Annotated in this window: 41 protein-coding genes and 1 pseudogene; 11 read left to right on the plus strand and 31 right to left on the minus strand. The window is 70.0% G+C overall.

The features are described from left to right. Positions 1 to 227: 227 nt before the first annotated feature. Complete coding sequence (locus ACIPN7_RS29130) at positions 228 to 509, plus strand: DUF1876 domain-containing protein (protein ID WP_400550596.1); 282 nt, start codon at positions 228 to 230, stop codon at positions 507 to 509. A 146-nt stretch (positions 510 to 655) separates the two neighbouring features. Further along, positions 656 to 1467 (plus strand): IS5 family transposase gene (locus ACIPN7_RS29135; RefSeq protein ID WP_400550670.1). Its coding sequence is split into 2 segments (ribosomal slippage): positions 656 to 995 and positions 995 to 1467, totalling 813 coding nucleotides; the frame shifts between segments, so codons are not numbered across the junction. A 202-nt stretch (positions 1468 to 1669) separates the two neighbouring features. Here the strand turns inward: ACIPN7_RS29135 and ACIPN7_RS29140 are convergent. Further along, on the minus strand, positions 1670 to 2407 hold the full coding sequence (locus ACIPN7_RS29140; RefSeq protein WP_400550598.1) for a PAS and ANTAR domain-containing protein: 738 nt from the start codon (positions 2405 to 2407) through the stop codon (positions 1670 to 1672). Positions 2408 to 2583: 176 nt separating this feature from the next. On the opposite strand from ACIPN7_RS29140, the gene ACIPN7_RS29145 reads away from it, so the two are divergent. The 5 genes from ACIPN7_RS29145 to ACIPN7_RS29165 all read left to right on the plus strand — a co-directional run bounded on the left by ACIPN7_RS29145 (position 2584) and on the right by ACIPN7_RS29165 (position 7049). Then, on the plus strand, positions 2584 to 3012 hold the full coding sequence (locus tag ACIPN7_RS29145) for an ArsR/SmtB family transcription factor (RefSeq protein ID WP_400550600.1): 429 nt from the start codon (positions 2584 to 2586) through the stop codon (positions 3010 to 3012). Between the two features lie 80 nt (positions 3013 to 3092). After that, positions 3093 to 4727, plus strand: coding sequence for a SulP family inorganic anion transporter (locus tag ACIPN7_RS29150; RefSeq protein ID WP_400550672.1), 1635 nt, complete (start codon positions 3093 to 3095; stop codon positions 4725 to 4727). Positions 4728 to 4756: 29 nt separating this feature from the next. Next, a complete protein-coding gene (locus tag ACIPN7_RS29155) occupies positions 4757 to 5242 on the plus strand; it encodes a helix-turn-helix domain-containing protein (protein ID WP_400550602.1) in 486 nt (161 codons plus the stop codon). A 77-nt stretch (positions 5243 to 5319) separates the two neighbouring features. Beyond that, positions 5320 to 5517 carry a hypothetical protein gene (locus ACIPN7_RS29160; protein ID WP_400550604.1) on the plus strand — a complete coding sequence of 66 codons (198 nt, stop codon included), beginning with the start codon at positions 5320 to 5322 and terminating at the stop codon, positions 5515 to 5517. Then, positions 5514 to 7049, plus strand: a complete 1536-nt coding sequence (locus ACIPN7_RS29165; protein WP_400550606.1) for a multicopper oxidase family protein — start codon at positions 5514 to 5516, stop codon at positions 7047 to 7049. The genes ACIPN7_RS29160 and ACIPN7_RS29165 overlap by 4 nt, the downstream gene beginning before the upstream one ends. A 144-nt stretch (positions 7050 to 7193) precedes the next feature. On the opposite strand, the gene ACIPN7_RS29170 is transcribed toward ACIPN7_RS29165, so the two are convergent. The 21 genes from ACIPN7_RS29170 to ACIPN7_RS29270 form a co-directional block, all read right to left on the minus strand. Further along, positions 7194 to 7508 (minus strand): hypothetical protein, encoded by a 315-nt coding sequence (locus ACIPN7_RS29170; RefSeq protein ID WP_400550608.1) that lies wholly within the window; start codon positions 7506 to 7508, stop codon positions 7194 to 7196. Between the two features lie 332 nt (positions 7509 to 7840). Further along, entirely contained in the window at positions 7841 to 10585 is a 2745-nt protein-coding gene (locus ACIPN7_RS29175; protein ID WP_400550609.1) for a TniQ family protein, read from the minus strand. Positions 10586 to 10588: 3 nt separating this feature from the next. Then, on the minus strand, positions 10589 to 11674 hold the full coding sequence (locus ACIPN7_RS29180) for a TniB family NTP-binding protein (RefSeq protein ID WP_400550611.1): 1086 nt from the start codon (positions 11672 to 11674) through the stop codon (positions 10589 to 10591). Further along, complete coding sequence (locus ACIPN7_RS29185) at positions 11671 to 13719, minus strand: Mu transposase C-terminal domain-containing protein (protein WP_400550613.1); 2049 nt, start codon at positions 13717 to 13719, stop codon at positions 11671 to 11673. Before ACIPN7_RS29185 ends, ACIPN7_RS29180 begins: the two co-directional genes overlap by 4 nt. Beyond that, complete coding sequence (locus ACIPN7_RS29190; RefSeq protein ID WP_400550615.1) at positions 13716 to 14474, minus strand: TnsA-like heteromeric transposase endonuclease subunit; 759 nt, start codon at positions 14472 to 14474, stop codon at positions 13716 to 13718. Before ACIPN7_RS29190 ends, ACIPN7_RS29185 begins: the two co-directional genes overlap by 4 nt. A gap of 67 nt (positions 14475 to 14541) precedes the next feature. Beyond that, complete coding sequence (locus ACIPN7_RS29195; protein WP_400550617.1) at positions 14542 to 15741, minus strand: M23 family metallopeptidase; 1200 nt, start codon at positions 15739 to 15741, stop codon at positions 14542 to 14544. Positions 15742 to 15750: 9 nt separating this feature from the next. Beyond that, the gene (locus ACIPN7_RS29200; RefSeq protein WP_400550619.1) at positions 15751 to 16449 is read right to left on the minus strand and encodes a hypothetical protein; all 699 of its coding nucleotides are present in this window, start codon (positions 16447 to 16449) and stop codon (positions 15751 to 15753) included. 2 nt (positions 16450 to 16451) lie between these two features. Further along, positions 16452 to 17507, minus strand: a complete 1056-nt coding sequence (locus ACIPN7_RS29205; protein ID WP_400550621.1) for a ParB N-terminal domain-containing protein — start codon at positions 17505 to 17507, stop codon at positions 16452 to 16454. Further along, positions 17500 to 18450, minus strand: a complete 951-nt coding sequence (locus tag ACIPN7_RS29210; RefSeq protein ID WP_400550623.1) for a hypothetical protein — start codon at positions 18448 to 18450, stop codon at positions 17500 to 17502. Before ACIPN7_RS29210 ends, ACIPN7_RS29205 begins: the two co-directional genes overlap by 8 nt. A 379-nt stretch (positions 18451 to 18829) precedes the next feature. After that, entirely contained in the window at positions 18830 to 19597 is a 768-nt protein-coding gene (locus ACIPN7_RS29215) for a bifunctional DNA primase/polymerase (protein WP_400550625.1), read from the minus strand. Between the two features lie 476 nt (positions 19598 to 20073). Further along, entirely contained in the window at positions 20074 to 23688 is a 3615-nt protein-coding gene (locus tag ACIPN7_RS29220) for a LysM peptidoglycan-binding domain-containing protein (protein ID WP_400550627.1), read from the minus strand. Beyond that, complete coding sequence (locus ACIPN7_RS29225; RefSeq protein WP_400550629.1) at positions 23685 to 24152, minus strand: pilus assembly protein TadG-related protein; 468 nt, start codon at positions 24150 to 24152, stop codon at positions 23685 to 23687. The genes ACIPN7_RS29220 and ACIPN7_RS29225 overlap by 4 nt, the downstream gene beginning before the upstream one ends. Continuing rightward, on the minus strand, positions 24149 to 24541 hold the full coding sequence (locus ACIPN7_RS29230; RefSeq protein ID WP_400550631.1) for a TadE/TadG family type IV pilus assembly protein: 393 nt from the start codon (positions 24539 to 24541) through the stop codon (positions 24149 to 24151). The genes ACIPN7_RS29225 and ACIPN7_RS29230 overlap by 4 nt, the downstream gene beginning before the upstream one ends. A 110-nt stretch (positions 24542 to 24651) precedes the next feature. Beyond that, positions 24652 to 25149 carry a TadE/TadG family type IV pilus assembly protein gene (locus tag ACIPN7_RS29235; RefSeq protein ID WP_400550633.1) on the minus strand — a complete coding sequence of 166 codons (498 nt, stop codon included), beginning with the start codon at positions 25147 to 25149 and terminating at the stop codon, positions 24652 to 24654. A 62-nt stretch (positions 25150 to 25211) separates the two neighbouring features. Then, the gene (locus ACIPN7_RS29240; RefSeq protein ID WP_400550635.1) at positions 25212 to 26117 is read right to left on the minus strand and encodes a type II secretion system F family protein; all 906 of its coding nucleotides are present in this window, start codon (positions 26115 to 26117) and stop codon (positions 25212 to 25214) included. After that, positions 26114 to 26980 carry a type II secretion system F family protein gene (locus tag ACIPN7_RS29245; RefSeq protein WP_400550637.1) on the minus strand — a complete coding sequence of 289 codons (867 nt, stop codon included), beginning with the start codon at positions 26978 to 26980 and terminating at the stop codon, positions 26114 to 26116. The genes ACIPN7_RS29240 and ACIPN7_RS29245 overlap by 4 nt, the downstream gene beginning before the upstream one ends. Continuing rightward, a complete protein-coding gene (locus ACIPN7_RS29250; RefSeq protein WP_400550639.1) occupies positions 26977 to 28533 on the minus strand; it encodes a CpaF family protein in 1557 nt (518 codons plus the stop codon). Before ACIPN7_RS29250 ends, ACIPN7_RS29245 begins: the two co-directional genes overlap by 4 nt. Continuing rightward, positions 28530 to 29390 carry a hypothetical protein gene (locus tag ACIPN7_RS29255; protein ID WP_400550641.1) on the minus strand — a complete coding sequence of 287 codons (861 nt, stop codon included), beginning with the start codon at positions 29388 to 29390 and terminating at the stop codon, positions 28530 to 28532. Before ACIPN7_RS29255 ends, ACIPN7_RS29250 begins: the two co-directional genes overlap by 4 nt. Further along, positions 29390 to 30025: an SAF domain-containing protein gene (locus ACIPN7_RS29260; protein ID WP_400550674.1), complete on the minus strand. Its 636-nt coding sequence runs from the start codon at positions 30023 to 30025 to the stop codon at positions 29390 to 29392. The genes ACIPN7_RS29255 and ACIPN7_RS29260 overlap by 1 nt, the downstream gene beginning before the upstream one ends. Before the next feature lie 143 nt (positions 30026 to 30168). Then, complete coding sequence (locus ACIPN7_RS29265) at positions 30169 to 30927, minus strand: hypothetical protein (protein WP_400550643.1); 759 nt, start codon at positions 30925 to 30927, stop codon at positions 30169 to 30171. Between the two features lie 221 nt (positions 30928 to 31148). After that, positions 31149 to 31964, minus strand: a complete 816-nt coding sequence (locus ACIPN7_RS29270) for a hypothetical protein (protein WP_400550645.1) — start codon at positions 31962 to 31964, stop codon at positions 31149 to 31151. 429 nt (positions 31965 to 32393) lie between these two features. Between ACIPN7_RS29270 and ACIPN7_RS29275 the strand changes: the two genes are divergently transcribed. From ACIPN7_RS29275 to mobF, 3 genes are all read left to right on the plus strand, one after another. Then, entirely contained in the window at positions 32394 to 32771 is a 378-nt protein-coding gene (locus ACIPN7_RS29275) for a multiprotein-bridging factor 1 family protein (RefSeq protein WP_400550647.1), read from the plus strand. A gap of 131 nt (positions 32772 to 32902) precedes the next feature. Further along, positions 32903 to 34735, plus strand: coding sequence for a ParB N-terminal domain-containing protein (locus tag ACIPN7_RS29280; protein ID WP_400550649.1), 1833 nt, complete (start codon positions 32903 to 32905; stop codon positions 34733 to 34735). A 379-nt stretch (positions 34736 to 35114) separates the two neighbouring features. Further along, positions 35115 to 40463 carry a MobF family relaxase gene (gene mobF, locus ACIPN7_RS29285; RefSeq protein WP_400550651.1) on the plus strand — a complete coding sequence of 1783 codons (5349 nt, stop codon included), beginning with the start codon at positions 35115 to 35117 and terminating at the stop codon, positions 40461 to 40463. A 96-nt stretch (positions 40464 to 40559) separates the two neighbouring features. On the opposite strand, the gene ACIPN7_RS29290 is transcribed toward mobF, so the two are convergent. Together ACIPN7_RS29290 and ACIPN7_RS29295 are read right to left on the minus strand one after the other, a co-directional pair. After that, a complete protein-coding gene (locus ACIPN7_RS29290; RefSeq protein WP_400550653.1) occupies positions 40560 to 41306 on the minus strand; it encodes a hypothetical protein in 747 nt (248 codons plus the stop codon). Positions 41307 to 41895: 589 nt separating this feature from the next. Next, the gene (locus ACIPN7_RS29295; protein WP_400550655.1) at positions 41896 to 42498 is read right to left on the minus strand and encodes a hypothetical protein; all 603 of its coding nucleotides are present in this window, start codon (positions 42496 to 42498) and stop codon (positions 41896 to 41898) included. A 754-nt stretch (positions 42499 to 43252) separates the two neighbouring features. On the opposite strand from ACIPN7_RS29295, the gene ACIPN7_RS29300 reads away from it, so the two are divergent. Next, positions 43253 to 43693, plus strand: a complete 441-nt coding sequence (locus tag ACIPN7_RS29300) for a DUF5710 domain-containing protein (RefSeq protein WP_400550657.1) — start codon at positions 43253 to 43255, stop codon at positions 43691 to 43693. 457 nt (positions 43694 to 44150) lie between these two features. Here the strand turns inward: ACIPN7_RS29300 and ACIPN7_RS29305 are convergent, their stop codons facing one another. The 7 genes and pseudogenes from ACIPN7_RS29305 to ACIPN7_RS29335 form a co-directional block, all read right to left on the minus strand. Beyond that, positions 44151 to 44657, minus strand: coding sequence for a hypothetical protein (locus tag ACIPN7_RS29305; protein ID WP_400550659.1), 507 nt, complete (start codon positions 44655 to 44657; stop codon positions 44151 to 44153). Then, a pseudogene (locus tag ACIPN7_RS29310) lies at positions 44563 to 45575 on the minus strand (NAD(P)/FAD-dependent oxidoreductase). Before ACIPN7_RS29310 ends, ACIPN7_RS29305 begins: the two are co-directional and overlap by 95 nt. A gap of 110 nt (positions 45576 to 45685) precedes the next feature. Beyond that, positions 45686 to 46150: a hypothetical protein gene (locus ACIPN7_RS29315; RefSeq protein WP_400550661.1), complete on the minus strand. Its 465-nt coding sequence runs from the start codon at positions 46148 to 46150 to the stop codon at positions 45686 to 45688. Positions 46151 to 46153: 3 nt separating this feature from the next. Then, the gene (locus ACIPN7_RS29320) at positions 46154 to 46768 is read right to left on the minus strand and encodes a hypothetical protein (protein WP_400550663.1); all 615 of its coding nucleotides are present in this window, start codon (positions 46766 to 46768) and stop codon (positions 46154 to 46156) included. Beyond that, positions 46768 to 47154 (minus strand): hypothetical protein, encoded by a 387-nt coding sequence (locus tag ACIPN7_RS29325; protein WP_400550665.1) that lies wholly within the window; start codon positions 47152 to 47154, stop codon positions 46768 to 46770. Before ACIPN7_RS29325 ends, ACIPN7_RS29320 begins: the two co-directional genes overlap by 1 nt. Further along, positions 47151 to 47474: a hypothetical protein gene (locus tag ACIPN7_RS29330; protein ID WP_400550667.1), complete on the minus strand. Its 324-nt coding sequence runs from the start codon at positions 47472 to 47474 to the stop codon at positions 47151 to 47153. The genes ACIPN7_RS29325 and ACIPN7_RS29330 overlap by 4 nt, the downstream gene beginning before the upstream one ends. Before the next feature lie 243 nt (positions 47475 to 47717). Further along, positions 47718 to 48755, minus strand: coding sequence for a protein-L-isoaspartate O-methyltransferase (locus ACIPN7_RS29335; protein ID WP_400550669.1), 1038 nt, complete (start codon positions 48753 to 48755; stop codon positions 47718 to 47720). Positions 48756 to 49339 lie beyond the last annotated feature (584 nt).

The following is a 49339-nucleotide window of genomic DNA, read 5'->3' on the forward strand; positions in this document are numbered from 1 at the left end:
CCAGCCCCGTCGACTACGAGAAAAACACAACCACCACTACGCTCGCTACCGCGGCGTAAACCCACCCCGTGTCCACGAACCGGGGTCAAGGCCCCAGCGACGACCGGATCCTGCCGTGCCCGGCACATCACGCGGACCGCGCCACACTCGCGGCCTTCTGGTCCTGGCGCCGCGGCCACCGCGCGCGAATACTGGCAAGAGAGGTACCGATCAACAGGAGCACCGCCATGACTCACACGTGGAACATCACGGTCCACCTCTTCGACGCGGACGACATCATGCGTGACGGCACGATCACCACCGCCCGTGCCGTGCTTGCCACACAGAGCGGGACGCTTCTGGTGGGTCACGGACGCGCCCGGCCCAACCCGCAGGACCTGGCGGTCCCGGAGATCGGCGACGAGCTGGCCACCGCCCGCGCACTGCGCGACCTCGCCGACCAGCTCCTGCAGGCGACGTCGGACGACATCGCCGAGATCGAGCACCACCCGGTCCGCTTACCCGCATAGCGAACCGCGGCAACCAGTCGGCCTGGCCAGAAGCGGTAGTGGAGCACAACCTCGATGGCCTCGGCGAGGTGCACTTAGACCTCGTTTCAGAATGGTCGGTGTGTCCGCTATGTCTGACCTGCGGGTTTGGGGCAGGCTGCGTGCTCGTGATCGAGGATTTGGTCCCTGACCTGCTGTGGGAGCAAGTCGCTCCGTTGCTCCCCGCGCCGGCGCCGCGTCCGTACCGTCACCATGGGCGTCGGCGGGCCGATGACCGGGCGGCGCTGGCCGGGATCGTGTTCGTGCTGCGGCACGGGGTCGGCTGGCGGCAGGTCCCGCAGGACTCGCTGGGCGTCTCTGGCGTGACCTGTTGGCGCAGGCTGGCCGAGTGGACCGAGGCCGGGGTGTGGCCCCGGTTGCACGAGGCGGTCCTGGCCGAGATGCGCCGGGAAGACCTGCTGGGGCTGGAGGAGATGAGCATCGACGGGTCGCACGTGCGGGCCCTCAAAGGGGGGACCATGTCGGCCCCTCACCCGTCGACCGGGGACGACCCGGGTCCAAGCACCACCTGATCGTGGACACGAACGGCACCCCGTTGCAGGTGTCCCTGACCGGCGGGAACCGGCACGACGTGACCCAGCTGCTCCCGCTGGTCGACTCCTTGCCCGCGATCCGGGGCGTGGTCGGCAGGCCACGCCGCAAACCCCGGATCCTGTACGCCGACCGCGGCTACGACTACGACAAGTACCGCCGCGAACTACGCGACCGCGGCATCACGCCGAAGATCGCCCGCCGCGGAGTCGCCCACGGCTCCGGCCTGGGCACCAAGCGCTGGGTCGTCGAACGGAGCTTCTCCTGGCTCCACCAGTTCAAACGCCTCCGCACCCGCTACGAGGTCCGCGCCGACCTCCACCTCGGACTCATGCACCTGGCCTGCGCCATCATCTGCTGGCGCAAACTCCCAGGCCGGTCATTCTGAAACGAGGTCTTATGTGGCTACTACCTTCACCAGCACTGGCTCCGCGACTGCACTACTCCGCCCGGCTTGGCCTGTCCCTTGCTCGCCAGCCGATCTCAGGCTCGCCGGCATCGGGCTCTCCCCAGGATCAGGGCGTGCTTTTGGTCAGTGCTGTGGCCGCCAGCAGCGAGCTGAAGGACAGGTCCGCACGGGTCCCGCGCGTTCAGAGGCTGTCCGGCGCCACGGGGTCGGTCAGGAATTTGTCGATCGCCTCGGGGGTCGGGAACTCGGTAATGTCAGGCCCTGCGAACAGGTGCAGCAGCGAGTCGGCGATGTCCCGTACGGGGATGTTGGCCTGGTCGGCTGCCTCATACAGCCGCTCGGACGCTGTTTCCTCGCCGATGCCGTAGACCACCATGAGCACGCCCTTGGCCTGCTCGATGCCTGCCTGCCGCTGCGCCGCCGCGTGGATGGCTGCCGTGGCGTCGCGTGCCGCGGCCTCCTGCTGCGACTTGGTGACGTCGATGAAGTAGCCGAACAGCTCGGCCACCCGGCCCGTGCCCGGGTCGCGCCTGCCCTGCCCGGTGATGGCTACCGTGCGGGTCTTGCCGGCCGCGTCGATGATGCGGTGCACCGAGCTGAACGGCTGCCCGGTCTGCGCCGCGCGACGCAGGACGCCGTCGACGCGCCCCCGGTCCTCGGGATGCTGGTGGGCCAGCATCAGCGGCGTGGTCGGCACGACCTGGCCCGGCTCGAACCCGTGCATCGCGTACACCTGGTCCGACCACGCCCACCGACCTGTGGTCAGGTCCAGCCGGTACCGCCCCACGGGTGCCCGATCGCCTCGCACGAGCACCTCTTCGACCCGGTCTTCGCGCGTGCCGTCGTCTGTGCCGTCGTCCGTGCCGGCGCGCAGGCCATCGGCCTTGTCACGCCGTGCAGGCTCACGAGGTGTCGGCACAGGGCTCACGGTGTTCCTCCCGGGGTCGGTTCCGGTCGCGGTGCGAGTGCGCAGACTGACCGGTGCTCAAGACATTACTCAGAACCGATGCTCTGCCCGGCGGGTGGCCGACCCTGCGTGTCCGACCGGGCGTCCCCACGACGCCTAATGGTTTCAGGAGATGCTAAAGTCATGAGGTGGATACGCAGCCCCTGTACGCGATCAAGGCGGAGCTGTTCAAGGCCCTGGCGCATCCGGTCCGCATCCGGGTGCTGGAGCTGATCGCGGCCGATCCGGACCTGGCCGCACCGGTCTCTCGCCTGCTGGACGTGACGGGCGCTGAACCCTCTGCGCTGTCTCAGCACCTGGCGGTCCTCAAGCGCGCGGGGGTCGTGGACTCGTCCCGTTCGGGCAATGTTGTGGTGTACCGGCTGACCGAGCCTCTGGTCGCGGACCTGCTCGTCGTCGCGCGGGCGTTCTTGCTGCGACGTCTTGCTGGTCACGACGCCGACGACGGCCGGCTCGCCGTCGCGCAGCAACTGCCGGCACTGCCCGGAGCCAGCGCCCGGGCTGTCCTCGAAGCGGCCCTGGCCAAGTCGGATCCGATCGGGAAGGCGGCGAAGTGACGGTTCGTGAGGTGCTGGTCCGGCTGGACGTGCGTGACCTGCTGCCCCAGGCGGATGACTACGACCTGCGTCCCCGGTCGATGGGGGCTGATCTGCTGGCCGGGCTGACCGTGGGCGTGGTCGCGTTGCCGCTGGCCCTCGCGTTCGGCGTCAGCTCTGGTGTCGGCCCGGCCGCCGGGCTGGTCACCGCCGTGATCGCGGGCCTGGTCGCGGCGGTGTTCGGCGGCTCCCGGTTCCAGGTCTCCGGCCCGACCGGTGCGATGGCTGTCGTCCTGGCGCCGATCGTCGCCGCGTACGGGCTGCCGTCGGTCGCCCTGGTGACCCTGCTTGCCGGGCTGATCGTCCTGGCTGCTGGTCTGTTGCGGCTGGGGCGAGTGGTCACGTTCATCCCGTGGCCGGTCGTGGAGGGCTTCACGCTCGGGATCGCCGCGATCATTTTCCTGCAGCAGGTCCCGGCCGCTCTCGGGCAGGACGCGGCCGTCGGGGGTAACACCGTGGTGACCGCGGTGCGCGCGGTTGGCGACGCGGCCGGTGCCCTGGATGCCCTGGCCCTGGACGCGACCACTTTGTGGTCCCTGGCTGTCGTCGCACTGGTCGCCGCACTGATGCTCGTCCTGCCCCGCCTGCACGCCGCGATCCCCGCGTCCCTGGTCGCCGTCGTGCTCGCCACGGTGCTCGCCGAGGTCACCGGGGCTCCTGTCGCCCGGATCGGGTCCCTGCCCGATACCCTGCCCGTCCCGGTGCTGCCCGGCCTGAGCGTCACCGGGCTTGGCGACCTGGTGGGCGCGGCCGTCGCGATCGCGGCGCTGGCCGCCATCGAGTCCCTGCTGTCGGCCCGGGTGGCGGCGTCGATGGCGCCCGGCGGGTCCGTCTACCACCCGGACCGGGAACTGGTTGGGCAGGGTCTGGCCTCGGTGGCGTCCGGACTGTTCGGCGGGATGCCCGCGACCGGTGCGATCGCCCGCACCGCGGTCAACGTGCGCTCTGGGGCCCGGACGCGGCTGGCCGCTGTCATCCATGCGGTGGTCATCCTCGCCGTGATCTACCTCGCCACCGGCCCCGTGAGCCGTATCCCGCTGGCCGCGCTGGCGGGCGTGCTGATGGTCACCGCGTTCCGGATGATCGGTGCCAGCACGATCCGCGCTGTGCTGCGCTCGACCCGGTCCGACGCTGCCACGTTCGTCGTCACGGCCGTGATCACCGTCGGGTTCGACCTGATCGAGGCGGTGCAGATCGGGCTGGTCGTCGCGGCGTTCTTCGCGTTGCGGCGCGTGGCTCGTGCCTCGTCCGTGCATCGCGAGCCGCTGCCTGGTGTCGCGCACGAGGGCGACGAGCACATCGCGCTGTTCCGGCTGGACGGGCCCATGTTCTTCGGGGCGTCCGACCGGATCCTGACCGAGGTCACCGACACCTCGGTCAGGGAGAACGTCCTGGTCGTCATCCTGCGCCTGTCCCAGCTGGGCATGGTCGACGCCACCGGAGCACGCGCCCTGGCCGAGCTGGTCACGTCGCTCGAGCAGCGTGGCATCACGGTCCTGGTCAAGGGCGTCCAACCCCGGCACCGCAAGCTGATGACCACCGTCGGCGTGCTGGACATGCTGCGGCACGAGAGCCACCAGTTCCTCACCCTGGACGACGCCGTCACCCACGCCCGCTCGCATGTGCAACGCGCCGGACGGGGCACGGACGTCCCGCAGCTGGAAGGGCGGCCCTGATGCCACACCGCCCGCGACGGGGGAACGTCGTGCCCGACCTCGCCTTCGCCGCCCGGGAGTACCTCGCACGGCACGGCATCATCGCCCAAGAGATTGCCGATCACATGGGCCGGTCGATCGACTACGTCCTGGACCAGCTCACCGGCGAGATACCCCTCGGGGTCGACCTCGTCCTCGCACTGGCTGCCCTGACGGCCGACTCACCCGAGCGGGTCTCGGCAGAGCTCGCGAGCATCGCAGGAACCTTGGTCGACCCACCGCGATTCGACGGCCAGACCATGGCGCGCGCACTCGCGCAGGAGATCGGCGAACAGCGCACCGCCCGGAACATGACCCAGCAGCAGCTCGCTCACCTCGTCGGCGAGACGCCGGACACGATCGAGAAGTACGAGTCCGGGGGCCTCAGGGTCTCACTAGAGGCTCTGCGGCGGATCGCAGCTGCGCTGGACACGTACGCCACCCACGTCATGATCGCCGCCGAGCGCCGCGCCCGGCACAAGCCGAACTCAAGCTGAGGAAGCGGGCGCGGCGCCGAGCGTCCCGACAGATATGACGATGACATGAAGTCACCATTCGGTGACGGGTCGGCCCCGTGGAAAGGATCGCAGTGGTATTTGGCAGCGAAGAACGGCCGCGGTATGAGATCAAGGAGAACAGGACCGAGCGCCTCCCGGTCCTCGAACGCCTCGGCATCGAGTCGCTCCGCCACCCCAACGATCTCGCGACCGACCTCACGTCCGCGATCGTCCATGCCTGCTCGCACACCGCACGAACACTCACTCACCCGTGAGCACCGACCTCACCCCTGCGACGGACGGACCTGCGCCGATCCGGATCAGCCGGCGAACGCTGCTGCTCGGCCTCGGCGCGATCGGGGTGGCCGGCGCGGTCGGCGCAGGCGGATACTGGCTCACCGAAGGCCGGTCACATGAGTCAAGTCTGTCGTTCACGACACCCTTGCGGATCCCACCACTGCTGGAGTCGGAGATCGTCAACGGTGAACGGGTCTTCTCCCTCACCGCGCAGGCGGGCGACACGCAGCTCGTCCCTGGGGTCCGGTTCTCGACGATGGGGTTCAACGGGAACTACCTCGGTCCGACGATACGAGCTGCACGCGGTGAGCACGTGCGCGTCCACGTGACCAACAACCTCACCATGGCGACCACGGCCCACTGGCACGGCATGATCCTGCCCGCGAGCCAGGACGGTACACCGCACCAGAGCATCCAGCCGAAGTCCACGTGGACGGCGGCATGGCAGATCGATCAACCGGCAGCGACGCTCTGGTACCACCCGCACCCCCACGGACAGACCGAGCTCCAGGTCGGCCGAGGAATGGCCGGTCTCTTCCTGATCGACGACGACGTCACGACGAACCTGCCCTCCGACTACGGTGTCGATGACATCCCCCTGATCATCCAGGACGTCACCCTCCGAGGTGGCGGCACGCGGCCCGGCCCGCCCACCACTGCACCGATTGGCAGGATCGGCAACACCGTCATCGTCAACGGCACCCATCAGCCCCACCTCCGGGCACGCTCCGGCCTGGTGCGGTTCCGCGTTCTGAACGCGTCAGCGGCGCGCTGCTACAACCTCGAGCTGTCCACCAAGGCGCCACTGCGCCTCATCGGCACCGACGGCGGCCTTCTGCCCGCGCCACAGCCACTGACGAATCTGCTACTCTCCCCGGGCGAACGCGCCGAGATCCTCATCCAAGTCCCCAAGGATGCTGACTTCGTTCTTCGGTCCGTGCCCCATGACCTCGGGATGAGCCGCGGCGACAACCTCACCTCTGGCGCCGACGACACCCTGGACATCCTCCGCATCACGCGAACCAGCACGGGCATCGACGGGGTGCTCCCTGACACAATCCCTCTCACAGCGCATCCACGCGCCACGGGAGGCCTCGCGCAGCGGCATTTCGCGCTCGGCGACACGACCATCAACGACAAGACGATGGACATGGACCGCATCGACACTGTCGTCGTCGCGGGCAGCACCGAGAACTGGACGATCACCAACACCTCGACCCGCGCCCACAACTTCCATATCCACGGAACGCAATTCATCGTCGACACCATCAACGCGGAACCCGCGCCCTCGCCGAATCGCGGATGGAAAGACACCGTCCTGATAGCCCCTCAGACCACGGTCGAGCTGATCGTCCCGTTCAGCAGCTTCGCCGACCCGACGACGCCCTACATGTATCACTGCCACCTGCTGTGGCACGAAGACCAGGGCATGATGGCCCAGTACGTCCTCACCGACGAAGAACACCCACGGGCCTCTTGGCTGCCCGAACACGACGAGGCGCATCACTAAGACCGCCACCCCGACGGCGCCTGACCGGTTCCTCACCCTGGACGACGTCGTCGCGCACACCCGCTGCCGCGTGCAACGCGCCGTGCGAGGCACCGGCGTCCTCTCGAGCGTCGGCGACCCCGGGCGGCCTGCTCACCGGGGTAACTAGCTGGGGTAGCGCGGCGTTGCCTGCGGATTCCGTCCGAGTGCGATGACGCGGTCATGCCGGACGATCCGTGCCTGGAAGTCGCGGCTGTGGTAGTCGCCCTTGTCGGGCATAGCTGCGAGCAGGAGATACCAGTAGTCGTTGTCGGCCACCTCTTCGCGATCACCGACTTCAACAACACCCCAGTGCGCCACCGCCCAGGTCTCGGCATCAGACAGGGTGCCGGCGACATGCAGGAGGGTGGCGTGGCGGTCGTAGACGTACCAACGCAGGTCGGGCCCGTCCGTGCCCTGAGCCTCTGGTGGAGCAGTCATCTCGTGCCGCCTTCCTGATCGCTCCCACATGGCCGGTGGGTGATGATGTCCATGCTGGCACTGCTCGACAGGTCAGTCGCCACAAACTCCGTGCGAGGCAGACGTCCCGGGGCATCGGCCACGAGCTCGGCTCCAGCAGCAGGATCAGCGTGAAGCCGACAGTTCTGGCGCCTGCCCCCAGCACGGCAGCTGCGGTCGCAAGAGGCCTGGCGCAGGCCTGATGAGTGATCCCCACACCATCATCGCTCTCGCCGTGTCGAGTGGCGTGAGACGCCCATGTGGCTTCTTCCGAGTGGCTGGTCGTCTGAACGTGCGCATAGGCGTTCGGAGCGTCAGCGACCCGGGGGCCGGTTGCGCCGGTAGGGCTCGCGGTGCTGGTGCGCGCCGGGCGGCGCGTGGGTGTCCAGGAGCGTGCGGACCTCGGGCAGCTGCAGATGGTTCAGGACGCGACGACCAAGTGGGGTGGTGGTCAGCGGTTGGTAGCGGTGCCCGCGGATCAGGAGAGGGGCGCCGAGGTCGGCTTCGAGCCTGCGGATCTGTCGGTTGAGGTTCTGGTGGTGGTGCCCAAGGCTGGCGGCGGCGCGGCTGATGCTGTGGTGGGTGACGACTTCTTCGAAGCGGCGCAACCGTTGCCAGCCGGCACGGTTGCTCTCCACGGCGCGGCGGATCTCGGCGGGCAGGGTGGGGTAGAGCCGGTCGCTGTGGATGCCTCTGCGCAGGGGCGGGATGCCGAGCTCTTTGCGGAGCTTGCGGATGGTGTCGTGGTTGACTCCGAGCTCGGCTGCGATGTCGGTGTTGGTGCGGCGCAGTGTGCCGGCTTGTTCTCGGAGCCAGTTGGGGTCGATTCCGTCGCCGCGGACGGCGTCCTGGTTTTTGATCCGGTCTCCGACTCGTCGAACCGGCAGGCGGATGCCGGCACGCTTGGCGTACTGGCTGATCATGGTGCTGGAGAACCGGGTCTCGGCGGCGAGGGTCACGATGCTCTTGCCGGCCTCGGCGTGCTCGCGCTGGAAGAACTCGGCGGTGAGGACCTGCTCGGCGCGGACGCGGGTCGGGGTAGGACGACGTGGGGCTCGGACAGTGCGCTGCGGCAGGGGCCTGTGCAGCTGTCCGATCGCGTAGCGGACGTGGTGGGTGCTGACTCCGAGGAGAGCGGCGGCGGCGCGGAGACTGGTGATGCCGTCGGCAAGGAGCTGGCGAAGCGCCGCGGTGTCGATGTCGTCCGGCTCTCGGCCGGGAAGGGCGAGCCCGGTGGCGCAGCTCGTGGGTGGGCTCCACGTCACTGGTTCGTCGATGCCGGCGGCGGCGAGCAGCCCGGTCGCGTGGTCGTGCAGTGCGGTGCGCAGCGTGCTGGTCATCTGCAGCCCGAACGTCTGGTAGTTGGTGCGCTCGTCGTGTTTCGTGAGCCCGAGGGGGTGTCGAGGGTCTCCCAGGTCCGCGCCGGTGAGCAGCGTGAACAGGTGACGGCGGGCGTGCAGCAGCCGGGCGCCGTGGCCGGGCAGGGTCTGACCGGCGGCGCTGAGGGTCTGCCACTCGCTGTTGGTGAGGTCGACGGTGGCGAACACCGCTCGCCGGCGGCGGTAGTCGATCGGTGAGTGGTGGGCGTCGAGGTAGGCGGCGATGTTGCAGATAGCGGTCAGCACGTCAGGGTGGGATCGTGCCAGAGCGCTCAGGGAGTGGCCCATGCCCGTGCGCCATGGAGTGAGCTCGCCGGAGACGTGGATGTTCCGCGTCGGGTTGCCCGGGATGAGCAGGGCGCTGGTGATCGTGAGCGCGACGTCGGTGGAGCGGGTCGGACGGGTCGGCAGGAACCGGATGAGCCAGTCCGGCCAGAGACGTTGCGGCACGTGTCGGGCCCGGTCGGCGACGGTGCCCGGTTCCTGGTCGGGCGAGCGCGGAGCGCAGGTGCGGGTGCGGTAACGCAGCCGTTCGGTGACCGACAGATCCTCGTCGATCCCGTGGAGCACCGTGCTTTGCAGCGGCGGCGACAGGGTGGTCAGCCGTTTCACCGACAGGATCATGAGCCCGCCCGCCCTGGTCGCGGGCCTGTGCTCGTCTCGGTGCTTGCCGTGGACGTCTCGGATCAGCGGCGCCAGCCTCGTGCGGCGATCCTCATTGTCAGCTGCGTGGTCAGCTGCGTCCCGGTCGCTCTGGCCGGTTGTGCCGGCAGGTCCGGTGGTCGTGTCGAGGCTGATGATGTCGATTGCGTGGCAGGCCATCGCCGCGGCCACGAGACTGGCAGCGGGGTTGTGCAGTTTCTGGGCGTTGTTGTGCTGACGGTAGGAGCTGAGCGCGTCGCTGGTTGCCGGTCCGAGACGTTCCACCTCGGCCAGCGTGACGCGCTGCGGGAGCCAGGTCGCGACCGCTTCCAGGTCCCGCAGATCGGTGACCGCAGCCAGGTCCATGCGGTCCACGCTTATGCGGTCCACGCCTATGCGGTCCGTGCCCATGCGGTCCAGCCGCGTGTTGATCCAGGCCTGTGCCGCGAGCCGCGGGTCGTCGTCTGGCAGCAGTTCGGGCCATGGGGCGGCCAGTAGGTCGGCGTAGCAGGGGCGGGCGTGGCGGGTGGCGCCCAGCGTGCACCGCGTTGTGCCCGCCAGTCCGGACCGGTCCGAGACCCGGGAGTGCGGGGTGCGGCGGCAGGCGGGGCAGACCGTGACCAGCAGGCACCGGTGAGTCAGGCAGGCGAACGTGTGCGGGAGCTGCCAGCGCAGCGGCCACCACCCACCGTTCTCCTTGAGACATCTCGGGCAGTACCGGGAGCCGGGGATCGGCGTCCAGCCCAGGGGGTCGAACTGGTCCAGCACCGCCAAATCGAGCGTCCCGGCGACCAGGCCGGTCTGTGTCTCGATGCGGCGCAGCGTCCCGGCCGGGATGTCCTTGGTGAGGGCGTAGTTGCGCCAGATCCGTAGCCGGTCGTCCAGCCCGAGCAGGGGCGCCAGCCGCCGCAGCGGGACACCGTTGCGGTGTGCCAGGCGCAGCAACCAGGAGTCCAGCGCCTCACCTGGGGCGAGCCGGACCCGCAACGGCAGGGTCCGCGCCCATCCCGGCACCAGCGGCGTCACCTCACGCGGCATCAGTCACGCTGCTGGTTTGCGTGGTGTGGAGGTGAGGCGGCCGGCGGTGAACGCGGCCTCCAGCTGCGCCCTGACCGTTTCGGATGCTTCGTCGATCCGGATCGTGTCCAGCAGGTCATGGGTGAGCTCTTCGGCGCTTGTGCGGATGGCCTTGTAGCAGCCGCGGGTGATCAGCGTGATGAACGAGCCGATGTGGCCGCCGGTCCGTGCGAAGAGGTAGTCGCCCAGGTCGGTGAGCATCCCTGGGCGCGCGGCGCCGAGCACGAGCTGCCGTTCGGTGGACTTGAGCAGGCTGTGCCACTGGCGCCTGCCGGACTCGTCGGCCACGGTGAACGGCGGCAGCTCCAGCCGCGTCCACCGCCGGGCGGTCTGAGCCATGACCGCGCTGTCGCCGGTCAGCCCCTCGGCGAACAACCGGCGTTCGGACAGCCCGACGCCGGCGAACAAGAACGTGACCGGTAGCTCGTTGGCCAGCCACTTGAGGTGGTTGGCGACCTCGATCCCGTCGCGGCGGTGCGGGTCGATGAAGTGCAGGTCGTCGATCACCCCGATCCGGGTGTCGCAGGACAGCACGCAGTCCACCGCCCAGCTGGCCAGCTGGGCGGCGCTGGCTCGTTCGGTGCCGGGGTGCCCGTAGAACTCGCAGATCATCCGGTTCAGCGTGCGCAGCGTGGTCCGTGAGGTCAGCCCGACCCGGAACACGGGCAGTCGTTCGTGGCCCTCGTCGGTGACCGGGCCGTGCCGGCGCCGCTGGGCGCGGTCGACGTCCCGCGCGAATGTGTTCGCGATCGTGGTCTTGCCCAGGCCCGGCAGCGCGTCGATGACCGCTGCGCCGCGGACCCGGTCGGGGTCTTGCCGGTTGGTCGCCACGATCTGGTCCAGCTCGTCGTGGATCGCGGCCAGCTGCGGAGTTCTGATCGTGCCGAAGTTCGCGTGCCAGTCGGCCCGGGCGTCGTCGTATTCTTCCCGGGCATCCTGACTCAGCCGTCTGATCTGCTGTTTGCTCAACGGTTCGGGCCGTACTCGCGCGGGGGCGTCGGTCCACCGCCGCCAGCCTTCCTTGCGCGAGAGCGTGTAGAGGCCGTTCACGGGAGCACCTCGAACGCGTCCTCGTAGTAGTCCTCGTCCGCCGCCTCGTCCAGATCGTCGCCGTCGTCGTCCTCACCGACTACGACAGCGGCGTCGATCCGCTGAGCTCCTTGGCGGTCTACTGCGGGAGCGTCGCCGGATGGGCCACTGCCGGGCGCGTCGCTGCCGGTCGGGTCACCGGGAGGCGGGAGCGCGGCGTACTCGGCTGACAGGCGCACGGCGAGGTGGCGTTCTCGCCGGTCGGTGACCAGTCCACGGTTCCACCGCCCGAGCAGGCTCGCCAACGCTTCGGAGGGATCGAGCCGATCGGCGGTGGCCAGGCGACGGGCGTACGCGGCCGCGTCGGCGGAGAACGGGGCCTCCAGCAGCGGGCTGTGCTCCCAGTCCAGCCGATGCCAGGTGTCGTCGTGCGGGTCCTGGAACCAGGCGTGACGCACGTCGTCGGGGTTGACCCGGATCGGCCACTTGCCCGCCAGCGCACCGCCGTAAGGGCTGGCCGCGTTGCGGTATCCGTCCAGCGCGGGCCCGTTGTAGCGCAACCCGCCCACCTCCACCCCGTAGTGCTGGATGGTCCGGGCCGCCACCGGCAGGAAGTCCAACGCCAGATCGGGAGTCGCCGGGATCCGGAGCACTCCGGCGGTAGCGACACCGGCGGCGAACATCTCGGCCGGGGACAGCTTCACGTGCGGCCACTGCGCAACCGTCAGCCCGTCGTGCTTGGCCAGGTGGTAGACCCCGGCCACCCACTCCCGGATCACGTCCTCCAGCTCGTTCAGGAACAAGAACGTCTCGTCCTGGACCCGCTGCCCCCGCGAGTGCACATCGGGTCCTTTGTAGGCGGGTAGATGCTGGATCAGGCCCTCACGTACGGTGCGGAAGAACCGCTCGACCGTCGGTTTGTCGGTCGGCTTGTGCGGCTGCGCGGGTTGGATCGAGATGCCCAACCGGGTGCAGACCGCGATCACGTGCGTCGATAAGAACACTTTGCCGTGATCGACGACCAGGGTCTCCGGCGCGCAGACCGGACCGGTCAACGCTGGCCCGTCCTCGTCGAAGACCACGTAGGACGGGACCCCGTGGTAGGGCCAGGTCGCCTTTTTGGGCCACGACGGTGGCGCCGCCCGGCCCGCGACCGCCTCGTAGAGGACGCCGGCGACGTCGACCGCTTTCGTGGATACCGAGGTGACCCGCAGGCCCACGATGCACCGCGTGAACAGGTCTTGGGCGACTGTGAGCTGGGCTCGCACCCACCGGCACGTCACCGGCTCCATCGCGAACACGTCCAGGTCCTGGGTATCGAGCACCACATACTCACCTGGCCGGGTCGCCCGGAGCCTGCCGTAGACGCCGGTCGGGCGATCCGCGATCGACCGGCGACCCTTCGCGCTGCCCGCGACCGCGTTCGTGCCCTTGGCCAGCTCGCCCAGGCGTCGGTATGCGGTCGCCTGGGACGGCTCGGGGACTACGCCCTGGCCGTGCTCATCCAGCAGCCGGGCCGACACGCGGGCCAGCAACGCCGCCCGGCTCGGCGTCGAGCCGCCCACCATCTCGGCCATCACCGCCCGGACTGCGTCGTCCCAGCGCGGATCGACCCTGCTGCCCCGCCCGCGGATCAGGCGGGCATCGACCAGCCCGGCCTCGCCGTCGCGACGATACGCAGCCACCCACCGGTGGACCGTCCTGGACGTGACCGACAGCTCGGCGGCCATGGCCCCGATCCTCTCCTGCAGCGAGGACCCGTCACCGGCCAGCACCTGCCGAACATGCCGGGCGCGTTCGGAGACCTGTTCGCGCTGCGGCCTCGACAGTCCCGCGAGCGTCGTTCCCACGCTGACAGCTCCGACAGAATCGCTCGAGCGGCCGGTTGCGGCGACGCAGCCGGCCACCAGTCGGCCCAGAGTGACCGACGTGAACTGGCCCGTGCGCTCGTTACGGATCACCACCGTCGCGCCGTCGAGCTCCATCAGCTGCACCAGGTCGCCGTCGAACACGACTTGTGCACCGGCTCGCAGGTCGATCACGTTCCCGCTCTGCGCGCCCGTCATCCACGGGTCTCCGTCCGCCAGATCGGCGAGCCGGCCCCCAACGGCACCGCCAGGTCGGTGGTCAACGCCCCGGTCCACAGCAGATGCAACAGCAGCGGCCGAACCCGTCCCGAGACCTCTGCTGGCTCGGCCGCTCGCTCGATCCCGCCCAGCGTGGCCTGGTCGCCAAGCAGGCCCACGACCACCTCGCTGAGCCGATGATCGATGACATTCGGGCGCCGGTACCCAGCCAGGAACCGGACGTTCTCCAGCAGCACCGGGTCGGTCCCGGACCATCTCTCGAACGCCCAGCCGCGCACTGCGAGCGCTGCCGCCGTCCAGTCGAAGACCTCAACCACCTTCGGGTCCGACAACCGGTGCATTGGCTTCACATCGACCACCGTCACGCCACCATCAGCGTGCGACAGAAGAAGGTCGGGGACATGGCTTCGGTCCCGGCCCTCGATTCGTCCTCGCAGCAGGAACGGCTGTGCGACGATGCCGCGCACGCCTGGGTCGAAATCGGCCAGCAAGATCCGTGCCAGCTCCAGCCGGCTCTCGTAGGCGACCATCCCGCCCGTCGTTGACGACCAGTACCAGCCCGAGTAGAACGTGCGGCCCTTGTACCAGCGGAACTGCCGAACAGGTCCAGCCGCCACCAGCTCCGAGAGAGCAACCCGTCCCAGACTGGTTTCGACCCGCTCTCCAGTCGCCGCGCAGTACGTCAGCGGCAGCGAGTCAAACCGAACAGAGGCTGTCGGCACGCCTACGATCATCCTCAGCGGGTCCTGCCGGTGTCGGCCGCCACGCCGGAGATTCTCAACGAAATGTCGGAAATGACATCTACTCTGACAAATCATTGAGAAACTGACAGGTTGGATGAGAACCTACAACGACCGAGCCGTCCAGGGTGGTGGGGGAGTGGGCTGCCAGCCAGGGTTCGGGGTCGGTGGGGGCGGAGTCGAACCCGCCGGGGTGGATCTGCAGGTGTAGATGTGGCCCGGTGGACTGCCCGGTGGACCCGACCTGCGCGACCTGGGATCCGGCGGTCACGACGTCACCTTCGGAGACCACGGTGGAGGCGTCGCTCAGGTGGGAGTACGTGGAAGCGACCTGTCGCGGGCCGTCGGGGCCTGCGAGGGTGTGGTCGATGACGAGCAGGTTGCCCGCGCGCGGGTCCGGGCCCGCGTAGGCGACGACGCCGTCGGCCAGTGCGAGCACCGGGGTTCCGGCGGGGGCGGCGTAGTCCGTCCCGGCGTGCAGCGTCCGGACTCCGGTCACCGGGTGGGTCCGCATCCCGAACCCGGACATGCGTGTCCAGGTGTCGGCCGGCAGGGGGAACGCGATGCGCGACGACACGGCCGGGCCGTCGTCCCGCTTGGCGTCGGTCGCGCCAGGCGTGGTCGTCAGCTGCTCCAGGATCGCCTGGGCGACGGGCTCGTACTGTGCGTACCGGTCCGGGAACGCGGAGACCTCGACGGCCTGGGCGGCGGCGCCCTTGGGCAGGTGCTGCCAGTCGGGGATGTCGAGCAGCCCGCGCGGTGATCCGTGGTTCGGGCCGGTCGGTCCGCCGAAGAACGCCGCTGCCTGATAGCTCGGGTCCATGAGCTGGGCGACGGTTCCCCACCCGGCTGCCGGGCGCATCTGGAACAGGCCCAGGCTGTCGTGGTCCTGCCCGGTCCCGTCATGGGGGTAGGTCGTGGAGTCGGGGTACGCCCCGGGGTTGGCGAGCATCCGCAGATGCGACTCCGTCAACGCCGCCATCAGCGCGACCAGAACCCCGTCCCGCCCCACGCCCTCAGTCGTGGAGCCGGTGGCGATGATCGTCGCGGCATGCCCGAGCTGGACCCGGTCCAACTGCACGAGGGCACCGCCCGTGGTGGATGCGGTGAGCTCTGCGGGCAGTGACCCGACCGGGCCTACCGTGGTGCCGCCGGGCGTGCACCCGCTGGCGGTGGGGGCGAGCAGGGCGTAGGCGGTCAGTGCGGTGGGCGGCCCGAACAGGAACACCACCACGGCGACGATCGCGAGGGCACGCATCATGGGTGGTCCTCAGAGCAGGGCGGTGTCGGAGGTGGACAGCCGCAGCAGGTGGCACTGCTCGTAGGCCGGGGCGCAGATCATGAACACCGTGAACTGCACCTGCGAGCTGGCCGAGACTGCCGCGCCGTCCCAGGTCCCGGCCCGGTGCCGTAACCCGGTCACGGTGCGGGCCGTCGTCCCCTCGACGACCGCACCGTCAGGGGCCTGGGCGACACCGTCGCGCCACGCGGCCGGCTCGACGACGTCGGTGACTTCGAGCCACTGCCTGGTCTGGTACTGACCCAGGTGCGTCCATGCCTTCGGAGTCGGCAGGTAGGTCCGCAGATCCAGCAATAGGCCGGGGGTCTCCTCCCCGGTCGGGTCGGCGACGTTGAGGAGCTGCTCGGTCAGGTTGGGCAGGTTGGAGCTGGTGGTGTCCCAGGTGAACAGTGCCTCGGCCACGGACCGGGCGAACCTGTCGGGGTCGGTCGTCCCAGCGATCGGTGTGCCCGGGGTCGGGTCCGGTTCCGTGGGGGTACCGGTAGGGATACCGGTCTCGGTGGCTGTGGCGGAGGGAGCCGCTGGCGATGCGGCGTGGTCGTCATCCACAGGGCTCGGGGTCGCGAGCCGAAGCACGACAGCGATGAGAACCAGGGCGAGCACGACGATCAGGGCGCTGAGTGCACGGTGGTCCAGGACCCACGTCTTGAGGTCTCGTAGGTTGCGCATGGTCATGCCTCCGTGTGGTCGCGGCGGGCGGCTTGGGCTTGGTCGCGGGCGGCGCGTGCTGCGGCGGCGAACCGGGTGGTCTGGTCCAGGACGTTCTCGAACACCGCCCAGTCCTTCCCGTGGGTGCCGGGGCCGACGTCGGTGGGGTCGTAGTGCTCCCACCACCCGTCCAAGCCCTGCCACAGCAGCGCGAACGCCCGCAGCGAGTGCCGGCCCTTGCCACGGGTATCCCGGTCCGACTCGGGATCGTTCAGCCGCTGGATCGCGGCGGCGACGACCTCGTTGACTTCCTCCTGGCTGACCGGCTCCACCGCCTGGGCGGTGGGGTCGGTGGCGGCGAGCTCAGCCTTGACCTCGTCGTACAGCGGGAACACGGACGCTCCCTCGCGGATCTGTTCGAGGGCCTCGGTGGCCAGGGCCCGGACGCGCTCGGGGCGGGCGGGGTCCTGGGCGATGTCGGACAGGGTCGCGATGCGGTCCAGGCGGGAGTAGGACGCCTTCCCGGTGACCATGCGTGCCGCCTGTGCCCGAGTGCGTTCGCGCAGGTCACGCGGTGGTGCCAATTTGGCACCACCGTCGATGTCCGAATTAGCCCCCACCTCGGAAGCAGGCTGCGCGATGGCTTCCTGGGCGTCGTCGTCGGCACCGAATCGGGTGTTCGACTGGCGGCGCGCGGCGTCCTCCGCCAGGAGCTGCTTGATCTCCCGGTACAGCTGCGCAGCCTCCACGTCGTCCAGCGGCTTGCGCAGCTGTTCCTCGTCCCGCTCGGCCAGCACCTCCTGGAGGCGGTCGGAGATCCCGCTGCGTACCCACGGTCGTGTGGTCGTCCAGCCGAGGCGCTGGATCGCGACCAGACGCCGGTACCCGCACACCAGGACCAGGTCCGGGGTCACGGTGATCGGCTGCAGCAGCCCGAACTGGTCGATCGACGCCGCCAGGGCGTCGATGTCCCCGAGGTCGTGGCGGTGCCGTTCGCCGACGGTGATCGCGTCGACGGCGACGTCCAGGCGCAACACGCCTTCCGCGGTGTCCTGCTTCTGGGTGCTGGGTTCAGGCATCGCACACCACCCGCAGGGCGGGCCGCACCGTACCCTCGGGTACTGCGGCGCGGGCAGGGCTGGCGGCGACCAGCGCGCGCACGAAGCGCTCGTCGGTGAGCATCTTGGCGGTCCGTTGCCCGCGCATCAGCCGTTCCAGCAACCCGTCCCGGACCGCCAGTGCCGGGTGGTGGGGGTGGCCGAGGACGACGGCGCACAACGCGGTCCACCGCCGCAGCTCCAGATCGAACCGACCCAGCGCCGTCTTGTCCCGGCGTAGGTACTCGAACGCCCGAGTCCTGTCCCCGGTGATCGTCAGGCGCTCGGTGATGTAGTCCAGGCACGCTCGGGCATGGGTGACCTTCCAGCCGAAGCCCGCCAGGACCTTCGCGGCGAGGTCCAGTGCAGTGCGGGTCTCGATCGTCGCGACCCGTGACGGTTGCGATGCGACCACGGCCTCGGTGGCGTCGAGGTGATCCAGGAGCGCTGGGTCGACGGAGACGACTTCGCCGGTGATGGTCTCGATGGATCGGGCGCCGTCGAGCTCGTAGTCGCTGAACCGGGTCGCGTCGTGCTGGTCGGAGGTCAGCAGCCGGCGGGCACGGGACTGGTCGCACAGCAACCCGTTGGCTCGGTCCTCGGCCATCAGCGAGAGCTGCACCGCTCGGGTCACCACTCCCCAGGGGTCGTCGGCTTCGGCGGTGGCCGGCGCCCGGAGGACCTCGAACGCGGCGAACGCTGCGTCGTGCGGCGTCTGCCGGTACTTCTTGGCCATGCCGGCGTACTTGGCCATGCAGAACTCGATCAGCTCGGTGGCCTCCGGATCGGTCGACCAGGAGACCGGGCCGTCCATGTGCAGGCGCAGCAGGAGGATCCGCAGCCCCTCACCGGTCGTGAACAAGGGGCGGGCGCCCTGTGACGTACTGCATTCGGGCCTCGCGGGGAACGTCATCGTGGTGGTCATCAGATACCCGTCCTCTCGGTGCCGTGCTGTGGTTCGTTTCGTTCCTGTCGGCGGCTGCTGGGCGTGAGCGCCTGTTTGGCCGCCTTGACGGTGTTCTTCGCGGCTGCGGTCGGTCGGCGCAGTGCGCGACGCACGATGGCGGCGTGGAGGTCCACGCCACGGGCCAGGGCCTTCCTGCTGAGCAGTGAGGGAAGGTCTCCGGGACGGACCCAGGCGACCTCCCGTTCGCGTGGGGCGCGGGCAGGCGTCCGGGCAGCCTTGCGGCGGGCCTGGTCGTCGAAGGCGTGCGGATCGGTGCTCGGCGACTGGGCCGGATTCTTGGGCTGGACCGGTTGGGTACGCGGGCCTCGGCTGTGCTGCGAGTGCGGGGATTGCGGGTTCACAGGCTCACCACCTCAGAAGGCCGACGACCAGGGCCGCCGGGATCGGGACGGAACATTGGCGGGGCGCCCGCAGGCGATACGGGGCGCGGATCGGCGGTGTGGCCCCGCCTCTGTCCCGGTCGCGGCGCGGTTGTGGGCGCCAGCGCCGGCCGCCCGTTCTGCGCGGCGGCAGGGTCAACGAGACGCCGCAGCGCGCCCGCATGGACGGGGCCGGTGAAGGCGTTGCCAGGGCCGACCAGCTGGGAGCGCGCGACGACGCCGTCGGCGCGCAGGACCAGCGACGGCGGCAGCAGGATGTGGCCTCCGTCGCCGTGGAAGCTCAGCCCCGGCCGCGGCGCGTCCCACGACGGCTGGGCGGTCTGCGGTGAGTGGGGGAAGAGCAGGTGCAGCCCGCCGGCCGGGGTGCTGATCGCCAGGCCCGGCCGGGGCAACAGACCCGCCCGCATCGCGAGCCGCACCGCGCTGATACCCGACCGGGAACGGTCGGCGTAGATCTCGACGACATCGAGACCCGAAGCGGCGCCAGTCGGGATGGCGACGTTGGTGGCCGGGTACCGCGACCACCACGAGTCCACCCGGTCCAGATCAGACGACGCGGTGCCTGGCCCGCTGGGCAGCAAAGGACGAGTGCTGCCTTGGACGCAAGGGAAGACCGGCACGCCCGCGGCGGCGAGCAGCAGTGCCGCATCGGCGGTCCCCTTGGTGCTCGCGGCGCGGCCGACTGCCTCCAGCGGTGCCGGGTCGAGCTCGTGCGTGGTGTCCATGGCTCGACCCTGACGATCCAGCGCGCACTTTCCGCACACCTAACGTGCGCACACCACGGGTGCGCGCAGTGTTTGTGCAGGTCAGCAGCGCACACCAAGTCGTTTCAAACAAGGGGTTGACGCGGCTTGCCCGGCGCCTGAATGCCCGTCCCAGCCGGAACCACAGCCAGGTGCGCGCACAGCCTGCGGGAGGTGTGCGCCTAATCTGCGGCAGGTGCGCGCGCAGTCAGCGGCACGTGTGCACGGTCACTCCCCCACGATTCTGGACCAGCCCGGTGTGGTGCGGCGCGCACGCCGCTAGTGCCGCAGTGCGCGTCATCGCACGGGCGCCGAGCTGACGTGCCCCTCAATCCGGGGCGCGGCAGCAGGCCGGGACAGGCCGCTGACATCACGTTCTGCCGCAGCGTCCACAGCGCGCCAAGGGCTGAGTCCGCTCCTTGTCTCGGGTGTGATTCGGCTTCGGGGAGGCCGCCTGCTCAGGCTCCCTGGTCTTCTTTTGTCATGCCGCGGCGGGTGGTGATCTCGCGTGTGCGTTCCGGCGGGTCCGGTGGCGGCCATTCGTCGTCGCTGCGGTCGTAGATCTCGTCGGCCAGGCGTTTGCGGGCCAGCTCGGCGTGCCCGGTGACGTACTGGATGGTGATGTCGTCCAGCCGTGAGGTCTCATCATCCGGGTTGGCCTGCTTACCGACCTGTGCCGCCCAGCGGGCCAGGTCGATGTTCTCCTCGGCCATCGCGCGGGTGTGGACCAGGTGGGCGACGTCACCGATCGCCGCGGTCATCGTGTGGTCGATCCGGTCGCCCTCGAACAACCAGGTCCACCCTTTGGAGCGGGTCTGGCTGAAGGGGCGGCCCCGGACGATCTTGAGCGCGGTGACCAGATCGTCGATCCCGTCGGCGCCCCGGGCACGTGCCCGGGCCTGGAGACGTTGGAACAGGTCGATGTCGACCAGCAGCCCCTCCACCTGGTAGCCGGGTGTACCTGATGCGGCGAACGCCGCCGACTCGGTCGCGTCCGGGACATAGAGCCGGCCGGTGGCGGGGTCGGTGCCGAGCCAGGCCCGCACCCCGGTGACCAGCGAGCGGGCACGGCCCTTCACGATCCCGAAGTCCTCGGCCAGCTCCGCCGAAGTGACACCCCGAGGGTGGAGAGCGAGATACGCCAGCGTTTCTACGTGCAGGGCCTTGAGCCGGGCCGTGGGCTCGGTGATCCTCCCGTACGCGGTCGCGGTCACCGGCCCGAGGAGCATCAGCCGGGGACGCCGGTGCTGGTCCGGGTCGAACCACGCGGCAACATCCTGATCCAGGCTGGGGTCGGCGTCATGGATCTTCTTGTCCGGTGGCGGAGCCATGACCGGCGCCAGCGTTTCGACGTCTTGCGCCGTGGTGGCAGCGGCCTCGACGTAGTCGGCGGTCGGCGCGGGCAGCAGCGACCAGGGGCCTGCCGGTGCGTGCTGGTCGGCGGGTCGTGGCTGCACGGCTTCCAGGGGGCCAGCAGCCGGTGTATGGCTGGCCAGTACCGGCTCGGCCTCTGCCTGTCGGACCGGTGCAAGACGTACGGGCTCCAGTGCCGTGACCTTGGTCGGTACTTCTTCGGCGGCTCGGGTGACCTCGACGATGGCGACCGACGCGGCCAGCTCGTGCTCGGCCAGCCCCACCGCCGCCAGATCCCATCCCAGCGCCGGCACACGCAGCCGCCCCTCGCGGACGTCGACGACAAGCCCAGGTATGGCCGCCTCAGCGAGGACAGGTGACGGTTCAGCAGCCGCACCGAGCAGCACGACCGCAGCACCGGACCGGTCCTGGTCTGTGTCCAGGTTCGCGTTCAGGGTGTGCAGGGCGGACCGGGTGGTGGTCCCGATGCCTGGCGCAGCGATCAGGGCGTGCGACTCGTCCCGCTCGCGCCCAGCGCTGTCCCGCAGGGTGGTGATGGCGGTGTCGACCTCGCTGACGCAAGCGAGGGTGTCGTAGTCGTCGGTGTGGTCGTGGTGGTGGCGGAAGTCGGCCAGACCGGTCACGTCCCAGCTGGTGGCCAGGGTGTGCAGGGTGGTGTTCTCCGTCCACGGGTGCAGCAGCAGCTCGGCCGTGATGTACCGCCCGAAGGCGTCGACCGATTCGCGGTCGCCGGTGACGGTCACGGTGCGGGCCCGTTCGAGGTCCAGCAGCCACACGTGCCCGGCCTCGTCCATGCCGACGGTCACCAGCAGCGGGTACGGCGCCAGCACATCGTCCGTCAGGGTCTCCGCCGGTGCCTCCGACAGAGCGGCGGTCCACCGGGTGCCGGACCCGACCCACGGCAGCGGCAGGTTCGTCGGCTCGGCCAGGTGGACGACGGCGTCGGTCCCGGTGAGCTCGACCCCGACCAACGCGGGCACGTCCCCGCCAGGGCTGCCCTGGTGTGACGCGGCCAGGCCGCGCAGGAGACGGTCCAGGGCGTCGATGTCCCCGACCCACGCCTGCCCCGTGGTCGTGATGGTGCGTTCGACCGGCACCGTGCTGCTGGGGGCGGGGGTGATGCGGTGGCCGGGGCGTCGGTAGCGCCACTGGGTCGCGCGACGGCGACGGAGCACGACCAGAAGCCCGGCAGCGAGCATCACACCCCCGCCAGCGAGCCCCGGAACCAGCCACGCTGGACCCACGAGGTCGCTCTGGTCTGCTTCCGCAGTGTCGTCCTCTGTCTGGTCTGGTGGTGTTGGCGGCGCGCTGGCGGCTTGCCCCTCACTAGTGCCTGTTGGCGCGGGCGTGGACCGGGTGCCAGGCGGGTTCGTGGGGCCCGCCCAGGGGTTGGTGTGCGGGACTTGTTCGGTTGCGTCCGGGGACCGGGTGCCGCCGCGCACACCCTGGTGTGCGGCGGACCCGTCCGGAACTGGGATCGCGAGGCCGGGCCCGGTAGCGCTGCGATTCTGCTCGGAGCGGTCGCGGTCGGTGGCCGTGTCCACGTCCGGCTCGAGTTCCGAAGATGCGGGCTCATGCGTGCGATCCTGCTCGGCCTTTGCTGGCGGGGTGCTTGAGTCCTTGGCTGCCGTCTCCGTCTCGGCAGACCGCTCTGTCCCGGGCTTGGCCGGAGCAGGTGTGATGGTGGGGATGGTCAGGCGCCAGCCCGGCCTGATGAGGTCGGGGTCGGTCAGCCGGTCGCCGTCGGGCTGCACGGTCTGCTCGGAGGCCTCCACGATGTCGGTGTAGCGGCCAGCGTCACCCAGCTCGTCGAGCGCGATCTGGGTCAAGACGTCCCCGAGCCGCACGGTGTAGATCTCGTCGCGGGGCGCTTCGTTGGCAGCCGCCGGCTCTGCCGCAGCGATGGCTGTTCCAGCGTCGGATCCAGCACCGTGCTTGGCGTCGTTGTCTGGTGGTGGAGCGGGTAGGCGCAGGACGGTGCCGGGGATCAGGAAGTCGGGCCGGTCGGCCAGGACCTTCTGGTTGAGGTCTTTGATCTCGGTGAACCGCATGGGGTCGCCGAGCTGGTCGCGGGCGATGCTCCACAGGCTGTCGTCCTCGACCACCGTGTACGACACCGTCCGCGGGCGCGCCTGGCCCTGGCCCGATGAGTTCCGTTCGTGCTGGTCGGGCGTGGTGTGCGCAGAGGTGCGCGCAGGTGTGCGTGAGGCCTCGGCACCGACTGGGGTGGTGTGCGGGGCGGTGGTCTCAGTGTGTGAGGGGGCCGCGTCGGCCGGGGTCTGGGCAAGGGCCGGTGGGATGGACACGGCGAACAGTAGTGATGCGGTGGTCAGCAGACGTCGGGCCAGACCGCGGGGAAGGCCGAGCGGGCCCGGGACCGAGATCCGGCCGCTGAGCGCGACCGTCTCGAGGACGATGGTGAGCGTCAGGTAGGCCCAGGCCGCCCACGTCACGCAACCAAGCACGAGCACGACCAGGGTGGTGCTGCCGGCGCTGGTCAGGACCAGGCCGAGGTCGTCCCATCCGAACCCGGCGGGCAGGAGCCGGTGGCGGGCCAGCTCCAGCACGACCGGGACACCGATGACAAGCAGAAGCAGCCCGAGCGTTGCCGCGAGGCCGCGCAACCGGTCACCGGTCGTGGGCCGCACACCAGGGTGCGCGCGCTGTGGTGCGCGCCTGGAAGTGGGTGAGGTCGTCATGAGCGTCCTTCCTGCTCTGTCCCGGCAAGGGTGCGCACCAGGCGTGCGGTCGCGGACCCGGAGACCTGCCGGGGGCCGGCGATCGAGCCGATGATCGGTGACTGGTAGGTGTCCGCGACCGTCACGGTGAGCGTCGCGTCCGTGACCGTCGCCGACCCGGAGACTCCGGCGGCGGACAGGTAGGACTGCGCGGCGGCACGAGCGGCATAGGGGTCCACCGTCAAGGTCTGAGACCCGGGTGTCCCGCCCTGCGTGAGCGCGATTTGCTGGCCGCCGGTGCGCGCTGCCTGGGCGGCCAGGTCGTTGACGCGTTGCTGGGCGTGCAGGGTCCCGCCGAGCTCGACGACGAACGCCGCGCACACCAGCAAGGTCGCTACGCACACCACCAGGAACGGCAGCACAGACCCCGTCTCACGCTCGTTCTCGGCCCGCGGCGCGGTGGTGGCTGGCTGGTGCTGGATCACTGAGACCTCCAGGTATCGACCGGGGATGAGACGGAGGCCTGCATCGTCAACGGGCGCCCGATGGGGATGCCCAGACGGCGGGGGTCCAGGCGGCAGGTGACGGTGGCCGAGACCGTCGCTGGCTGGCCGGCCGGCGCCAGCAGGCCGGCCGTGTCGAGGGCGACGTCGGTCGAGGCGCAGCGCAGGTCCTGATTGGCCAGCGACATGGAGGCTGCCGCGGATGCGTCGGCCTGGGCGGTGGAGACGGTGCGGGCCAGCGAAGCGGTCCGGGCCGCGTCGGTGGCTGCGGCTTGGACGGACTGTTGTGCCAGCACGGACAGGGCACCGACGATGATCGCCCAGCCGATCAGCGCCACGGCCGGGATGGTGATGACGAGCTCGATCGCCACGACCCCGGCATCCCGTGACCGTCGACCTGGTGCGGTGAGCCGACGGCGGCGCGGTGAGTCTGGCCGCAATGGTGTGCGGGTGCCGGGGGCGGCACTTGGGGTGGGCAGTGTCATGGGGCACCTGACCCGGCAGGAGCGGTCAGGCGTTCGACGGGCATGGTCGCGGTCTGGGTGATGGTCAGGTCCCAGCCCGCGATCAGGGACTGGGTGCTGCCGGTCACGGTGACCGAAGCGGTGGTCTCGCTGCGCGTGACGGCCGCACGGGGAGCCAGGAGGAAGCCGCGTCCGGTCGTGCTGGCGAACTGGAGAGCGGCGGCCTGCCCGGTGCCGACGGTGCCGGTCTCGGCTGCTGCGCTGCGGGCGCCTTCGCTGGCGGCGGCGACGGCGACCTGGCGGCCGGCGAACCACAGCGTTGCCTGGATGCACGCGATGATCAGTAGCAGCACCAGGGGCAGCAGGATCGCGGTCTGGATGGCGGCCTGCCCCGCCTCACGGCGGCCCGCACACCAAGGTGCGCGCGCGTCAATCGCACGCATCGGGGCCCGGGTGCGCGCACCCCGGACCGGCGAGGACCGTTCGTCCGCGGTGTGCGCGGTCGTGAAGGGCATGCGGGTCCTTCCGGTGGTCGGGGCGCGGTAGGCGTGCGGATGGTTAGGGGAAGGTGTGCGGGCTAGACCGGGGTCAGCAGTCGCATGACCGACGGGGCAAGGAGCAGCGCGATGAACGTCAGTGCCATGACCGCGCCGGAGGCGCTCATGCGCACGGCGATGGCGTTGGCGGCGGCGAGGTCTTGGTTGCGTAGGGCGTTGCGTTGGGCCTTGGCGCTCTTGCGGAGGTTGTCGTAGATCGCGGTGTTCTCGGTGGCGGACTGCTCCAGGGTCTCGGCGAGGTCGCGCAGCTCGCTCACGCCGACCTGGTCGGCCAGGTCTTTGAGCGCGTCCCAGGGGCGGGTCCCGGACATCTGGGCCTGGGCCAGGGTGATGGCGATCCGGTTCAGGACCCAGGAGCCGGTGCCCTGGGCTGCCTGTTCCATGGCCTGTGGGACTCCGGATCCGCTGATCCGGCGCAGGGCGAGGAGGCTGGTGTAGAGGGACAGGGCGCGGCGGAATTCGGTGCGTGCCTTGGTTGCCTTGTCCGCGACGGTGTAGTGCGGGATGTGGAACAGGGCGGCACCGGCAAGGACCGCGGCTAGGGCCGGGACGGTGAAGGGCACCTGGATGCCCAGCAGACCGAGACCCAGGACGAGGAAGGGGCCGGCGAGCACGCCGAGGGCCGCGCAGACCAGCTGCTCGCCGTAGAACCGGGCTGTCGGGATGCCGAGCAGGGCCAGGTCGCGGTGGGGTGTGCGCAGCCAGAGTCCGGCCGGGAGGTGGTCGCGGCCCCACCGGCCCAGTCGTTCGGTGCTGCTCGGCACGGTCTGCTCCTGGGGTCGGGAGCGGGACGGGTGGTTCGCCGGGGCCAGGCGGGTCAGGCCCTGGGCGAGGTCGACGTGCGCGGGCAGGAGCTGGACAACCAGGAGGGCGAGGGCGAGTGCGATGGATGCGCCGGTCAGGCCGGCCCAGAACAGCCCGGTCATGACCGGCCCCCGGTGGTGAACAGGCGCGTGGGTCCGGTGCCGTTGGACATCCGGTTGAACCAGAACAGGGTCAGGGCGAAGAAGGCCGCCAGGACGAGGAAGACGACCTGGCCGAGCGGGGTACGGTAGGGCTCGATGTAGGTGCCGTTCAAGAGCATCGCGCCGAGGGTGCCGACGGTGATGACGGTCAGCCAGGTCGCGGTGGCGCGGTAGGTGGCGCGGCTGGCCTCGACCTCGCGGCGGGCACGCACCTGGTCGGCGACGTCGTCGGCCAGGTCGTCCAGCACCTTGGCGACGGGGCCGCGTAGCTCGATGGCGGTGACCAGGGACTGGGCGACCATGTCCGCGGTCGGGTCGGCGAGGTCGTCGGCGAACGCGGCCAGCGCCACCCGCGGATTCCAGCTCGACTCCAGCCGCGCCGCCAACGCCTGGACCTGCGGGGCGATCGGCGTCGGCGCGGTCCACGCCGTCGACCGCAGGGCACTCTCCAGGCCCTTGCCGCCCGAGAGGGACCCGGCCAGGGACCGGGTCCAGTCCTGGATCGCTTCCAGGCGGGCGATCCGCTCGCCCTGGGCCCGGTTGGACAGCATCGACGGCACCCCGACCGAGACGACGGGGCCGACCAGCAGGAGCAGTGGCCAGCCGGTGATCAGCCAGGCCACCAGGCCCGCGGCGATCCCGAGACCGAGCAGGATCCGGGTCCTTCGTGGCATCCGGCCGAACGCTGCCCGGGCCCGGTCGACGAGGCTGGTGCGCGGCGGGCGCGCGGCCGGCGGCAGGGCCGGGGGTACGGGGCGAAGGGCGTAGACGAGACCGACCAGGCCGCCACACACCAGGGCCCCGCACAAGGCCGCGACGATCATGACCGGACCCCGGTCGTCGCCCGGCCCGGCACCCCGGGGTGCTGCAGGGCTTCGCTGAAGCCCGCCAGGTCGAACCCGTAGGCCTCCAGGCCCTGGTGGTCCAGGTCCGGCATCGTGCGCGGGACCGCGGCGCCGTCTGGCCCGGGGGCGAAGATCTGGGTGGTGGCGTACCCAGTCTCCCGCTCCCCCGGGGTCACGGAGATGATCTCGGCGACCTGGCGGCGCGGGGCCTGACTGGTGGGGTCGTAGGACAGGTCGACGTGCACGATCAGGTCGATCGCATGCGCGAGCTTGGACGTCGCCAGGTCGTGGGTGACCTGTTCTTCGCCTTCCATAGCGCAGGTGACGAGCTTGCGGATCGCGGCGACCGCGCTGGTGGCGTGCGTGGTCGACAGGGACCCGGTGCCGGACTCCATCGCCTTGATCATGGGCCAGACCTCCGCGCCGCGGACCTCGCCGACGATGAGGCGGGACCGGTTGTACCGGAAGGAGCGCCACAAGGCCTCGGCGATGGTCGACTCCCCGGCCTGCCGCCCATCGAGCCCGACCTCACCGGACCCGGGGCGGGCTTCCCACGCGATCACGTTCGGGCGCAGGTCCTGCAGACCGAGCTCGTACTCCGTCTCGAACGTCGCGATCCGTTCCCCGGCAGGGATCTGGTCACACAGTGCGCGGGTCAGGGTGGTCTTGCCGGCGCTGGCCGCGCCCGAGACCACGATGGACTTGCGGGCCCGGACCGCTGCAGCGAGGAACGACGCCGCGATGGGGGAGAGCATGCCGAGCGAGACGAGCTGGTCGAGGGTGACCTGGATCAGGCGGTGGCGCCGGATGACCACGACGGGCCGGTCGGTCACCCACGCCGACGCCGCCAGCCGTGCGCCGCTACCGGGTAGGCGCATGTCCACGTACGGGTTGCGCTCCGAGAAGGGGCGGGCACCGGAGCCGGTGCGGGAGGCGATGTCCTGGATCAGCTGGATCAGTTCCTCGTCGGAGTCCGCGACCGGCTGCCCGGCGACCCAGGTGCCGTCGGCGAGCTGCAGCTGGACGGTGCGGTGGCCGTAGATCTCGATGTTCTCGACGTCGTCGTTGTCCAACAAGGGCTGCAGGCGGCCCATGCGGAACAGGCTGTTGAACACCGCATCCCGCAAGACCTCACGCTGGGCGGGCGTGAACTCGGACTTGCCGTCGTTACGCCGGTCGGTGGAGGCCTGCTTGACCAGCCGGTTGATCGCCTCCTTGCCGGCCTCCTCGCGCACCAGGGCGTCGGTGCCCGGCTCGAACCGCTCGGCCTGCTCGGTGGAGACCTGGTCCCGCAACGCGTCGACCAGGGCCCAGTCCACCGGCACCGGCCGCGCCATGGTCGCGGCGGAGCGGTTGGGCCGGGGGGACGTCCGGTCCACCGAGTCGGGGGAGTCCGGCTGCCCGGAACCGACCCACGGGTTGGCCGGGCGCCGCAGGTTCGGCGGCAGCTCGTGCGGGACCGGACGCGTCAGGTACGCGATGCCGGCCGGGTCGGTGCCCTCGGGGGACTCGGTGCGCGGCTCGGCCGTCATGCCTGCTCCTGTCGACGATCAGCGGCAGCAGCCCACACCGCCGCAGGACCCGGTCTCCGACCCGGTGCCGGGGCGGAGTCTGCAGCCGCGGCCGAGGGGCTGGTTGGCGCTGGTGTGGGTGGTGCGGTGCCGAGCGAGATCTCCGCGGCCAGGGTTCGAGCGGTCGTGGCGAGCGAGCGCACGTAGCCGCTCTTGCGGAACCGGGACCGGGGCGGCGCCCCGAGGTGATAGGTCTCGGCATCCTTGGGCGAGTACGCGACAGATCCGGCCAGGGGGAGCCCGAGGAGCTTGGCCGCGCCGCGCCCGGAGTACGGGCGGTCTGGCCCGACGACAAGCAGCCCGGCCCGCTTCCATGCCCGGGTCCGCACGACCAGATCCGCATGGGAGCGGACAGCGGCGAGCGCGGGCAGGTCGCTCCGGGTCACCAGCAGTGTCATGTCGGCCCGCTCGAGGAGCAGTCGAGGGGAGTCGGCCATGCCGAGACGCCCGGCGTCGATGATCACGTCCTGCCCCGTCGCGTCCAGGCCGGCCAGCGCGTCAGCGAGCGGTCCCCACAGGCCGCCCAGTTCTCGGGCTTCCAGGTGGGAGCGCACGCCCGGCACGAACCGCACCCCGTCCTTGATCGGGACCGCGACCCGGTCCAGGGCGGCGGCGACGGGTTCGGCCGCGAACGCGACATCCAGGAGACCGGTGTCGTGGTCGTGGGCGCCCTGGAACCATCCGGCCAGGATCGCGGACCCGCCCACCGGGTCCGCCTCGACCAGCAGGACCGGGCGCGGCCACGCGACGGCCAGGCCGAGCGCGGTGGTCGTGACCCCAGGGGATCCGGACGCCGAGCACAACGCGGTGACCGCCATCAGCCCTCCTCGGTCTCGGAGGAGCCGCTCGGTGAGGCAGACGGGTCGGCCTCGTCACCGGACGGCGCGGCGCTCTGTTCGTCGAGCTCGCGGGAGTCCAGGACCAGGGTCACCTTGCCCGCGGCGGCCTCGGCGGCCAGGGTGATGGCTTCTTCGTGGGAGACCAGGACGTCGACGACGGTCTGCCCGTCCGGGGCGGGCGGGTTGACCGCGACCACCTCGGCCTCGTGGAACGTCGGGGTCTGCTCGCTCCCGCCGTCGGCCGCCGTGACTACCGCCCGCACCTGGTCACCGGGCAGCAGGCTCAGGCCCGGTGCGACCGGTGGCGGCAGGACGATCCCGAGTACCGACATGCCCGACGGCGGCACCAGCTCCTCAGCCACGACCCCGGCCGTCAGGGCGGCGCCGGCCGCGACGTCCCACGCCGCACGCTGCCCGACGACGTCGGCCCGTGCCCCGGCACCGATCAGGTCCAAGGCGACGTCCGCGCCGACCTGAGTCTCGGTCAGGTCCTCGGCCGTGATCACCGAGCCCCGCACGATCGTGTCCCGGGCGACCAGCACCGTGCGGGTGTCCGTGAGCGTCGCCCACAACAGCACGGCACCCAACGCGCCGACGCCGATCGCCGCGATCATCACCACCGCCAGCACCGGACGCCGCTTCAGTCTCGGTGGTGCGAGCCTGGCCCCTGCCGGTGGCGCCCCTGGCGCCGATGGTCCCTGCGTGGTCGTGCTCGTCATCCCGACAACCCCCTCGGCCGCCCAGCGTGGGCAGCCCGTCAGTTCACCAGTACCTGTGCCTCGCCGACCGAGACCTGCACGCTGCGCGACAGGTCGTCCACGTCCAGGGACCCGGACTGCCCGGCCCCTTCCCAGTCCACGACCCACTCGCTGGTGGCCGTGACCGTGTACTCCTGCCCGGGCTGGAACCCGGACTCCCGGGTGTAGGTGTGCCCGCAGTCCGGCGACGACTCCCGACCGAACCGGGTCTCGTACGGGGTGCCGGGGCCGGTGCACACGACCTGGGTGCCGTCGCCCATGTCCCACACGATCCGCTCCACCCGCGCCGTCGCGGACACCGTGACCGAGCCCGCCGACGCCGTGCGCGTGATCGGACCGAACGTCTGCTCGCCCGGGTCCTGAACCCACAGCCACGTCGGCAACGCGACGACACCTGGACCATCCGGATCCGGGGACATCCCGATCTCGACCGCCCGCAGGTTCATCCGCTCCACCGCGATCTGCGCCACCTCCCCCGGCGTGGGCCCGGCGTCGGCCGCGTCCGGTGGAGTGGCCAGCCAGACACCGCCCTGTAGCCCGCCGGAGGGGATGCGGCACTCGTAGATCGCACCGTCGCCCTGCTCATGCCCCTCCCACTCGGGGGCACTGGCCGGCGGCTGCGGTGTGGCCTCGCTCAGATAGCAGTTCCACCGCTCGCTCCACACCCCGTACTCGGACGTGCACGGCACCGGGCCACCGGCCTCGTCGAGGTGGATCGTGATGCTGCCCTGCGGCTCCCACGTGCACGCCGACCCCATGCTCGACTCCCGCGACGGTATGGTCCCCGCCTCAGAGCGCGACTCCGTTCCCGATGTCGGTCGGGAGGCGTCTCGCTCGCTATCTGTCCCGGGGTCATGGGCGACGATCAGGCATTCGGTCGCGACACGGCTCTGAATCTCGCAGTGCGGGTCAGCCGCCGCTTCCGTGACTCCCCACCACGACGCGGGCACGGCAGCGGCGAGCACAGCAAGTGCCGCGGTTAGCCGTCGCATGCTGTCTTCTCCAGGGTTTCCAGAGTCGCGACCCGCCAACCGTTCGCAGGGTCATCCTCGTAGTCGTAATTCGCGACGTGGAGACGCTCCCACCGGCGGTCTGGTCGGTCAGGGCCGACCACCGATTTTCCGTCGGCGTCGACCAAGTCGACGGCGCTGACGTCGTAGCAGACGTCGACCTGGACCGTGGGGACCAATCCGGCGTCAGGGTCGGAGTTGTCCAGGCTCACTGACTGCACGACCAGATCAGCGATGAGGGTGTCGCCTGTCTGGCGCCAGTTCTCGCTCCGCCACTGTTCGAGTTCGCCCTCCCGGACGCCCAGCTCAAGGCTCGTAGCGACGCGCTTCAGCTCCGACAGCGGCACTTCAGGGTCCGCGCCGAGCTCGTCGACTACCGCGTAGTACGAACGGGCCAGTTCCTCGGCGTCCGACTGAGCAAGCGCTTTTGGGTCCGTGGGGCTCGGTGACGGTGACGCCGAGACTGACGTGGTGGGCGATGCCGTCGACTCGATCGGTGTGGGCGAAGCCGACCCGCCGGTCGTGCAGCCTGAGGCCAGCGCGAGCAGCAGCGCTGCGGTGAGAACAGGTCGTGTAGTGCGCATGCTGGGGGGCCTGCCTCCCTGGGCGCGCCGCCGAGACGGCACGAGATGGTCGCCGACGAGGTCGAGATTGTCGCGCGGGTGAAAACTGAGGGAAACCATTACCGCCGATCCAGATCGTTCGTGCAAGGCAAATAGCCTTTCTGTTACGCACGCGAAACAGAGCGCGCTGAGCGCTGGCGTCGAATTGGTCGTGGAACTCACGCGTCGAACGGTGGCAGGTGCGCGCGCGCTCTGCGCACACCCTGCCCCGCGCACACCATGGTGTGCGCGGGCATCGGCGCAGGTCAGGTGCGCGCACCAAGTCGTCCGCCTGAACCTCTCGGCGGTGCCTGAGTGATATCCGCAGCCCTTTTGGACAAATGTCCAAATGGGCGCACACCATAGGTGTGCGCGGTATGCAAGGCGGTGATGCGATGAATTCACTATGCGAAATCATGGTGCCGCGACCGTCTGGACGCGTTGCCGGGGATGGGGCAGTGCTGGCTCCCCGCGACGGCCGTGGGATGGGTGCCGAACTAGCATCGGGTCCGCGAGTCGGGTGCCCGCCGGCCGGGTGCCAACCGAGGGAGAGGGGATGTCCAGGTGATGGATGCGGAACGAGGGCGGCATGGTGAACGACCGCTGCAGAGGATGACGGGTAGTGAGGTCTGGTGTGCGCGCGAGGCCCTGGGCCTGGAGCGCTCGGACCTTGGGCGCCTGCTCGGCAATCGCGCGGAAATTGTCCGCGACTGGGAACGCGGCAAGCTGAATGTCCCGTTCCGAGTGCGCGAGCAGATCGACGAGCTAGAAGCAATCACCGCGAAGGAGATCGAGCGGTTGGTTGCCGATCTGCGGCAGATGCCGCAGTCCGTGGTCGTCGTGTACTCGGACAAGGAGCAGCAGCCCCCTGCTGTCGCGCGGTTCGGTGTGCGCTGGTGGCGCGCAGTCGCCGCGCGCGCAGCGGCAGAGGTGCCTGGCACTCGAATCGGCACGGCCGCTGAGATCGGCGCCATCGACCACGAAGCTTGAACAACAAAAATAGAAGATCAGCCAAACATGTGAATTGCGGCTGTTATAATTGGTCTGATCGCACTTTCTGGCATAGAATGGTGTTACCGGCCCGGGGTTATCCCAGGCCACGACGGCACAAGGAGCCGACTATGTCTGTGCAGACCGAGAACAGGAACGTCGAAAAGCGGGCTGGAAACGGCCCGGCCCCGAAGGTCGAGTTCGGGATGCTCGACCCGCGCACCCTTCTGGTGGAGACCAATGTGCGCGCGGAGGCGAACCTGACGCCACGGTTTCTCAAGACCATCCGTGACAACGGGGTGCTGATGGCGATCCTGGTCCAGCGCACCGAGCAGGGCCTGCGGGTCCGCGCCGGTCAGCGCCGCACCCTGGCGGCGATCGAGGCAGGTTTGGTGGTCATCCCGGCGATGATCGTGCAGGGCGACGAGGACCAGGTCCGTCGCATCGCCGAGCAGATGGCCGAGAACGACGACCGGCAGGGCCTGCGGACCGCCGACCGTGTGGCGGCATTCGAGCAGATGTCCCTGCTCGGCGTCTCCGCCACGGACATCGCGAACACCACCGGGCACAGCACCAGCGACGTCAAGGCCGCGCTCAAGATCGCGAAGACCAAGAAGACCAAGGCCGTGCAGGCCAAGTACGACATCGACCTCGAGAAGACCCTCGTCATTGCCGAGTTCGAGGACGACACCGAGGCAGTCAAGGCGCTGACCGAGATCGCGATCAAGAGCCCCGACCGGTTCGCGCACGTCGCTCAGCAGCGGCGCGACGAGCGCGCCGCCGCTGCCCGGCTGGCTGAGGTGACCAAGGCCCTGGCCGACGCCGGGATCAAGCAGGTCACCAACTGGAACACCGAGGTCAAGGACAACAAGGCGGCCCGGGAACTGGGCCAGCTGCAGACCGGCGAGGGCAACGTCCTGACCCCGGAGGAGCACGCGATCTGCCCGCAGCGCGCCGCGTACATCAGCACGTCCTGGAACGGCGACATCCACATCAGGCACGTCTGCCTGGACTACAAGGCTGCCGGGCACAAGCAGAACCGCACGAACCCGAACGACACCCGCACCGAGCAGGAGAAGCAGGCCGCCAGCGCAGAGCGTGCCGAGGTGGTCGAGAACAACAAGGCCTGGAAGTCCGCCCAGACCGTCCGCCGCGAATGGCTCGCGCAGTTCGCCCAGCGCAAGACCGCTCCCAAGGACGCGGCGACCTTCCTCGCACGCTCGCTCACGGCCGACACGCACAGCATCGAGAAGGCCAGCCAGAGCGCGCATGGCCTGGCCTGCGAGTGGCTCGGTCTGAAGTCCACCAACGGGTGGGGCAGCAGGAAGGCCCTGGACGACCTGATCGCCAAGGCGACCCCGGCCCGCGCCCTGCACATCGCGCTTGTCGTGACCCTGGCGGCGATCGAGGACCGCACCGGGGTGCACACCTGGCGCCGGGCCGCTAGCGAGTCGCGGTACCTGCGGGCTCTGGAGGCCTGGGGGTACAACCTGTCGGACGTCGAGCAGATCGCACGCGGCCCGCAGGAGACCCCGGCCGCACCTGCCACGAAGCAGGCGACCTCGAAGGCGGCACCGGCCGACAACCCGGCCCCGGCCGCACCGGCGACCAATACCGAGACGCAGCCCAAGGCCGACAACCGGGCACCGGTCAACGACCCCGCCAAGGACAGCAAGCCCGGCAAGGTCGCGACCCCGGCCAAGGGCCAGGCTCCGGCTGAGCCCGCCAACAGCAGCCCGGCCCCGGCTGCCACGGCAACGGCGAAGAGGGCCGAGAAGCAGCAGCCCGCACGCAACCCGCGCAAGGCTGCGGCCGAGCCCGCGAGCAGGTCGAAGGCAGTCCCCAAGCCCGCGACGCGGCAGACCGCGAAGCAGGAGCCGATCAAGCAGCACCGACCGGTGGTGAAGCCGCAGGAGCAGAAGACCGCCAGCGTCCCGCAGCCTGCCACCGCCGGGTCCCGGTGATGCTCGCCGCTTAGCATCGGGTCCAGAAGGCCGCCATCCCCGTACCGGGGGATGGCGGTCTTTTTCGTGCGCCCAGTGGGAGGTAGAGCCGTCCCCGCTCGCGGGACCTTGTCCGGGGACCCCACCGGCGTGGTCCCCGGCACGCAGCGGCACCGACGGCGAGCAGCGGCAGCGACACACGCGCGCGTGACAGACGCACGCGACGGACGCGGCGACGCAACGCACGCGGCTGCGTGACGCGGGCAGGCGTGCAGCGGACGGCGGGTCCCGCGGACCGCCACGACGAAGGCCACACACCTAGTGCACAACGCTGTGAGCGGTCCAGAAATCAGCCCCGAGCTGAGCTGCTCCAGCCCAGGCCTGGGAGGGGGTGGGGGACATGATGACGGTCCACGTGCTCAGTGCGGGAAGCGGGTACACGTACCTGACCCAGCAGGTCGCGTCGGGGGACGTGCCGCGCGGTCGCGGGGTGTCGTTGACGGACTACTACATGCAGCACGGCAACCCGCCCGGCCAGTGGGTCGGCACGGGGCTGGACCAGCTCGGTGTCTTGGGCCAGGTGCTCGAGAAGCAGATGAAGTCCTTGTTCGGTCAGGGCCGCCACCCCGATGCCGGCCGGCTGGAGCTCGAGGCCCTGGCCCGCGGTGCGTCGAAGCATGACGCGGCCCGCGCGGGCGCGTTGGGCCGGGCGTTCCCGGTCTTCGAGAGTGCGGAGGATGACGGGTACCGGGCGGGGTTGGAGGCCGCGTTCGCGCGGTTTGCTCGCGAGAACGACCGCCCGCCCGAGCCGGGCGTCGAGCGCGACCGGCTCCGCTGGGAGGTCGGCCGGGCCCTGGCGACCCGGAAAGGCGACACCGAGGGCGGCGGCCCGTTGTCCGATGACGAGGTCGCGCGGTGGTTGGCCGAGCGGGGTGGGCAGCCGCGGCGCGCGGTGGCGGGGTATGACCTGGTGTTCACCCCGTCCAAGAGCATCAGCGTGCTGTGGGGTCTGGGTGACCCGGTCACGCGGGAGGCGATCACGAAGGCGCATACCGACGCATGGCAGGACACCCTCGCGTGGATCGAGTCCGAAGCTGCGCTCACGCGTGGGGGTGCGGGTGGTGTGCGGCAGATCGACACCCACGGTCTGACCGCGGTCGCGTTCGACCACCTCGACTCCCGAACCGGGGACCCGAACCTGCATACCCATGTCGCGGTCTCGACAAAGGTCCTCGGTGTGGACGGCGGGTGGCGGGCCCTGGACGGGCGGGTGCTGCTGGGCCTGAAGGTCGCGGCCTCCGAGCGGTACAACACGAGGATCGAGCAACTGCTGGTCGAGCGGCTCGGGGTCGCATTCCACACCGAGACGAGGGGGCGGGGCAAGCAGGGCGTGCGGGAGATCGTCGGTGTCCCGAAGACGTTGCGGGATGCGTTCTCGCGGCGGCGGGCCGCGATCGTGGAGTCCTACGAGAGCCTGCGAGCCGCGTACCGCGCCACGCATGGGCACGAGCCGGCCACGGAGGCCGCGTTCGGACTGACACAGCAAGCCAACCTGGATACCCGCCCGGGCAAAGGCGCACCGGTCGGGCTGCGTGACCGGCTGCCGCAGTGGGCGGCCGTCGCCGCGACGGTTTTGGGCAGCCGGGCCGCGGTGACAGACATGCTCGCCACGGCTCTGCGCCCACGGCCCGGTCAGGGCCGGGTCGTGGTGGACGAGCCGGGTGACCTGTGGGCTGCTGTCGCGCAGGACCTGGCCGGGCGTGGGATCGCCCGGTGGGCCGCCCAGGACGTCACGGACGCTGTCGGCCGGCTCGCGACCCTGTGGCCCCACGCGCAAGTCTTCCGACCGCTGCGGTGGGCGAGCCCCGCGCGACGCCAGGGCGTGCTCGTAAGCCTGGCCGGGCAGGTGCTAGGTCAGGGTGACCTGGTCGACGCGTGCCTGACGAACGTCGCGGCCAAGCGGTCGACCTGGACGACGTACCACCTGCAGGCCGAGGCCACCCGCCTGGCCCGCGACCACGCCCCCACCGGGACGGACCTGCTCGCCCTGGCAGCGACGATCTCCGGGTATGCCGTGACAGCCAGCTTGCAGGTAACGCCACCGGACGTGAACGAGCCACCGGACGTGATGCGCCGGAGGGACGGTGGGAGCGTCTACTTCGTCCACGGCTCCACCCGGTACACCTCGCTGGCGGTCCTGGAAGCCGAAGACCGCCTCCTGGCCGCCGCAGGTACCCCGGGCGGCCTGGTCATCGACCCAGGCGCGGTGGAACGCGCGATCGAACGGGTACGGGTCGACCAGGGTCGGGTTCTGAACGCCGGGCAGCGGGACCTGGTGGCGCACTTCGCGGCCAGCACGGTGCTGGCGGCGGGGATCGGCCCGGCCGGGACTGGGAAGACCACCGCGATGCGCGCCTTTGCGGACGCCGTCCAGGACTCGGGCGGCAAGCTCATCGCCCTGGCGCCTTCGGCTGCCGCCGCCGAGGTCCTCGGTGCGGATCTCGGTGACGGGATCACGGCTGAGACCCTGGACATGTTCCTCCTGGCCAGCCGCGGCAAGGGAGGGGAGCGCCTGCGCGAACGCCTGACGGTGGAGCCGGGCACGGTCGTGCTGGTCGACGAAGCCAGCCTGGCCGGCACCCTCGCCCTGGCCGACGTCCTGGCCATCACCCGTGCCGCTGGGGGCAGCGTCCGGCTGCTGGGTGACCCGGCCCAGCTCAGCGCGGTCGCTGCCGGTGGCGCGTTGAGATTGATTACCCAGCAGGCCGGGGTGGTCGAGCTGACGCACATCCACCGCTTCCACATCCCCGGCGAGTCAGCTGCGTCCCTGCAGCTGCGCGAGGGTGGCCACCGGGGTCTGGACTTCTACATCACCGGGCGTCGCACCCAGGGTGGGTCGGCGGCGGCGATGGCGGAGGAGATGTTCGCGAACTGGATCACCGACTCCGACCAAGGCTGCAAGACGATCATGATCGCCGCGACCAACACGCTGGTGACCGAGCTCTCGGCCAGGGCACGTCTGCACCGCGTGGCCCGCGGCGAGGTCGAGGACGACGGCGTGGTTCTGCATGACGAGAACCGGGCCGGGGTCGGGGACGTGATCGTGACCCGGCTGAACAACCGCCACCTGCACGCCGAGGACGAGGACGGGCACATCGACTGGGCGCGCGGTTGGGTCAAGAACGGTGACCTGTGGCGCGTGACCGCCCGCGGTGCCGATGGCGCGTTGCAGGCCCGGCACCTGGAGACCGGGGCCACGGTCGTCCTGCCGGCGGACTACGTGAGCGAGCATGTCGAGCTCGGGTACGCGGCCACGATCCACCGGGTCCAGGGCATGACCGTGGACACCTCCCACACGATGGTCGGGGCCGGCATGACCCGCAACGAGCTCTACACCGCCATCACTCGCGGCGCGGACTCGAACCGGGTCTACGTGGAGACCGACGACGTCCTGGACCTCGACCCGCACCGCCAACCGAACACCGAGCGCGCCGTCCTGAACGCGCTCAAGGGGGTCCTGGACCGCAACGGCGAAGAGATGTCCGCGTCGACGGTGGTCGAGGACGAGTGGGACTACGCGCACTCCCTGGCCCGCCTGGTCCCCGAGTACGAAGACGCCTACCTCACGTTCCTCGAACCCGACCGCATCGGACGCCTGGCCGAAGCCGTCCGGGCCGTGCTACCCGAGCGCATGGCGGACCTCGTGCTCGCGGACGAGGTCTGGCCGGTGCTGGCCAAGCGCCTATCCATGCACGAAGCCGCCGGCACCGACCCCGAGACCGTGGTCCGCCGCGCCGCCGGGACAGGGTTCGGCGACGCGAAGTCGATCGCGAAGGTCCTCCACCACCGCATCGGCCTACCCCGCACCCACGATCGGGACGAGCGCGGGCTGCCGGTCTGGGTCACGACCGCGCCCGACACCACAGACAAGCTCCTCTGGGAAGCTGACGCATCGACCGCATTGACCGCAGCGGCCATCGGCTCGGACACGTCCGATGAGCTGGACGGGGCATCGTCGCACCGCGGGGCCGACGTGCGGCAAGCAGCAGAGTCCGGCCTGGGCGTCACGGCTGGGGCGGACGTACCTGCCGGAGCGGATCACGCGCCGACCAGGGACCTTCAGAAGCCCGTCGTCGACGTCGGGGAGCGGGACCTGATCGTCGAGATCACCGGGCACGCCTGGGCCTGGTGGACCCGGCAGAAGCCCACCCAGTCCTGGGCGACCCGGTACATGACCAGCCGTCGCCTGGCCGATGCGGAGTGGGGTGTCGCCCCCGGGACGTGGACCGGTCTGACGGTTCACCTGCAGACCCTGGGCTACACGCCCGACCAGCTCGTCACCGCCGGGGTCGCCACCCGCACGCGGGGTGGGCGGGTCATCGACAAGTTCCGCAACCGGATCGTGTTCCCCTACCGGAACCAGACCGGGCGGGTCGTCGGCGTCACCGGCCGCATCAACCCCGCCGAGGCAGATACGGGGGACGGGCGTGCACCGAAGTACCTGAACAGCCCCGAGACGGCTGCCTACCGCAAGGGTGAGCTCGTGTATGGCCTGGACCCTGATGCCATCACGTGCCTGGCGGCCGGTGCCCGGCCGGTCCTGGTCGAGGGCCCGACCGACCACGCCGCGCTCCACCTGGCCGCCGCCCGCCTCGCGGAGCAGACCGGCATCCAGATCGTGCCCGTCGCCGCGGGCGGCACTGGCATCACCCGGCAGCACTTGCAAGCACTGCGGGACGCGACCGGCAGAGACCTGAGCGACCTGATCGTCGCCCTGGACCCCGACACAGCCGGCCGCACCGCTGCCGCGCGGGTCTGGTCCCTGCTCACTCCCGACGAAGCCGCCCACGCCCGGGCGCTGGACCTGGCGAACGACCCTGCCCAGACCGCGACCGACGCCCGCGAAGGCCTCGCGGCCGCGCTGGCGGAGAGCATCCCGCTGATGTGGTTCGCGATGGCCCCCAACCTGCAGACCATCCGGGACCTGGACCACTTCGAACGCCAGATCCCGCAACTGCGGGCCCTGGTCGACCACCTCTACGGCCGGGTCGAGCTGGACCAGTGGTGGCCCCTGATCGAACATGTCGCCCAGGCCATCGGACACGCGCCCGGCGCGGAGAGTCACCAGCAGCTCGACGTCGCCTCGGTGCGCAAGGTCATGACCGACCACCTCGCCGACCGCATCACCGACCAGGCCCGGACCGACGCGGCCAGCAGCATCGACCGTGCGGCTGAGACCGGCGCGGTACCAGCCCATCGGGATCGGCCGGTGACCGATCCGTTGGTGCAGGTGTGGCTGACCCGGCAGGCCGACCTGATCGCTGCGCGTTTGGACGCCCTGGTCGAGGAAGCGATGACGAACCCGCAGCTGTGGATGGAGAGCATCACCCCGCCGCCTGCGAACGACCCGGCGCGCGAGTCCTGGCGGGCGGCGATGCGGCACGTGGTGGCGTACCGCGACCGATACCAGGTCACCGACCCGGTCGACCCGCTCGGGCCGCGCCTGTCGGAGGGGGAGCGTGGTGAGGCCTATGCCAGCGCCGTTCGAGCCCTGGAAGCCATCACTACCGACCAGGAGCTCAGCGACCGGCAGAGGATCCGCGCTCGGCGGCGCCCGATGGAGCGTGTCCCGGTGGTCCTGGCGGACGCTCGAGCCCGCGCCGCCCAGATCCGCTACAACGCTGACGAGCGGGCGCGACGCGACGCCGCCGACCGGGCATCCGAGCGCCGGGGCGGCTGGGGCTGGTAGGAAGCTCGACTGGACCGGCACCGCTCCGAGCCCCTTGAACCGTGTGGTGCGAAGGCTCCGGACCTGTGTGGTTCAGCTGTGCTCTGCAGTCGTCGGCTAGTTTGTCCGTCCCTCGGCCACGCGCTTACGCAGGATGCTGACGATCTCGGGCTTCAGACGCTGTGTCACTCGGTGGCGCACGCCCTCGCGAACTTCGCGGACGAATTTTTCTACGACCTCGGCGTGGCGGAACGCGCCACCCGCGGCGAAGTACGCACGAAGCCACGCATCAGAGTCGAGTGGGTAACCGTCTGCGTTGAACGCCCGCAGCAGCTGGATGACAGTGCTCTTGCCGTTGCCAGTACTGAGACCGTTGTACTCCTGATCGACCATTTCTTCGCAGGCCGCGACCTGAACCGGGTCAGGGGCTTCCACCGCTGTGCCGACGTGGAGATCGATTGCTCGACGCCCTTCGAGCCACGAACGGACGATCTCGCCGCGTGCCCAGACGTGCACATACATGCGATCCAGACGGCCACCTTCGTACACAGTGCGCACCTCGTCGCAGTCGTATGGAACCCGTGGGTGAATTGCCACGACCGCGATGTTCCGAGAACTGTCGCTATCGGCTAACTCGGTCAATTGCGTGAAGCTCACTGCCTTCGGAGGTCTGCCGGTATTGGCTATGGACATAGCAGTCTCGTACTCGGGGCCGCGGTCCTTGTCGTTGAACCTTCTGGGATCGCCGATGGCGTAGACAACCCTTCTGTCACCGAGCCACGAGCGAATCACCTCGCTGCGCTTCTCCATGGCGCTGCCGCGTTGGGTCCAGTCTTCTCGGATCATGTACGCGAGTTCGGTCATGCCACGAGACTTGCACGGGTCTCTGACACTCAGCGGTATCTCGGCGCACAATGTTCGGCGACATGCCTTGCTTGGCCGTATCCGACCACTGGATGGCGGCGAGGGCTCCGCCCTTTCTTGGGACTCGGATCTGTGCGGCGACGTTGCCAACGAAGGATGTGACCGCCGGTCAGTGCATGCGTGTGCTGGAAGGAGCATGAGGCCGTCGGCCCTCAGAGTGACCGTGCGCGGCACCAATGCCTGCGGCAACTCCTGATTCTGTGAGGCTTGTGCAGGAGGTGACGTGCTGGCGACGGTCGCGGGAGCTGGTTTGCTTCGCGACAACAGCGGTAACCTTCCCGGCGTGCGGGTACCGGATCACGCCGCGCCGTTGATCGCCGCCGGTGTGCGAGCAGCGCGATCCACCACTGGAGTCGGTCGTTCGACGCAGGTGGTATCAGCCGTCGAGCCAGTTCGAGGATGAAGGTCAGCACGACCACGGCTATGGATAACGTCGCCGTCGCCCATGAGGGGAGCGCAAGATCGGCTAGTGCCGCCAGGTTCCCCATACTCGCAGGTGAGAGGTCAAAGCTCCCAGCGGCGGGTGCGTTCACGCTCGCTCCTGGAGATGGAGGGAGGCAGTTCCGAACTGGAGGACGGCCGCTTTCTGGTCTCGAGTGACGGTTGTCTCAGCCAAGCCGATGGTGGGGTCGGTCAATGCTCGGACCAGATCGCTCATCGGCGGGTATCCCGACCAGCGCAGCACCCAGTGATCGCCCTCGCCGGTCAGTGTCTGTGTGTCATCTACGAAAGGCGCTCGCCAGTGGCGCGACGGGGTGTCGTGGCGGTTCCCGAGTGCCCAGCCGCCGCTCGGTTCACGGGTGGAGAGACGGCAGATGACCGCGGCTAGAAGGACCCGGGCATCGCTGGACATTCGCGGTGTTCCCCGAAGCAGGTCGTGTTCGTGCGGCAGAACTGGGAGATCATAGGGTGCGATGCGACGTTCGTGCTGAAGTTGATCGTCTTTCCCGATGATGCGCGCGTGAGCATCGTTGGTGACCACGATCTGCCCTCCGGAGGGCAGATGGCGCAGAATGTGGCCGATCGTCAGGTCATAGTGCCCGGTATCTCTGGACAGTGTGCGTTCGAGGCGTAATCCGGGCAGCCCGTCGTTGCCTTGGCGGTTGGGTACTAGGTCATCGGCGAACCCCAACGGGTTCCTCGTTATCACTACGAGCGAGTCATATCGCGGTGACATAACGAATTTGGCACCGAGCAGCCTGGATACGCTCCAGGCTAGTTCTCGTGCACCGTAGGTCCTGTTCAGGAGCCCGAGAGCGAGTAGGGACCGGAGCTGAGACTGGGGTTCGCTGCACTCGTCGAGGCCGTGCGAACCTCGGCGTCCGATTCCTGCTCGGGCTGCAGTGTCGCTCTCACCGGTGTACTGCTGCCGGATCTGTGCGGCGCGTCGTCGGAGACTGCTGGGCATGATGGATGCACCTCACCGCTGCCCGGCCAGCAGGTCAGGGTCACATGCACATGAGACCACGCCACTGGATAGCGCGGAGCAGGTGCACTACACCTTCCTGCAGCTACCGCGAGTGCCGGGCTCGCGACAATGTGCTAGCAATACCGGGCCTCCGCGGACCGGTTCTGAGCAGAACTGTAGCGAGGCCGAGCAGGTCTGTCAGCCAAAGACACGCGTTGGGTGGACCCGCGGATCTCCGCAGTGGCCCCACGTCTGTAGTGCCCTGAACCTAGCGGTGCGGCGGGCCTCTTACGGTCGGTATCCACAGATTTTTCCCCTGGTTATCCACAGACTTCGACCGCTTCGCGCCTCCGGGCTTCCCGCGCTTGAACCTCTCGGTGCCGTCGGCATACAGGTCGGCGTCGGCAGCGAGCATCGCCGGGCCTCGTTGTGATCGATCATCAGGGGCGAGCACCGTGGCAAGGGGCGGGTGGGCGTGATGGAACGGATCTGGCTCGACGTGCCGTTCGAGGAAAAGGACGAGGCCAAGGAGCTCGGTGCCCGGTGGGCACCGGACGCGAAGCGATGGTTCGCGCCTCGGCCGGGGATGAAGCGACTGGAACGCTGGGCGGCGCTACCGGAGGTTCCTGACCTGCTGCCGGGGGAGGACCGGTCGTTCGGGTCGGGGTTGTTCGTCGACCTGGTGCCCTCGACGTGCTGGTTCACCAATGTGCGCTCCTGTGTCAGTCCGAAGGACTGGGACCGGCTGCGGCGGATGATCACGCGCCGGGCTGGGCTGCGGTGCGAGATCTGCGGCGCGACCCAGGACAAGGAGACCCGCCGCTGGCTGGAGGCCCACGAACGGTGGGTGTACGACGGAACGACCGGTGTGCAGCGCCTGGTCCGGCTGATCTGTCTGTGCCAACGAAGCGATTTATAACTAGTGAGCCGCCTCGGCGAGCGATTTACGCCTGACCTGGGGTTTTACCCCAACGACTGGGGGTCGCAGGTCTCCGTTCTGGCTCCAGCGCGAGCATCGTCTGGCTACGTCTGCAGATCCTCCAGGGTCGTTGGCTCTCGGTATCGGACAACCCGGGCGGTGCCCAGCGGGGTCTCGGCGGTCTCGTCGGTGAGGTCATAGACCGCTACCGGCGTCTGTTTGAAGACGACGGTTAAGCCCTCGCCATCGGCGAGATTCTCTCCTGCCGGGTAGAACTTCCCGTGGTATGGACCGCCCTGGCAGACAATGGTGAACTCAAGCTCTTCCGTCTGGTCATCGTGAAGCCTGCAGTCAGTGGCCGCGAGCCGTAAGGGGGTGACCCCAGTCGGTCCGGTGACGGCTACCCGGCGGCTAGGGCCGATTCTCTTCGCAACGCGGTGCCGCAAGGCGCAGCGCCCTACCGGTCCCTGACGCCGAGCTGCGCCTGCGACGCCTTGAGAAACGCGGCGAGGGCGTCCATCCGTTGCTTCTCCGTCATGCCGTCCTGATCCTCCTTCAGCGCCGAGCGGTACTTCACGGCATGGAGTGGTGCGGCCTTCTCGTAGAGCGCGCTGGAGTAGAGCCGGACACGACCGAGTGCGTTCTCCAGGTCTGCATCGGCCTCGGCCCGAAGTCGCATCCGTTCTTGCCGCCGGCTCTCATGCGCCGGGACCTCGCTGAGGTGCCCGGCGTGGCGCCCCGAGATCAGGTCATCGATGGCGTCCCGTGCTTCCCGGTCGTGCCGGAACCGCCGCGCCTCGGCGGCCAGAGCGTCAACGACAGCAGCGCGCAGGTGCTCGGTCTGGGACGTGCTCTTCCGGTCCTTCGCCTCAGCTCGGAGTCGGAGCCACGCCGTGATCCCGTTGACGAGCGCCGCAGCGACGGCGGCGACGAGACCAGAGGCGAGGATCTGGGGCCAGTTCATGCCGGGACCGTATCTGCCCATGGGAACGGCTCGGGCGATCTCGCGGAGACTTCACCCGGCGTGGCATCGGGCGTGCTCCGACCCGGGCGCTGAGCAGCTGGACGTCGTCGGCGCCGCGGAACGTGGACCGGATCGCGGCCAGGGTGTGGTCGGGGTCGTCCGCGGCGCTGATCAGCTGGTCGGGGGAGACCTGTCGGAGGTCGAAGTCCTGGGTGCTGAGCACGGTGCGGACCAGGCCGGCCGGTGCGCGGAACCGGAACAGCGTTGCCGGTGAAGGGCCGACCGGCACGTGCACTCCGAGTGGCGCGGCGAGGGCGGGTGTCCCGGTTCCGGCGGCGAGCACCACGATGTCACCGGAGACCGCTCCGGAGGGGGTCTCGACCCCGGTGACCCGACCGGCGTCGTCCCGCAGGACGCCGGTGACGGGCGTCCTCAGCCGTATCCGGGCGCCGTGGTCGCGGGCGCCGGCGACCAGTCGTTCGGTGACCGCGACCGGGTCGATCGAGCCGTCGCCCGGCGCCCAGAGGGCCCACTCGGGAGACTGCCGGGGATTCGGCTCGAGCCTGATGACGGCGGCGCCGTCGACGATCTCCTGTCCCGGCCCGGCCCGGCCGCGGGTGCCTGGGCTCCCGTGTTCCAGGTCAACGAGCCGGACCAGGTGACGGCGAGTCCTGGTAGCTCGGTCTCCAGCCGGTGGTACTCGTCGGTCGCGACGACTCGCAGGCCCGCCGCGGCACCGGTGCTGGCACCGGACGATCCGATCCACGCGAAGGAGTCCCTCGTCACGCCACCAGCAGGCGTGCCCGCGTCGAGCAGCGCCACCGCTGCCCCGGCCCGGGCCGCGTGGTAGGCGACGGACGCGCCGACGATTCCCGCTCCGACGACCACGACGTCCTTGCCAACCGGTGAGCTCAGCATCTCAAGGACGCTACAGCGCCGGTGATCCAGCCAGCACCGCTTTATCCGACGGATGAACAGGCCGATTCAACCCGGCCCGCCTCTCGTGTTCCCGCTGGCGCCCCCAGGGGTCACCAGATCGTCGGGAGTGGTCCTTGCACCTGCGCAGCGGACGGACGGCGGCGCCGGGGCGGGCGGGGTCGTCGGGGGCGGCGGGCCAGGTGGGTGAGGCTGGTCGTGGCCCAGATCAGGAACGCGATGGTGCCGGTCACCGCGAACTTGGCCGCGTTGTACACGCACAGCCACGCGGGGATCAGATAGATGCCGTCCGCGGGCACGAAGTAGCTCTGGAGCAGGCCCGCCGCGACCAGGTAGGCCGGGACCAGGGCCACGGTGATGGGCAGGGCCCAGACGCGGTTGGGGCGGCGGAACATCCACACCACGACCCGCGTCGTCGGCGTCATGAGCGCGCCGAGGCTCTCGGGGCCGGGTGGCAGTTCCCGTGGTGGTTCCTGGGGGATGCCCAGGGCGCGCCCGTGCGGGCCTTGGTCCTTGACCATCAGGAGGTACTTGACGCCTTCGGGTGTTCCCGTCACGGTCTACCTTCCCTCTCCGAGGCGCGTGATGGACGAACTGCACGAGCCTGGCCGGTCCGTCGTCGGGGTGCCTGTTGACGATACGTTCGACCCGAATGCCTGTCGCACGCTAGCGCCGAACACTGCTCGCGAACGGCTGGACAGCGCGGGGCTGGTCAGTGCGCGTAGCCGGGCCATGATCTGCGTGACGCGACGCGCGCAGGCAGGGCAGTCCGGGGTATCGGTGCTCCCGGCAGCAGGGGTGAGGCCGGCGGCTTCCCACACCAGCCGGTGGATTTCCGCTGGTTCCGGGGGCATGTTGCCGCGCAGGGGCTCCAGGAGATCCACGAGCATCGCGGGGACGCTGCGCCTGCGTGGGCGGACCGCGTGGCAGGCCAGGGCACCCAGCAGGAGCCCGGCCGCGACCAGCCAGGAGTGGTCGAAGGGTTCGGACTGGACCAGGAGCACCACGCCTACCACCGACAGCAGGACTCCCAGCGTGACGAAGCAACGCTCCCGGGCGAGGTTGCGCCTGCGCGCTCGCTCGTCCGGTCCGGGGTCGAGAACGATGGTGGTGGCCGTCGGCCAGGCGAGCCGAATACCCGCGGTGGGGGCGTGCAGGGTGTGGTGGCGGGTCATCACGCCTCCGGGCGCGTGGTGGGCGCGGTGACCGTGACCAGCACTGGCCGCGCGGCGGATAGCTTGGAGACCCATCCGGTCCAGGTCTGCCAGGCGACGTCCGGGTCGGGGAGCGCGGCGGGCAGGTCCAGGAGCGCGGCCAGGGTTCGAGCGTCATGGGTCGTGCGCACCGTCATGACGACCTCGACGACCCTGACGACGTCGAGCCCGACGGCTCGCACCGCATCGCATGTCTCGACGCCGACGACGTCCGCGCCGGACCACGCGGCCAGCACAGCCGCTTCCCACTGGTGATCCTCTGCGGTCGTGACATCTGGGCGGCTGGGTGTCGCCTCGACCTGTGCTCCGGACACCGTGCTGGGAGCCGGGTCGATGATGGGGATCATCGGGGGCCGCCGACGACATCGATGGGCCCGGTCGGGGCCGCTGGCGGGGCGGCGATGAGGTGCTGGTAGGCGACCTGCCATGCCCGGGACGAGCACACCTGCTGCCACGCCCGCCCCCACAGCCGCCTGATGGAACGGGCGCGCGGGTGAGGCTGGGGATCGGGGCAATGGTCGGCCAGAATGGCCCGCAGCGCGCAGATGGTGCGGCCCAGCTCAGTGGGAGCCATCACCGCTACCGACGCGGCGTCCGTGTGCTGGAGCAGGCGCTCCAGGTCATCGAGGTAGTCGCTGACGATCTCGACTGTCGTGTTGCCCATCATGCGTCTCCCGGGTGGGTCGGTTGCCGAGCCGCTGGTCGCGGCCGGGGCATGTCGCGGTTGCGGGTTCGTTGACGTGGTTCAGGGGCACCGACGTGGTGCGGTGCGCTGTTCGGATGGTCAGTGGCGCCATGCGACCGCTGCCCACACGAGCGCGACCGCGACGAGCAGGAGATAGACGGCGATCACCAGTTCTGCCATCGCTCGCGCCTTCCTCTCGGGGACTGGTCCAGTGACTTGGCGAGGTCAGTCGTCGAGGCGGACGCGGTAGGACTCGCTGTCGTGCAGGACGACGGCGTCCAGTTCGTGGGTCGCGCGTGCGCCTTCTGCTCGCCAGTCGGCGATCAGGTCCAGCAACCGCGCCCTCGTCAGTGACAGCGGTGGGTCGGCCACGACGTGGGTCGGGGTGGCCATCGCGATCTCCGGCGGGCCGTCCGGCCGGGTCGCCAGGCCGAAGGCGCTGGGGGCTCGGTCGCCGATCCCGATGCCCTCCCCGTGCTCGGTGACCGCGGTGAGCAAGCCCCGTGGGCGGCGGGCCAGGAGCCAGTGCTTGAAGTCGAGAAACTCGCGCGGGCCTGCGGGCCACGCCTCGGGGGTCCCAGCGCGCGCGATCCTCAGGTAGTCGGTCGCGGTCTGGTCGTCGACGGCGGCCGACGCCAGCCAGAACCGGGACTGGTCCGTCGCGGTCACGGTCACGACGTGCGCGGGGACGACAGGTGGCTCGATGAGTGGGTACCGGTCGGCGTGCACTGTGGCGACGAGGCTGTCTTCTGGGGTCTTGGTGATGTGTGCGACGGCGTGGACACCAGGCAGGTCGGAGACGACGGCACCAGTGACCAGCACTCCGCCGCGCGCGAGCTGGTCGACCCAGGCGGCGGGAATCTCGGCCGGAGTGCCGGGCACGAAGATGCGGTCGTACGGGCCGCCGCCCGGGTGCCCGTTCAGTGGGTTGCCTGTCGCGGCGGTCGCGCGGTGGTCGTGGGCGGCGAACAGGTCACCGGCACGCCTGGTCAGGGTGTGGTCGTTGTCGATGGTCAGGACGCGGCCGCCTGGCCCGGCGATGTGTCCGATCAGGGCGGCGGCGTAACCGGAGCCGGTGCCGACCATCAGGACGCGCTGGTTCGGCCGCAGGTCCAGGGAGCGCAGGTGCCGCCAGGTCGTGCTGCGGGAGATGACGGGCTCGACGGCGTCCCCGTCTGGCCCGAGATAGATCTCGTGCGGGATGGCCCGGGCGGCGTCAGCGACGCCGTCGGTGCCTGCGATGGTGCTCCGTGTACTGATCATCACCGTGCTCCTCGAGTGCTTCGGCGGCCAAGTGCGCCCTGCGACGGGTCCGCGTCCAGGAGTGCCCGCAACCGGCGACCGGCAGCAGGCAATGGTGATCTCCGTCGCTCCCATTTGCTCTACTAGAAAGGTATAGCATGTAGAGCAAGATCCTGGGAAGGGTTCGATGGCGGTCTGGGCTGTCTGTCGAGCTGTCGTACCGCGTAGGCGTTCCCGTGGCAGGCTTTGTGGTGGTAGGTGGCTCGTGATCGGTCCTCGCCTGCGACGTTCTCGGCGGCTATGCTGGAGTAAGGTGCCCTATCGTGCTCCACATAGCACGACTACCTAGTGAGGTAGAGCAAGGTTCGACAGGGTAGAGCACCCGATGAAGAGATGAGGGATCGGCGCATGACGCAAGCTGCTGGATACGCTGCAATCGCCGAGCATTTCCGGGCCCAGATCCGTAACGGAGACCTGCGGCCTGGTGACCGGATGCCGACGCTTCGGCAGGGGGCCTTGACCCCGGTTCGTGGACACGGGGTGGGTTTACGCCGCGGTAGCGAGCGTAGTGGTGGTTGTGTTTTTCTCGTAGTCGACGGGGCTGG

Source organism: Promicromonospora sp. NPDC090134, from assembly GCF_044746965.1.
In the GTDB taxonomy this organism is placed as follows: Bacteria; Actinomycetota; Actinomycetes; order Actinomycetales; family Cellulomonadaceae; genus Promicromonospora.

What these genes read in the sequence shown, in the direction of transcription:
- ACIPN7_RS29130 (WP_400550596.1), top strand. Translation starts at nt 228, where the DNA reads ATGACTCACACGTGGAACATCACGGTCCACCTCTTCGACGCGGACGAC.
- ACIPN7_RS29150 (WP_400550672.1), top strand. Translation starts at nt 3,093, where the DNA reads ATGGGGGCTGATCTGCTGGCCGGGCTGACCGTGGGCGTGGTCGCGTTG.
- ACIPN7_RS29170 (WP_400550608.1), bottom strand. Translation starts at nt 7,508, where the DNA reads ATGACTGCTCCACCAGAGGCTCAGGGCACGGACGGGCCCGACCTGCGT.
- ACIPN7_RS29175 (WP_400550609.1), bottom strand. Translation starts at nt 10,585, where the DNA reads ATGCCGCGTGAGGTGACGCCGCTGGTGCCGGGATGGGCGCGGACCCTG.
- ACIPN7_RS29185 (WP_400550613.1), bottom strand. Translation starts at nt 13,719, where the DNA reads ATGACGGGCGCGCAGAGCGGGAACGTGATCGACCTGCGAGCCGGTGCA.
- ACIPN7_RS29190 (WP_400550615.1), bottom strand. Translation starts at nt 14,474, where the DNA reads ATGATCGTAGGCGTGCCGACAGCCTCTGTTCGGTTTGACTCGCTGCCG.
- ACIPN7_RS29195 (WP_400550617.1), bottom strand. Translation starts at nt 15,741, where the DNA reads ATGATGCGTGCCCTCGCGATCGTCGCCGTGGTGGTGTTCCTGTTCGGG.
- ACIPN7_RS29200 (WP_400550619.1), bottom strand. Translation starts at nt 16,449, where the DNA reads ATGCGCAACCTACGAGACCTCAAGACGTGGGTCCTGGACCACCGTGCA.
- ACIPN7_RS29205 (WP_400550621.1), bottom strand. Translation starts at nt 17,507, where the DNA reads ATGCCTGAACCCAGCACCCAGAAGCAGGACACCGCGGAAGGCGTGTTG.
- ACIPN7_RS29210 (WP_400550623.1), bottom strand. Translation starts at nt 18,450, where the DNA reads ATGACCACCACGATGACGTTCCCCGCGAGGCCCGAATGCAGTACGTCA.
- ACIPN7_RS29215 (WP_400550625.1), bottom strand. Translation starts at nt 19,597, where the DNA reads ATGGACACCACGCACGAGCTCGACCCGGCACCGCTGGAGGCAGTCGGC.
- ACIPN7_RS29220 (WP_400550627.1), bottom strand. Translation starts at nt 23,688, where the DNA reads ATGACGACCTCACCCACTTCCAGGCGCGCACCACAGCGCGCGCACCCT.
- ACIPN7_RS29235 (WP_400550633.1), bottom strand. Translation starts at nt 25,149, where the DNA reads ATGCCCTTCACGACCGCGCACACCGCGGACGAACGGTCCTCGCCGGTC.
- ACIPN7_RS29240 (WP_400550635.1), bottom strand. Translation starts at nt 26,117, where the DNA reads ATGACCGGGCTGTTCTGGGCCGGCCTGACCGGCGCATCCATCGCACTC.
- ACIPN7_RS29245 (WP_400550637.1), bottom strand. Translation starts at nt 26,980, where the DNA reads ATGATCGTCGCGGCCTTGTGCGGGGCCCTGGTGTGTGGCGGCCTGGTC.
- ACIPN7_RS29250 (WP_400550639.1), bottom strand. Translation starts at nt 28,533, where the DNA reads ATGACGGCCGAGCCGCGCACCGAGTCCCCCGAGGGCACCGACCCGGCC.
- ACIPN7_RS29255 (WP_400550641.1), bottom strand. Translation starts at nt 29,390, where the DNA reads ATGGCGGTCACCGCGTTGTGCTCGGCGTCCGGATCCCCTGGGGTCACG.
- ACIPN7_RS29260 (WP_400550674.1), bottom strand. Translation starts at nt 30,025, where the DNA reads ATGATCGCGGCGATCGGCGTCGGCGCGTTGGGTGCCGTGCTGTTGTGG.
- ACIPN7_RS29265 (WP_400550643.1), bottom strand. Translation starts at nt 30,927, where the DNA reads ATGGGGTCGGCGTGCACGTGGGAGCCGCAGGGCAGCATCACGATCCAC.
- ACIPN7_RS29275 (WP_400550647.1), top strand. Translation starts at nt 32,394, where the DNA reads ATGACGGGTAGTGAGGTCTGGTGTGCGCGCGAGGCCCTGGGCCTGGAG.
- ACIPN7_RS29280 (WP_400550649.1), top strand. Translation starts at nt 32,903, where the DNA reads ATGTCTGTGCAGACCGAGAACAGGAACGTCGAAAAGCGGGCTGGAAAC.
- mobF (WP_400550651.1), top strand. Translation starts at nt 35,115, where the DNA reads ATGATGACGGTCCACGTGCTCAGTGCGGGAAGCGGGTACACGTACCTG.
- ACIPN7_RS29290 (WP_400550653.1), bottom strand. Translation starts at nt 41,306, where the DNA reads ATGACCGAACTCGCGTACATGATCCGAGAAGACTGGACCCAACGCGGC.
- ACIPN7_RS29300 (WP_400550657.1), top strand. Translation starts at nt 43,253, where the DNA reads ATGGAACGGATCTGGCTCGACGTGCCGTTCGAGGAAAAGGACGAGGCC.
- ACIPN7_RS29305 (WP_400550659.1), bottom strand. Translation starts at nt 44,657, where the DNA reads ATGAACTGGCCCCAGATCCTCGCCTCTGGTCTCGTCGCCGCCGTCGCT.
- ACIPN7_RS29320 (WP_400550663.1), bottom strand. Translation starts at nt 46,768, where the DNA reads ATGACCCGCCACCACACCCTGCACGCCCCCACCGCGGGTATTCGGCTC.
- ACIPN7_RS29325 (WP_400550665.1), bottom strand. Translation starts at nt 47,154, where the DNA reads ATGATCCCCATCATCGACCCGGCTCCCAGCACGGTGTCCGGAGCACAG.
- ACIPN7_RS29330 (WP_400550667.1), bottom strand. Translation starts at nt 47,474, where the DNA reads ATGATGGGCAACACGACAGTCGAGATCGTCAGCGACTACCTCGATGAC.
- ACIPN7_RS29335 (WP_400550669.1), bottom strand. Translation starts at nt 48,755, where the DNA reads ATGATCAGTACACGGAGCACCATCGCAGGCACCGACGGCGTCGCTGAC.